At 45.0% G+C, this 57671-nt stretch carries 51 protein-coding genes and 1 pseudogene (1 of these 52 running past the window's edge); 48 read left to right on the top strand and 4 right to left on the bottom strand.

The features are described 5' to 3' along the window. The 9 genes from L0M85_RS07790 to L0M85_RS07750 form a co-directional block, all read left to right on the top strand. Positions 1–2222, top strand: the 3' portion of a protein-coding gene (locus tag L0M85_RS07790; RefSeq protein ID WP_238656795.1) for an alpha-mannosidase. Its footprint begins 424 nt before the window's first position; only the last 2222 of its 2646 coding nucleotides appear in the window; its start codon lies beyond the left edge, outside the window; the stop codon is at positions 2220–2222. Between the two features lie 84 nt (positions 2223–2306). Beyond that, positions 2307–3176 (top strand): ROK family protein, encoded by an 870-nt coding sequence (locus L0M85_RS07785; RefSeq protein ID WP_238656794.1) that lies wholly within the window; start codon positions 2307–2309, stop codon positions 3174–3176. Further along, a complete protein-coding gene (locus L0M85_RS07780; RefSeq protein WP_238656793.1) occupies positions 3170–5050 on the top strand; it encodes a beta-N-acetylhexosaminidase in 1881 nt (626 codons plus the stop codon). Before L0M85_RS07785 ends, L0M85_RS07780 begins: the two co-directional genes overlap by 7 nt. A gap of 216 nt (positions 5051–5266) precedes the next feature. Next, positions 5267–6196 (top strand): sugar ABC transporter permease, encoded by a 930-nt coding sequence (locus L0M85_RS07775; protein ID WP_023022063.1) that lies wholly within the window; start codon positions 5267–5269, stop codon positions 6194–6196. Between the two features lie 13 nt (positions 6197–6209). Beyond that, complete coding sequence (locus L0M85_RS07770; RefSeq protein ID WP_195612386.1) at positions 6210–7142, top strand: carbohydrate ABC transporter permease; 933 nt, start codon at positions 6210–6212, stop codon at positions 7140–7142. A gap of 63 nt (positions 7143–7205) precedes the next feature. Next, positions 7206–8687 carry an ABC transporter substrate-binding protein gene (locus L0M85_RS07765; protein ID WP_238656792.1) on the top strand — a complete coding sequence of 494 codons (1482 nt, stop codon included), beginning with the start codon at positions 7206–7208 and terminating at the stop codon, positions 8685–8687. A gap of 194 nt (positions 8688–8881) precedes the next feature. Next, positions 8882–9493, top strand: coding sequence for a DUF624 domain-containing protein (locus tag L0M85_RS07760; RefSeq protein WP_238656791.1), 612 nt, complete (start codon positions 8882–8884; stop codon positions 9491–9493). A 2-nt stretch (positions 9494–9495) separates the two neighbouring features. Next, positions 9496–11142, top strand: coding sequence for a sensor histidine kinase (locus L0M85_RS07755; RefSeq protein WP_195612380.1), 1647 nt, complete (start codon positions 9496–9498; stop codon positions 11140–11142). 12 nt (positions 11143–11154) lie between these two features. Beyond that, positions 11155–12453 carry a response regulator transcription factor gene (locus tag L0M85_RS07750; protein WP_238656790.1) on the top strand — a complete coding sequence of 433 codons (1299 nt, stop codon included), beginning with the start codon at positions 11155–11157 and terminating at the stop codon, positions 12451–12453. A 50-nt stretch (positions 12454–12503) separates the two neighbouring features. Here the strand turns inward: L0M85_RS07750 and L0M85_RS07745 are convergent, their stop codons facing one another. Both L0M85_RS07745 and tyrS read right to left on the bottom strand, forming a co-directional pair. Continuing rightward, a complete protein-coding gene (locus tag L0M85_RS07745; RefSeq protein WP_238656789.1) occupies positions 12504–13346 on the bottom strand; it encodes a methyltransferase domain-containing protein in 843 nt (280 codons plus the stop codon). A 56-nt stretch (positions 13347–13402) separates the two neighbouring features. Further along, on the bottom strand, positions 13403–14659 hold the full coding sequence (gene tyrS / locus L0M85_RS07740; RefSeq protein ID WP_238656788.1) for a tyrosine--tRNA ligase: 1257 nt from the start codon (positions 14657–14659) through the stop codon (positions 13403–13405). Between the two features lie 208 nt (positions 14660–14867). On the opposite strand from tyrS, the gene pbp1b reads away from it, so the two are divergent. The 19 genes and pseudogenes from pbp1b to L0M85_RS07645 all read left to right on the top strand — a co-directional run bounded on the left by pbp1b (position 14868) and on the right by L0M85_RS07645 (position 36703). Continuing rightward, complete coding sequence (pbp1b, locus tag L0M85_RS07735) at positions 14868–17300, top strand: penicillin-binding protein PBP1B (RefSeq protein ID WP_238656798.1); 2433 nt, start codon at positions 14868–14870, stop codon at positions 17298–17300. Between the two features lie 421 nt (positions 17301–17721). Next, positions 17722–21291: a DNA-directed RNA polymerase subunit beta gene (gene rpoB / locus L0M85_RS07730; protein WP_238656787.1), complete on the top strand. Its 3570-nt coding sequence runs from the start codon at positions 17722–17724 to the stop codon at positions 21289–21291. Between the two features lie 150 nt (positions 21292–21441). Then, entirely contained in the window at positions 21442–25095 is a 3654-nt protein-coding gene (rpoC, locus tag L0M85_RS07725) for a DNA-directed RNA polymerase subunit beta' (RefSeq protein WP_154854059.1), read from the top strand. Positions 25096–25300: 205 nt separating this feature from the next. Further along, on the top strand, positions 25301–25678 hold the full coding sequence (locus L0M85_RS07720; RefSeq protein ID WP_006595139.1) for a DUF1033 family protein: 378 nt from the start codon (positions 25301–25303) through the stop codon (positions 25676–25678). Between the two features lie 106 nt (positions 25679–25784). After that, positions 25785–26726: a competence type IV pilus ATPase ComGA gene (comGA, locus tag L0M85_RS07715; RefSeq protein WP_238656786.1), complete on the top strand. Its 942-nt coding sequence runs from the start codon at positions 25785–25787 to the stop codon at positions 26724–26726. Then, positions 26668–27690: a competence type IV pilus assembly protein ComGB gene (gene comGB, locus L0M85_RS07710; RefSeq protein ID WP_238656785.1), complete on the top strand. Its 1023-nt coding sequence runs from the start codon at positions 26668–26670 to the stop codon at positions 27688–27690. Before comGA ends, comGB begins: the two co-directional genes overlap by 59 nt. Further along, a pseudogene (gene comGC / locus L0M85_RS07705) lies at positions 27687–28059 on the top strand (competence type IV pilus major pilin ComGC). The gene comGB and the pseudogene comGC overlap by 4 nt, the downstream one beginning before the upstream one ends. Next, positions 28028–28453: a competence type IV pilus minor pilin ComGD gene (gene comGD / locus L0M85_RS07700; protein WP_042507426.1), complete on the top strand. Its 426-nt coding sequence runs from the start codon at positions 28028–28030 to the stop codon at positions 28451–28453. The pseudogene comGC and the gene comGD overlap by 32 nt, the downstream one beginning before the upstream one ends. Continuing rightward, entirely contained in the window at positions 28419–28712 is a 294-nt protein-coding gene (gene comGE, locus L0M85_RS07695) for a competence type IV pilus minor pilin ComGE (protein WP_006595134.1), read from the top strand. The genes comGD and comGE overlap by 35 nt, the downstream gene beginning before the upstream one ends. Then, positions 28696–29148 carry a competence type IV pilus minor pilin ComGF gene (gene comGF / locus L0M85_RS07690; RefSeq protein ID WP_040803180.1) on the top strand — a complete coding sequence of 151 codons (453 nt, stop codon included), beginning with the start codon at positions 28696–28698 and terminating at the stop codon, positions 29146–29148. The genes comGE and comGF overlap by 17 nt, the downstream gene beginning before the upstream one ends. Next, entirely contained in the window at positions 29114–29560 is a 447-nt protein-coding gene (gene comGG, locus L0M85_RS07685; RefSeq protein WP_006595132.1) for a competence type IV pilus minor pilin ComGG, read from the top strand. The genes comGF and comGG overlap by 35 nt, the downstream gene beginning before the upstream one ends. 31 nt (positions 29561–29591) lie before the next feature. After that, positions 29592–30545 carry a class I SAM-dependent methyltransferase gene (locus L0M85_RS07680; protein WP_023022079.1) on the top strand — a complete coding sequence of 318 codons (954 nt, stop codon included), beginning with the start codon at positions 29592–29594 and terminating at the stop codon, positions 30543–30545. 48 nt (positions 30546–30593) lie between these two features. Continuing rightward, a complete protein-coding gene (locus L0M85_RS07675) occupies positions 30594–31790 on the top strand; it encodes an acetate kinase (RefSeq protein WP_023022080.1) in 1197 nt (398 codons plus the stop codon). A 151-nt stretch (positions 31791–31941) separates the two neighbouring features. Beyond that, positions 31942–32616 (top strand): type II CAAX endopeptidase family protein, encoded by a 675-nt coding sequence (locus tag L0M85_RS07670; RefSeq protein WP_238656784.1) that lies wholly within the window; start codon positions 31942–31944, stop codon positions 32614–32616. Positions 32617–32775: 159 nt separating this feature from the next. Then, a complete protein-coding gene (gene folP / locus L0M85_RS07665) occupies positions 32776–33732 on the top strand; it encodes a dihydropteroate synthase (RefSeq protein WP_238656783.1) in 957 nt (318 codons plus the stop codon). A 16-nt stretch (positions 33733–33748) separates the two neighbouring features. Next, positions 33749–35053 carry a folylpolyglutamate synthase/dihydrofolate synthase family protein gene (locus tag L0M85_RS07660; RefSeq protein ID WP_238656782.1) on the top strand — a complete coding sequence of 435 codons (1305 nt, stop codon included), beginning with the start codon at positions 33749–33751 and terminating at the stop codon, positions 35051–35053. Between the two features lies 1 nt (position 35054). Further along, on the top strand, positions 35055–35609 hold the full coding sequence (gene folE, locus L0M85_RS07655; RefSeq protein WP_006595126.1) for a GTP cyclohydrolase I FolE: 555 nt from the start codon (positions 35055–35057) through the stop codon (positions 35607–35609). 26 nt (positions 35610–35635) lie between these two features. Further along, positions 35636–36451 carry a 2-amino-4-hydroxy-6-hydroxymethyldihydropteridine diphosphokinase gene (gene folK, locus L0M85_RS07650; protein WP_040803178.1) on the top strand — a complete coding sequence of 272 codons (816 nt, stop codon included), beginning with the start codon at positions 35636–35638 and terminating at the stop codon, positions 36449–36451. Between the two features lie 96 nt (positions 36452–36547). After that, on the top strand, positions 36548–36703 hold the full coding sequence (locus L0M85_RS07645; RefSeq protein WP_006595124.1) for a hypothetical protein: 156 nt from the start codon (positions 36548–36550) through the stop codon (positions 36701–36703). Between the two features lie 109 nt (positions 36704–36812). On the opposite strand, the gene L0M85_RS07640 is transcribed toward L0M85_RS07645, so the two are convergent. Then, a complete protein-coding gene (locus L0M85_RS07640; RefSeq protein WP_238656781.1) occupies positions 36813–38297 on the bottom strand; it encodes a DUF1846 domain-containing protein in 1485 nt (494 codons plus the stop codon). Between the two features lie 158 nt (positions 38298–38455). Continuing rightward, positions 38456–39520 carry a glutamyl aminopeptidase gene (gene pepA / locus L0M85_RS07635; protein ID WP_238656780.1) on the bottom strand — a complete coding sequence of 355 codons (1065 nt, stop codon included), beginning with the start codon at positions 39518–39520 and terminating at the stop codon, positions 38456–38458. Positions 39521–39666: 146 nt separating this feature from the next. On the opposite strand from pepA, the gene L0M85_RS07630 reads away from it, so the two are divergent. From L0M85_RS07630 to L0M85_RS07535, 20 genes are all read left to right on the top strand, one after another. Beyond that, positions 39667–39957 carry a DUF4651 domain-containing protein gene (locus L0M85_RS07630; protein WP_238656779.1) on the top strand — a complete coding sequence of 97 codons (291 nt, stop codon included), beginning with the start codon at positions 39667–39669 and terminating at the stop codon, positions 39955–39957. Next, positions 39954–40271, top strand: coding sequence for a thioredoxin family protein (locus tag L0M85_RS07625; protein WP_195214330.1), 318 nt, complete (start codon positions 39954–39956; stop codon positions 40269–40271). The genes L0M85_RS07630 and L0M85_RS07625 overlap by 4 nt, the downstream gene beginning before the upstream one ends. 14 nt (positions 40272–40285) lie before the next feature. Beyond that, on the top strand, positions 40286–40912 hold the full coding sequence (ytpR, locus tag L0M85_RS07620; RefSeq protein ID WP_238656778.1) for a YtpR family tRNA-binding protein: 627 nt from the start codon (positions 40286–40288) through the stop codon (positions 40910–40912). 237 nt (positions 40913–41149) lie between these two features. Beyond that, the gene (locus L0M85_RS07615; protein ID WP_006595118.1) at positions 41150–41545 is read left to right on the top strand and encodes a single-stranded DNA-binding protein; all 396 of its coding nucleotides are present in this window, start codon (positions 41150–41152) and stop codon (positions 41543–41545) included. Positions 41546–41764: 219 nt separating this feature from the next. Further along, positions 41765–42751 carry a substrate-binding domain-containing protein gene (locus L0M85_RS07610; protein WP_238656777.1) on the top strand — a complete coding sequence of 329 codons (987 nt, stop codon included), beginning with the start codon at positions 41765–41767 and terminating at the stop codon, positions 42749–42751. Further along, positions 42751–44070, top strand: coding sequence for a sensor histidine kinase (locus L0M85_RS07605; protein WP_238656776.1), 1320 nt, complete (start codon positions 42751–42753; stop codon positions 44068–44070). The genes L0M85_RS07610 and L0M85_RS07605 overlap by 1 nt, the downstream gene beginning before the upstream one ends. Continuing rightward, a complete protein-coding gene (locus tag L0M85_RS07600; RefSeq protein WP_006595115.1) occupies positions 44067–44753 on the top strand; it encodes a response regulator transcription factor in 687 nt (228 codons plus the stop codon). Before L0M85_RS07605 ends, L0M85_RS07600 begins: the two co-directional genes overlap by 4 nt. After that, positions 44750–46057, top strand: a complete 1308-nt coding sequence (locus L0M85_RS07595; RefSeq protein WP_238656775.1) for an extracellular solute-binding protein — start codon at positions 44750–44752, stop codon at positions 46055–46057. Before L0M85_RS07600 ends, L0M85_RS07595 begins: the two co-directional genes overlap by 4 nt. 134 nt (positions 46058–46191) lie before the next feature. Continuing rightward, positions 46192–46632 carry a PTS fructose transporter subunit IIA gene (locus L0M85_RS07590; RefSeq protein ID WP_006595113.1) on the top strand — a complete coding sequence of 147 codons (441 nt, stop codon included), beginning with the start codon at positions 46192–46194 and terminating at the stop codon, positions 46630–46632. A gap of 17 nt (positions 46633–46649) precedes the next feature. Next, the gene (locus L0M85_RS07585) at positions 46650–47144 is read left to right on the top strand and encodes a PTS sugar transporter subunit IIB (RefSeq protein ID WP_006595112.1); all 495 of its coding nucleotides are present in this window, start codon (positions 46650–46652) and stop codon (positions 47142–47144) included. A 62-nt stretch (positions 47145–47206) separates the two neighbouring features. Then, complete coding sequence (locus tag L0M85_RS07580; protein WP_048690546.1) at positions 47207–48049, top strand: PTS sugar transporter subunit IIC; 843 nt, start codon at positions 47207–47209, stop codon at positions 48047–48049. Continuing rightward, positions 48033–48887: a PTS system mannose/fructose/sorbose family transporter subunit IID gene (locus L0M85_RS07575; RefSeq protein ID WP_042361448.1), complete on the top strand. Its 855-nt coding sequence runs from the start codon at positions 48033–48035 to the stop codon at positions 48885–48887. Before L0M85_RS07580 ends, L0M85_RS07575 begins: the two co-directional genes overlap by 17 nt. Before the next feature lie 102 nt (positions 48888–48989). Beyond that, positions 48990–49283, top strand: coding sequence for a hypothetical protein (locus tag L0M85_RS07570; protein WP_048690545.1), 294 nt, complete (start codon positions 48990–48992; stop codon positions 49281–49283). A gap of 127 nt (positions 49284–49410) precedes the next feature. After that, the gene (gene groES, locus L0M85_RS07565) at positions 49411–49695 is read left to right on the top strand and encodes a co-chaperone GroES (protein WP_048690539.1); all 285 of its coding nucleotides are present in this window, start codon (positions 49411–49413) and stop codon (positions 49693–49695) included. A gap of 23 nt (positions 49696–49718) precedes the next feature. Next, positions 49719–51341, top strand: coding sequence for a chaperonin GroEL (gene groL / locus L0M85_RS07560; RefSeq protein WP_120701336.1), 1623 nt, complete (start codon positions 49719–49721; stop codon positions 51339–51341). Positions 51342–52215: 874 nt separating this feature from the next. After that, positions 52216–53481 (top strand): FtsX-like permease family protein, encoded by a 1266-nt coding sequence (locus L0M85_RS07555; RefSeq protein ID WP_238656774.1) that lies wholly within the window; start codon positions 52216–52218, stop codon positions 53479–53481. 6 nt (positions 53482–53487) lie between these two features. Then, positions 53488–54129 (top strand): ABC transporter ATP-binding protein, encoded by a 642-nt coding sequence (locus tag L0M85_RS07550; RefSeq protein ID WP_023027590.1) that lies wholly within the window; start codon positions 53488–53490, stop codon positions 54127–54129. 12 nt (positions 54130–54141) lie between these two features. After that, positions 54142–55518, top strand: a complete 1377-nt coding sequence (locus L0M85_RS07545; protein ID WP_238656773.1) for an ABC transporter permease — start codon at positions 54142–54144, stop codon at positions 55516–55518. A gap of 72 nt (positions 55519–55590) precedes the next feature. Continuing rightward, on the top strand, positions 55591–56244 hold the full coding sequence (locus tag L0M85_RS07540; RefSeq protein ID WP_238656772.1) for a response regulator transcription factor: 654 nt from the start codon (positions 55591–55593) through the stop codon (positions 56242–56244). Continuing rightward, on the top strand, positions 56241–57566 hold the full coding sequence (locus L0M85_RS07535; protein WP_238656771.1) for a HAMP domain-containing sensor histidine kinase: 1326 nt from the start codon (positions 56241–56243) through the stop codon (positions 57564–57566). The genes L0M85_RS07540 and L0M85_RS07535 overlap by 4 nt, the downstream gene beginning before the upstream one ends. Positions 57567–57671 lie beyond the last annotated feature (105 nt).

The following is a 57671-nucleotide window of genomic DNA, read 5'->3' as shown; positions in this document are numbered from 1 at the left end:
TTCACGTAGCAGCCTTTGGGCGTGGGGTCAAACCGATCGGCTTTGACAACCAGGTCCTCGAAGATGAGCAGTTTACCTCTCAATTTTCTGAAATGTACTGGCAAGGGGCAGACGGTAGCCGTGTGCTGGGTATTCTCTTTGCCAACTGGTACAGTAACGGGAACGAAATTCCAGTGGATAAAGATGAAGCTTTGGCTTTCTGGAAACAAAAATTGGCAGACGTTCGTGACTATGCATCGACCAACCAATGGTTGATGATGAACGGTTGTGACCACCAACCAGTTCAACGAAACTTGAGTGAAGCCATTCGTGTGGCAAACGAACTCTTCCCAGACGTGACCTTTATTCACAGCTCCTTTGATGAATACGTTCAAGCAGTGGAAAGTGCACTTCCTGAACACCTATCAACAGTTACAGGGGAGTTGACTAGCCAGGAAACAGATGGTTGGTACACTCTTGCCAACACCTCTTCTTCACGTATTTATCTCAAACAAGCCTTTCAAGAAAACAGCAATTTGCTAGAGCAAGTGGTGGAACCTTTGACCATCCTTACAGGTGGCCACAATCACAAGGATCAATTGACCTATGCCTGGAAGATGCTCTTACAAAATGCGCCACACGATAGTATTTGTGGTTGTAGTATTGACGAAGTTCACCGTGAAATGGAAGTTCGTTTTGCCAAGGTCAATCAAGTCGGAAGCTTTGTTAAGACCAACCTTCTGAATGAATGGAAAGAGAAACTCGCGACTCAAAAAGCTCAGAGTGAGCATCTCTTTACGGTTATTAACACTGGCTTGCATGATAAGGTGGACACCGTCAGCACGATTGTCGACGTAGCGGTTTGTCCATTTAAGGAATTGCACCCGACAGAAGGCTTCAAGAAAATGGCGGCTTTGACCTTGCCAGATTACCATGTAGAGGATTTAGAGGGTCATCTTGTAGAAGCTGAGATTGAAGACTTGGGGGCAAGTTTTGGCTATACCTTGCCTAAGGATAAATTCCGTCAACCTTATATCGCTCGTCAAGTGCGCGTGACGGTTCCAGTTCACCTAGCGCCTCTTTCTTGGACCACCTTCCAGCTCTTGGAAGGAAAAGCTTCCCATCATGATGGTATTTACCAAAATGGGGTTCTCGATACGCCGTTCGTAACCCTCAGTATTGATGATGGCTTGACCCTTTACGACAAGACGACCAATGAGGCTTATGAGGACTTCCTTGGCTTCGAAGACCGCGGTGATATTGGCAATGAATACATTTACTTCCAACCAAAAGGAACAAAACCCATCTATGCGGAGCTGAAAGCTCATGAGGTCTTGGAAAATAATGCTCGCTATGCCAAAATCTTGCTCAAGCATGACTTGACCATCCCAGTCAGCGCGGATGAACAATTGGATGCGGAACAAAGAGGCATTATCGAGTTTATGAACCGAGAAGCAGGACGGTCAGAAGAGCTGACAACCATTCCGTTGGAAACAGTGATGACCGTCTTTGTGGATGACCCGCAAATTCGCTTCAAGACGCGCTTTACCAATACCGCTAAGGATCACCGCATTCGTCTCTTGGTGAAAACTCATAACACTCGTCCAAGCAATGACTCGGAAAGCATCTATGAGGTGGTGACACGGCCAAATAAACCAGCAGCTTCTTGGGAAAATCCTGAAAATCCACAGCACCAACAAGCCTTTGTCAGCTTGTATGATGAGGTTAAAGGAGTGACCGTAGCCAACAAAGGATTGCATGAATACGAAATTCTTGGAGACGATACCATAGCTGTAACCCTTCTCCGTGCTTCAGGGGAACTCGGTGACTGGGGCTACTTCCCAACACCAGAAGCCCAGTGCTTGCGAGCTATCGAAGTTGAGTTTGCAGTAGAATGCCATCAGGCTCAGGATCGTTTCTCAGCCTTTCGTCGTGCCAAAGCCTTCCAGGTGCCATTTACAGCCCTTCAAGTTGCAAAACAGGAGGGGAGCGTCGCAGCAACAGGTAGTCTCTTCAACCATCCAGCCCTCAACTTGCCACAAGTTTGCCCAACAGCCTTTAAAGTTGCTGAGAATGAAGAAGGTTACGTCCTTCGTTACTACAACATGAGCCAAGAAAATGTTCGCGTGTCTGATAAACAACAAACCATTCTTGACTTATTGGAACGTCCATATCCAGTTCATTCAGGACTATTGGCACCACAAGAAATTCGTACAGAATTGATCAAAAAAGAAGAAATTTAATTTCAAAAAGTAAACATAACAAGAAAGGAGGAGCGACAAAGTAAGAATCGATTGCTGACTCGCTCCTTTTTACAGGTAAAAGCTATGACCCTTGCAACGATTGATATCGGAGGGACTGGGATTAAGTTTGCCAGTATCACTCCTGATGGAAAAATTTTAGATAAGGCCAGCACCCCAACGCCAGAGACTCTGGAAGAGTTGCTAGCTTGGTTGGACCAGCGATTGTCAGAACAAGACTATCGTGGAATTGCTATGAGTGTACCAGGAGCCGTTAATCAAGAAACAGGAGTGATTGAAGGAATCAGTGCCATTCCTTACATTCATGGTTTTTCTTGGTATGAGGTTCTTGCTCATCACCGACTTCCTGTCCATCTAGAAAATGATGCTAACTGTGTCGGACTGAGTGAACTGCTAGCTCATCCTGAGATTGAAAATGCAGCCTGTGTCGTGGTTGGGACAGGGATCGGTGGGGCCATGATCATCAATGGCAAGCTACACCGTGGTCGTCATGGTTTGGGCGGTGAGTTTGGCTACATGACCACCATCGAGCCGGCAGAAAGGCTCAACAACTGGTCGTTACTAGCTTCTACGGGAAACATGGTGCGTTATGTGATTGAAAAATCAGGTCAGTCTGACTGGGATGGCCGTAAGATTTACCAAGAGGCTGCAGCAGGAAACGCCCTCTGCCAAGAAGCCATTGAGCGCATGAACCGTAACCTATCTCAAGGCCTGCTCAATATCCAGTACCTAATCGACCCAGATGTCATTAGCCTAGGTGGTTCTATCAGTCAGAACCCAGATTTTATCAAAGGGGTGCAAAAAGCAGTAGACGCCTTTGTGGAAAGATATGAAGAATATACTATCGCTCCAGTGATTCAAGCTTGCACCTATCACGCAGATGCCAATCTCTACGGTGCCCTTGTCAACTGGTTACAGGAGGAAAACCAATGGTAATTTTTACAGGACTTAGTTCCAAACAAGCGCAAGCTATCGAAGTATTAAAAAGTCACATTTCTCTATCAGATGTAGAAGTGGCAGTCGCTCAGTCTGACCAAGCTTCTATCTCTATCAAGGGTGAGAAGGGGCAGTATCAACTGACCTACCGTAAACCTCATCAACTCTACCGTGCTTTATCTATGCTAGCAACAGCTTTAGCAGAAGGGGACAAGGTAGAGATTGAGGAGCAGGCGCCCTATGAAGATTTGGCCTATATGGCGGATTGTTCACGCAATGCCGTGATCAATGTCGCATCAGCCAAACAGATGATTGAAGTCTTGGCTCTGATGGGCTACTCAACCTTTGAGCTCTACATGGAAGACACCTATCAAATTGAAGGACAACCTTACTTTGGTTATTTCCGTGGAGCTTATGCTGCTGAGGAATTACAGGAAATCGAAGCATACGCCCAACAGTTTGACATGACCTTTGTGCCATGTATCCAGACCTTGGCCCACTTGTCAGCCTTTGTCAAATGGGGCGTCAAAGAAGTGCAAGAGCTCCGCGATGTAGAAGATATTCTTCTCATCGGTGAAGAAAAAGTCTATGACCTGATTGACGGTATGTTTGCGACATTATCTAAACTACAAACTCGCAAGGTCAATATCGGGATGGATGAAGCTCACCTAGTTGGTTTGGGACGTTACCTTATCCTAAACGGTGTGGTTGATCGTAGCCTCCTCATGTGCCAACACTTGGAGTGCGTGCTGGATATTGCAGACAAGTATGGTTTCCACTGCCAGATGTGGAGTGATATGTTCTTCAAGCTCATGTCAGCAGATGGCCAGTACGACCGTGAGGTAGAAATTCCAGAAGAAACTCGTGTTTACTTAGACCGTCTAAAAGACCGTGTGACCTTGGTTTACTGGGATTATTATCAGGATAGCGAAGAAAAATACAACCGTAACTTCAGTAACCACCACAAGATTAGCCAGGATATCGCCTTTGCAGGTGGGGCTTGGAAGTGGATTGGCTTTACACCTCATAATCATTTCAGTCGTCTTATCGCTCTTGAAGCCAACAAAGCCTGCCGTGCCAATCAAATCAAGGAAGTTATTGTGACTGGCTGGGGGGACAATGGTGGTGAAACGGCCCAGTTCTCGATTCTACCAAGTTTGCAAATCTGGGCGGAGCTCAGCTACCGCAATGATTTAGAGCGTCTATCAGCTCACTTCAAGACCAACACAGGCTTATCGGTTGAGGACTTTATGCAACTTGATCTTGCCAACCTCTTGCCAGACCTACCAGATAATCTCAGTGGTATCAACCCCAACCGCTATGTCTTTTATCAGGATGTTCTCTGCCCAATTCTTGACAAGCACATGACACCTGAACAGGACAAGCCACACTTTGCCCAAGCAGCTGAGATTCTTTCTGACATTAAAGAAAAAGCGGGCACTTATTCTTATCTTTTCGAAACTCAGGCCCAGTTGAACCAGATTTTAAGCAGTAAAGTGGATGTGGGCCGACGCATTCGTCAAGCCTATCAAAAAGGTGATAAAGAGAGCTTGCAACAAATTGCTAGGGAAGAATTACCAAAACTCAGAAGCCAGATTGAAAACTTCCACAAGCTCTTTAGCCACCAATGGTTGAAAGAAAACAAGGTCTTTGGCTTGGATACAGTAGACATTCGTATGGGTGGGCTCTTGCAACGCATCAAGCGCGCAGAAAGCCGCATTGAAAACTACCTAGCAGGCGAAATCTCTCGTATCGACGAACTAGAAGTAGATATCCTGCCATTTAATGATTTCTACGGAGACAAGGACTTCGCAGCGACGACGGCCAACCAGTGGCATACTATTGCGACAGCTTCAACCATTTATACGACCTAATCCAAAAGGCTGTCTTTAAAGAAAATGAATTTTAAGGAGGAGAAGGATTTCCTATGAAAAGAGGAATTTCTTCTCCTTTTTTCTCCATTTTTAAGGCTATGTCATAAATTTGTAGAATTTTTTCTATAATTAGGAGTTTGAAAAAGTTTTCATAGAGTTTTATAATAAAAAATGTAAACGTTACCAAAAAAATAAAATGACAAAGGGGGGAGTCAGATGAAAAAGTTTGTTAAGACCTTGAGAGAAAATCTCATTTTCTTCTTGATGGTTTTACCAGGTGCAGCGTGGTTGATTTTATTCTTCTACATACCTGTTTTGGGAAACGTTGTCGCATTTAAAGACTATCATATCACCGGAGAGGGATTTATTGATAGTGTAATGAAGAGTAAGTGGGTAGGATTTGATAACTTCAAATTTCTCTTTAGTTCTAAAGATGCTTATATCATTACAAGAAATACCGTCCTTTACAACCTTGCCTTTATTTTCTTGGGCTTGATTGTTTCCGTTGGGATTGCCATTATCTTTAGTGAGATGCGTTCCAAACGGTTGGTTAAAGTGTTTCAAACATCAATGTTGTTCCCCTATTTCTTGTCATGGGTTATCATCAGCTTCTTTACAGATGCTTTCTTAAACGTCGATAAAGGCTTGATTAACCACATCTTAACATCACTTGGGATGAAAGGAATCAACTTCTATACAGAGGTTGCCATTTGGCCAGCGCTTCTCCTCTTCTTAGGAATCTGGAAAGGCTTTGGTTATAGCAGTGTTATGTACTATGCAACCATCATGGGGATTGATCCAACCTTCTACGAAGCAGCAACAGTGGATGGAGCATCCAAGTGGCAGCGAATCCGCCACATTACCATTCCTCAGTTGGCTTCCTTGATTACGGTCTTGACCATCCTTGCCATCGGAAATATCTTCCGTGCTGACTTTGGATTGTTCTACCAAATCCCACATAACTCAGGTGCCCTTTATAGTGTGACAAACGTAATTGATGTCTATGTCTACAACGGACTTGCTAAATCAGGAGATATTGCGATGGCCGCAGCTGCTGGTCTTTACCAATCAGTTGTCGGATTGATTCTCGTTTTACTTTCTAATATTGTAGCACGTCGGATTGATAAGAATGCAGCGCTCTTCTAGAAAGGAGGATACCATGGCAAAATCAAAAATTAAAAAAGAAAAAGTTGATAATGTTGGGATCCACTCCTTCAGTAAGAAAGCAGACATCTTCTTTAGTAGTATCGTTGGCTTGGTTGCTCTATCCTGTATCTTGCCCTTTATCTTCGTTGTCATGATTTCCTTGACAGATGAACAAAGTTTGGCAATTCACGGCTTCCAATTTTGGCCTGCTAAATTCGGTACAGATGGCTATCTTTTCCTTGTTCAATTTAAGGATAAGATTCTTCAAGCCCTCTTTATTACCTTGTTTGTAACGATTGTAGGGACAGCATGTAATGTTTTCATTACAACGACCTATGCCTACGCGATCTCTCGTAGAACCTTTAAGTATAGAAACTTCTTTACTGTCTTTGCCCTCTTGAGTATGCTCTTTAGTGCAGGAATGGTACCAGGTTACATCGTTACCACTCAATTGCTTCATTTAGGAGATACCGTTGGAGCCCTCATCATTCCGATGTTATTGAGTCCTTTTAACATTATCTTGATGCGGACCTTCTTCAAACGGACGATCCCAGAAGCCATTCTTGAGTCTGCTCGGATAGATGGAGCCAGTGAGACACGGATCTTCTTCCAGATCTGTTTGCCACTTTCTCTCCCAGGGATTGCTACCATCAGTCTCTTCACAGCCCTCGCCTTCTGGAATGACTGGTTCAACGCTCTCCTCTATATCAAGAGTGAAAACCTTTATCCCCTTCAATACTTGCTGATGCAAATCCAAAATAATATGGATTACATCTCTAAATCCGTCGGTGCATCTAGCCAAATCGCTGGTGCAGTCCAATCCCTTCCTAAGGAAACTGGACGGATGGCCATGGTGGTGGTGGCAACAGTTCCAATCGCTATCCTCTATCCATTCTTCCAACGTTACTTTGTAAAAGGATTGACCATCGGTGGTGTGAAAGAGTAAGCGAACTTTTCTCACCCACCCTTCATAATGTTAATAAAGAAAAATAAAAAAGGAGTTTTTCTCATGAAAAATTGGAAAAAATATGCTTTAGCTTCTGCTAGCGTTCTCACACTTGGAGCAACTCTTGCTGCTTGTGGTAACTTGACAGGTGATAACCAAAAATCATCTAAGAGTGAAGACGGTAAAACAGTTATCAAAATGTACCAAATCGGTGACAAACCGGATAACTTGGATACCTTGTTAGAAAATGCGAACAAGATCATCGAAGAAAAAGCTGGCGTTAAATTAGACATCCGATACCTTGGTTGGGGTGACTACGACAAGAAGATGAACGTTATGATCTCATCTGGTGAAAGCTACGATATTGCTTTCGCAAACAACTATGTTATCAACGCTCAAAAAGGCGCTTACGCTGATTTGACAGACTTGTACAAGAAAGAAGGAAAAGAGCTTTATGAAGCACTTGACCCTGCTTACATCAAAGGGAATACTGTCAACGGTAAGATCTACTCTGTTCCAGTTGCAGCCAACGTTGCATCTTCACAAAACTTTGCCTTCAATGGACCACTTCTTGAAAAATATGGTATCGACATCTCAAACGTAAAAGACTATGCTTCTCTTGAACCAGTCTTGAAAGCGATCAAAGAAAAAGATCCAAACGTTGTTCCATTCGCAATGAACAAGAGCTATGGTGGACCTTCTGATGACTTCGATTACATCGCAGTAGATGGACTTCCATTCGTTGTCGATTTGCAAGGTGACACAACTAAGATCGTTGACCGTTACACAATCCCACGTTATGTTGAAAACTTGAAGACTCTTCATAAATACTATGAAGCTGGCTACATTCCAAAAGACGTAGCTACAAGCGACACTGGATATGACCTTTCTCAAGATACTTGGTTGGTACGTGAAGAAACAGTAGGACCTGCTGACTACGGTAACAGCTTGCTTACTCGTGTAGCAAACCGTAAGATTGAGATCAAACCATTCACTCAACTTTACAAGAAGAACAACACTACTCAAGTTGCAAACTTTGTCATCTCAAACAACTCTAAGAACAAAGAAAAAGCAATGGAAGTATTGAACCTCTTGAATACAAACCCAGAACTCTTGAACGGTCTTGTGTACGGACCAGAAGGCAAGAACTGGGAAAAAGTTGAAGGTAAAGAAAACCGCGTGAAAGTCTTGGATGGCTACAACGGAAACACTCACATGTCTGGATGGAACACTGGTAACAACTGGATCCTTTACATCAACGAAAACGTAACCGATGAGCAAATTGCACAATCTAAGAAAGACTTGGAAACTGCAAAAGAATCTCCAGCACTTGGATTCATCTTCAACACTGAAAACGTGAAATCAGAAATCACTGCCCTTACAAACACTTTGAACCAATTCACAAGTGCCATCAATACAGGTACAGTAGATCCTGAAGTTGAAATTCCTAAGATGCTTGAAAAATTGAAATCAGAAGGTGCCTACCAAAAAGTCTTGGATGAAATCCAAAAACAATACGATGAGTACCTTGCTGCTAAGAAATAAGCTAACAATACTTGCTTAAGTCTATCAAAAGACTTTGAGGTCTTCGCACTTCAAAGTCTTTTCTGTTGATGATTTCGAAATCGAAACCATCAGAGGAAATGTGCTATAATATAGGGTATAATCATCAGTTGTACTAGGGAAACTATACTAAGTCGTACGCTCCCCTCTACAACAAATGAACATGGAGACACATTATGGGAAGAATGATTGAATTAATTTTTACAAGGGTCTATTTAGCCATGCTGGCAACAGGAATCTTTTGGGCGCTAACCTTTTGTGGAGGCATCTTATTTGGATTTGGGCCGGCTAGTGCAACGATTATGAGTCTATATGCCGAACATGGATCTGATTACAAGCAATATGGTTGGTCTGAGGCTTGGTCGCTCTATAAAGAAAATTTCCGTCGGGCCAACCAGGTTTTCTATACATTTTTTTTAATCGAAGCTATTCTTATTTATGGCATGTATCTGATGGTTCAATTGCCCCACTTGTCCCTGTTTCAGATTTTTATCTTATTGGTCAATTTGATTTTCTTATTGGTGGCTCCCCTGACTTTTGCAGTCTATCTCAAGCTTCAAGTCCATTTTGACTTGTCCTATCTTAATAGCTTGAAGTTGAGTTTCATTGGTACTTTTCTGGATATTCGTGCAGTGACCAAGTTTCTCTTGGGGACCTTTCTGTTAGGGGTTGTTACCCATTTCGTTCCGGCTTTATTCTTCTTTGTTTTACTGGGCTTGTGGCATTTCTTTGTCAATGATATTTTTCAACCAGTCTATGAAACAATTCGCTCTAAAGTGGTTTCTTAATTATGAAAAAAATATGGTTAGCGACTCTTTTGAAGTTCTATGCCTATATCATGGTGGGGATCATCACGACCTTAGGCGTGACGGTATCCTTGGTCTATTGGCATAATCAGAAAGCAGAAACAGAACGGATTGCTCAGTTGATTTCCTCGCGCTTGACTGTTGAGGTAGAGGATATTTATAAGAGATCTTCTCAATGGGGAAAGAGTCTGGTAGAAAATCCTGCCAAGCTCGAAGGAGTTTACAAGTATTTTTCAATGACGCCTTCTGAATACGAAAGCTGGCGATTGGATAATTATTTCTCCAATTATATTCAAGTTTCGCTGCACCGTAATGTTGAAACTCTGTATTTGGAACACGATGTTATTGATCAAATTGATTTGGTGTTAAATGACTATACGACTGTGTTTGTCTCCAGTAAAAATAAAAAAGGAGGGCAACAAGTTCCAGCGGATCGGTACAAGGCCAGCTCGCAAGCCATCCCAGTCTCCTTAACGGATGTGACGACTGGCGAGGATATTGGACTGGCTTATATTAAAATCAATCCAGCGCTATTGGATTCTGTCGTTGACAATATTCAAGACACGATTCCAGTTGCCGTACAAATCTATAATCCCTTGGGCAAGGTTTTTTACCACAGAGGGGATATCAACCCTAAAGATCACAGCCAGTGGATTGTGCGAGATACTGCTTACGGCTATCAAATCTGGGTTGGGATTCCGACCTCTTACACGGTTCGAACAGCCTTGTTTAGTTTTACCTGGATGATTTCGGTCGCCTTAATCCTGGTCTTGGTCTTGTATCTCTTGCTTCAACGAATTTTCCGTAATTACCAAAAACAAGTTTTGGATTTGGTAGATACCATGGAAGCCATCAGCCAGGGGGATTCTGAGCGACGGATCAATGTGGATACCAAAGAGCAGGAGCTCCTTTTAGTTGCAGAAACGACCAATACCATGTTAGACAATATGGACAAGTCTATCCGTGATATCTATCAGCTACAACTGAGCCAAAAAGATGCCAATTTGAAGGCCTTGCAAGCGCAGATTAATCCGCATTTCATGTATAATACCATGGAGTTTATTCGCATGTATGCAGTTATGCAGGATCAAGAAGAATTAGCCGATATTATTTACGAATTTAGTAGTCTCCTTCGAAACAATATTTCAGAGGAGAAAGAAACGACCATAGAAAATGAGTTGGAATTTTGTAGAAAATACAGCTATCTCTGTATGGTGCGTTATCCAAAATCGATTGCTTATGGCTTTAAAATTGAACCCGGTCTAGAAGAGATGGTTATTCCGAAGTTTACTCTTCAGCCACTAGTGGAAAATTACTTTGTTCATGGAGTTGATCACAAGCGCAAGGACAACGTCATTAGTATCAAAGTCCGTCATGTTGGAGGAGCTGTGGAAATTCGGGTTCAAGACAATGGGAGAGGACTGGAACCGAGCCAACTGCAACGGATCCAACAAATATTGAGTCATAGGGATCCACGAGAAGAAGTAGAAGAGAGTAAGGGGCGACAATCGATTGGGATTATCAATGTCCATGAGCGTTTCCTTCTCTACTTTGGGGATCGTTACCACATTCAAATTACATCAGAAAAAGGAAAAGGTGTTCTCTATACGATTACCATCGAGGACACTTAAGAGGAAAGAATCGTGTATAAAGTCTTATTGGTTGACGATGAATATATGATTACTGAGGGGTTGAAAAAACTGATTCCCTTTGAAAAATGGGACATGGAGGTTGTTTACACAGCAGAGGATGCAGATCAAGCCTTGGCCTATGTTGCGGATTATCCAGTGGATATCGTGATTACGGATGTCAATATGCCAGGAAAAACTGGTCTAGAAATGATTGATCAAATGCAGTCCATTCTTCCCCATGCGGCTTATATCATTATGTCGGGCTACCAGGATTTTGCTTATGTAAAAAAAGCCTTAAACCTCCGGGTGGCAGACTACCTGTTAAAGCCTGTCAATAAGGTGGAGCTGGGGAATATCCTAGAAAAGTTATCTCAAACTCTAAAAAAACCAGACCAAGAAACGGCCAATCGGCTCCTTCATGAAGATTGGTCAGAAGAAGAGTTCGAACAAGCCATCCGAGGAAGAAAACAACTCTGGATTGGAGTGGATAAGGAAAGGAAGGGCTTTGCCAGTTCGTCTTATCAGGTCTTAGGAAAAAATCTTCAACTCTATCTTTCCGATGAGGATGAAGGAGCTTTCCTACAGCGCCGTTTCCAAGCACCTTATAAGGAACATTTTCAACAATTTAAAGAGCTTGTTGAACGAAGTCTGTTTTATGAGGATCTCCCTTTGGAGGAAGAAGATGGTGTCTTTAATTACTACGAACCCATCTACCGTGTCATCATTCAGGGAAATATCCAACAGATTTTGGAGGAGTTGAACTGGTTGGAAGATACCGTGAGAAGCCATACCCCAAAAGTGGCGATAGCCAAGCAACTCTTTATTCAGTTCATAATGGATGTCTTTCATTTATTTGAACACCTGCACGGTGATGACCTGACAGAAATTGTGAAAGCCGTTCATGAGACAAAGACTTTCGAGGATCTTGTTACCTGCGTTCGGAACCAATTGGAGAGTTTCTTCTCTCAATATCGGATGAACAATAATGTGGCGACCGTCCTAGAAGTAATTGGACGCGACTATCGGAAGGAACTGTCGCTCAAGGATATCAGCAAGGATCTCTATATCAATCCCGTTTATTTAGGGCAATTGATCAAACGTGAGACCAATTCCACCTTTGCAGAACTCTTGAATAAACAACGGATCAAAGCTGCCCAACAGTTGCTTTTATCCACAACGGAAAGTATTGAAGATATTTGCTATGAGGTAGGCTACAGCAATGTCGGTTACTTTTATAAAGTATTCCGCAAGTTGTGTGGCAAGTCTCCCAAAGCCTACCGTCAGCAAATCGGCGTAGAGGAAAGTGACTAATCTGTAAACATAAAAAATACCCTCCATTTTTAATCAATGGAGGGTGTTTTTTAGTTGCTTCTTCCGATCAAAATCGTGGCAGAAATGGTGACCCGAGTCAGATCGTTCCAGTCAATTTGAGCTGGATCGACGTGAAAGAGGAGAGGCGTCATGCTCAACAGAGCCTCCCGCAATGCTGGTGTGAGTTCGAAGGTTTCCTGGCAATGGATGGTATTTTCAATCGTAAAATGATCAGAGAAATGTTGAATAATCTGCTCATTGGAATAATCGGCCTGATCCAGGTGGTCCTTAACCTTCTGACGAATCTCTTGCAGATGGGCGGCAGTTGGGATGACCTTGATAAGGCGGCCGTCTGGGGCCAGGACCCGTTTAAATTCCTGATAATTTGCTGGCGAAAAGATATCTAGGAGAAGGTCCATGCTCCGGTCTAAAAGAGGGAGATGAGCCAGATCTCCGACAAACCACTTGACCTTCCAATCCTTGTCGCTTTTAGCAGCCAGCTGGATCGATTCCTTAGATAAATCAAAGGCGTAAAAGGAATGGTCTGGATACCGCTCTTGTAAGATGCGCGAATAGTAGCCTTCCCCGCAACCAATATCTAAAATGTTGGCTGGATGGTTCATCGGGGACAAGCATTCTGACAGGGCATGAAGGATATGGTCGTAGAGGCCGTTCTCTAATACGAGTTGCCGGTTTTGAAAATTCTCCTTGTCATAGTCCTTGGAGGCCTTCACTTGTGGCGCCAAGTTCACATAGCCAAACTTAGCCAAGTCAAAGGAGTGGCGGTTAGTGCAGACCAAGCTTTGTTGGACCAGGTCGAAGGCTTCTTGACAGATGGGACAGGCAAAAGCCGTTGCAGTCTGAAATCGTTGTAATTTTGGTTTGATCGTCATGATACTTCTAGTGTACCAAAAAACCTCTGAAAGTCATAGCTTCAGAGGTCTTCTTTTTAATAAGTCAAAACAAAGTATTTTTTCTTACCGCGACGGATAACGGTCAATTCATTTTCTAATTTATCGCTATCGCTCAAGACATAGTCAAGGTCTTGGATGCGTTCGCCATTGACGTAGATAGCTCCATTTTGAACATCTTCGCGGGCTTGACGTTTAGAATTTACCACACCAGCTGTGACCAAGAGTTCAACAATGTTGAGGTTGTCTTCTGCTTGGACTTGGTAATTTGGTACGCCACGAAGTCCTTGTTTGAGTTCTTTGACAGAAAGGTTTTTGATATTTCCAGCAAAGAGTTGCTCCGTGATGTTAAGGGCTTCTTTGTAGGCTTCTTCTCCGTGGACAAGAGTCACGACTTCACGAGCGAGGACTTTTTGAGCCAAGCGTTCGTGTGGTGCTGCTTCGAATTGTTTGCGGATGTCTTCAATCTCGTCTAATGACAAGAAAGTAAAGATTTTCAAGAAGCGAACAGCGTCTGCATCCATAACGTTCATCCAGAATTGGTACATTTCGTATGGAGAAGTCTTTTCAGGGTTGAGCCAAACAGCATTCCCTTCAGATTTACCAAATTTCTTACCAGTTGCGTCTGTAATGAGGGGCACAGTGATCACGTGACCAGTCTTATCAGCCTTACGACGAAGCAACTCGGTACCAGCTGTCATATTTCCCCACTGGTCAGATCCACCGATTTGCAGGGTAACATTGTGCTCTTGGTTAAGGACAAAGAAGTCGTAGCCTTGCATGATTTGGTATGCAAATTCAGTGTAAGAAATCCCTGTTTCAATCCGCTTTTTCACAGATTCCTTGCTCATCATGTAGTTGACAGTAAAGTATTTTCCGATGTCGCGAAGGAAGTCAATGAAGCTAATGCTGCCAAACCAGTCGTAGTTATTGACCATGACAGCCTTATTTTCCCCATTTTCAAAATCTAAGAAACGAGACAATTGCCCTTGGATAGAAGTGACCCAACCGTCTACAGTCTCCTTAGTTTGTAAACTGCGCTCGGCATCTTTGAAAGAAGGGTCTCCAATGAGTCCGGTCGCACCACCGACAAGCGCATAAGGTTTGTGGCCTGCCAATTGTAAGCGACGACTGGTCAAGATTGCAACAAGGTGCCCAAGGTGCAAACTATCAGCAGTTGGATCGTAGCCAGTATAATACGATACTTGTCCTTCTTCTAGGGCTTTACGCAAAGCATCTTCGTCAGTCGTTTGGAAAATCAAACCACGTTCTTTTAGCTCATCAAAAATGTGCATCGTTCTCTCCTTTTCTAAGCTACTGGCCGGATCGATGAAAATAGTCCAGTATCTGTATGGTTTCTCTCTATTTTACCATAATGACTTGAAATAGCAATGAAAGGACGAAAAAAATCCAGTTGGAAACGGTGTTCTCAACTTTAGGAATTGAAAAGAAAGAGGTCCATTTGGTATAATAGGAAGGACAAGGAGAAATAGAGTGATTCAAATGAGAGAATTTTTTACAAAGTGCGGGAAGAAAATAAAAGACTTCTTTGCCAAGATGACTGTTGAAGTCGATGAGAAGGAAGACAAGGAGGGCTGGTCACTAGGAGATTTCGTGGCAACGATTCTCCGCACGATGAAACTCCTTTGGGATGTGCTATTGGTGTTTGCTTTAGGTGGTCTCTTGTTGGGTGCAGGGATTGCGATTGGCTATGCAGCCAGCCTATTTAATGAGACAGAGACACCGGATCCGACCCAATTGGTTCAACAAGTACGAAATATTTCCAGCGTTTCAAAGATTTCCTACTCAGATGGAAGCATCATTTCTGATATTGACAGTGACTTGATTCGGATCCCTGTCCAAAAGGATGCGATTTCGGACAATGTCAAAAAGGCTGTTATTGCCACAGAGGATGAGAATTTTAATAGCCATAATGGGGTCGTTCCAAAGGCAGTAATCCGGGCCACCTTGGGTTCAGTTGCTGGAGTAGGGTCCTCTAGTGGTGGTTCAACTCTGACCCAACAGTTGATTAAACAACAAGTTGTGGGAGATGCACCGACCTTCTCACGGAAGGCCGCTGAGATTATTGATGCCCTTGCTCTGGAGCGGGTAATGGATAAGGACGAAATTTTAACGACCTACCTCAATGTCTCTCCATTTGGTCGAAACAATCGGGGACAAAATATTGCAGGAGTGGAAGCTGCAGCTCAAGGGATTTTTGGTGTTTCTGCCAAAGACTTGACCATCCCACAGGCGGCATTTATTGCTGGTTTGCCACAGAGTCCAATTGTCTACTCACCTTACGCTTCTGATGGCAGCCTCAAGACTCCGGAAAATCAAGCTTTAGGCTTGGATCGTGCCAAGGATGTCTTGTACAATATGTATCGGACGGGTGCTATCAGCAAGGAAGAGTACGACCAATATAGTCAATATGATCTAAGCAAGGATTTCCTTCCTTCAAATGGCATCGAGAAGACACCACACGACTACTTGTATTTCCAAGCTGTTAGTGAAGCGGAAGATGCTATGTATGAGTATCTAATCAAGAGAGACAACGTTTCTAGTCACGACCTAAAAAACAATTCAACGGTTAAGTCTTATCAAGAGTTAGCGAAGAAAGAATTGAGAGAGGGTGGCTATACGGTCCAAACCACTATCAATAAAGCTATCTACAATGCCATGCAAGAAGCAGTTGCCAATTATGGTGGTATCTTGGATGATGGAACGGGAACAGTAGAAGTTGGGAATGTCCTTATGGACAACCGAACAGGAGCGATTCTTGGCTTTGTTGGGGGACGGAATTTTGACGGGAATCAAAATAACCATGCCTTTGATACAAAGCGTTCTCCAGGTTCTACCATTAAACCCTTGCTGGCTTATGGAATCGCCATTGACCAAGGCTTGATGGGAAGCAATAGCATCGTCTCCAATTACCCAACCAACTTCTCTAGTGGAGAGCCAATTATGCACGTGGATAACCGAGGAACTGGTATGATGGACCTCCGAGAGGCCCTCAATACCTCATGGAATATCCCAGCTTATTGGACCTATCGTACTCTCCGTGAAAAGGGTGTCGATGTACCTGGCTATATGGAAAAAATGGGCTACGATATCGCTGAGTACGGCATTGAAAGTCTGCCAATGGGAGGCGGGATCGAAGTAAGCGTTGCCCAACATACAAACGGTTATCAAACCCTTGCCAATAATGGAAATTACCAAAAACGCTACATGATTGAAAAAATCATGGACCAAAACGGAAAAATTGTTTACCAGCACGAAAGCAAACCAACTCGAGTTTACTCAGCAGCAACTGCGACTATCATGCAGGATCTGTTAAGAGGTGTCATCAGCTCCGGTGCAACAACGACCTTCAAGAGCCGGATCAGCCAGGTCAACCCAACCCTTGCTAATGCCGATTGGATCGGGAAAACCGGAACTACCAATGAGAATGGAGATATGTGGCTCATGCTGTCTACTCCAAGTCTCACCTTAGGTGGCTGGATTGGACACGATAACAATGCTTCTATGGCTCCATTGACAGGTTACAACAACAACGCAAGCTACATGGCCTATTTAGCCAATGCTATCTACCAGGCGGATCCAAATGCTTGGGGAGTGCAAGACCGCTTCACCCTAGATAGTAGTGTCATTTCATCGACTGTTCTGAAAGCTACAGGACAACGACCTGGTCGTGTCAATGTCAATGGTCGTGACATCGATGTGTCGGGTGCGACAGTTACCAGCTATTGGGCTAAAAATGGTGCTCCACAAACGACCTACCGTTTTGCTATTGGTGGATCAGATAATGATTATGCTAGTGCTTGGGCTGGAATGCTAGGAGGTTCAGCGGGGACTTCCAATGGGAATCGCAATAGCAATCGGACAGGCAATACTAGTACGCCAAGCAGTTCATCATCGAGTGGACAAAACCGGTAAAAATTATCAGGGACAATACCATAAAATCGTTTTCATGTCTAGAGAAAACCTTGTGTTTTTTGTGAAAATACGATATAATAAGGACAAGTAATTTGTCGTGTGCTTTATTTGAAATATTGTCCAAATAGAAGCTTACAGCAGTTAAATCAAACTTTATAAAAGTCGATTTAGCTGCTCTTTTTGTGCCTATTTTTAGAAACAAACAGATTTGTCATACAAACTTAATCTTTCTAAAAATTCCAAAAAGGATGAATGATACGGAGGAGATTTCTTCTCACGTGATGTAGATCACACCCCCTTCATAACATCGTTTCGACTGGATCAGAACTATTCTGATGTGGTCAGAAGCGATCTAGAAACCGGATTTTCAGAGAGGGCCTTCCCCTAGCTGGTATCCTAGTATAGAAAAGGAGTTAAAACTTTGGCAGGACATGACGTTCAATACGGGAAACATCGGACCCGTCGTAGTTTTTCAAGAATCAAAGAAGTTCTTGATTTACCAAATTTGATTGAAATCCAAACGGATTCATTTAAAGATTTTCTGGATCATGGTTTGAAAGAAGTTTTCGAAGATGTATTGCCAATTTCGAACTTCACAGACACAATGGAGTTGGAATTCGTCGGCTATGAAATCAGAGAACCAAAGTATACCTTGGAAGAAGCACGTATTCATGATGCGAGCTATTCTGCCCCAATCTTTGTAACCTTCCGCTTGGTCAACAAGGAAACAGGCGAAATCAAAACTCAAGAAGTCTTCTTTGGTGATTTCCCAATCATGACTGAGATGGGAACCTTCATCATCAATGGTGGAGAGCGGATCATCGTATCTCAGCTCGTCCGTTCACCAGGTGTCTACTTCAATGATAAGGTGGACAAGAACGGTAAGGTTGGTTATGGATCAACGGTTATTCCGAACCGTGGAGCTTGGCTAGAGCTTGAAACAGACTCAAAAGATATTGCTTATACTCGTATCGACCGTACGCGTAAGATTCCATTTACGACCTTGGTTCGTGCCCTTGGTTTCTCTGGAGATGACGAGATTTTTGATATTTTTGGGGATAGCGAATTGGTTCGCAACACTGTTGAAAAAGATATCCACAAAAACCCAATGGATTCTCGTACAGATGAAGCCCTTAAAGAAATTTATGAGCGTCTTCGTCCAGGTGAGCCAAAAACAGCGGAAAGCTCACGTAGCTTGTTGGTAGCCCGTTTCTTCGACCCACGTCGTTATGACTTGGCCCCAGTTGGTCGCTACAAGATCAACAAGAAACTCAATATCAAGAACCGTTTGTTGAACCAAACGATCGCGGAACCATTGGTAGATGCTGAAACAGGAGAAATCCTTGTAGAAGCTGGTACCGTGATGACACGCGATGTCATCGACAGCATCTCAGAACATTTGGACGGTGATTTGAACAAGATTGTCTACACTCCAAATGATTCAGCAGTATTGACAGAACCAGTCGTTCTTCAAAAATTCAAGGTTGTGGCACCAACGGATCCAGACCGCGTTGTCACTATCATCGGCAATGCTAATCCAGATGATAAGGTTCGTACCATCACTCCAGCTGATATCCTTGCTGAGATGAGCTACTTCCTTAACTTGGCTGAAGGTATTGGCCGCGTGGATGATATCGACCACCTTGGAAACCGTCGTATTCGTGCCGTTGGTGAATTGCTTGCCAACCAAGTGCGTCTTGGGCTTTCACGGATGGAACGTAATGTTCGTGAACGCATGTCTGTTCAAGATAATGAAGTATTAACACCACAACAAATTATCAACATTCGTCCAGTGACTGCAGCGATCAAAGAATTCTTTGGTTCTTCACAATTGTCCCAGTTCATGGACCAACACAATCCACTTTCTGAGTTGTCCCACAAACGTCGTTTGTCAGCTTTAGGGCCTGGTGGTTTGACACGTGACCGTGCTGGATACGAAGTCCGTGACGTGCACTACACTCACTATGGACGTATGTGTCCAATCGAAACACCTGAAGGACCAAACATCGGTTTGATTAACAACTTGTCATCCTACGGACACTTGAACAAGTATGGTTTCATCCAAACGCCATACCGTAAAGTAGACCGTGAAAAAGGTGTGGTCACCAACGAAATCGTTTGGTTGACAGCTGATGAAGAAGATGAGTACATCGTAGCCCAGTCCAACTCTAAGTTGAACGAAAAAGGTGGTTTTGCTGAGCCAATCGTTATGGGACGTCACCGTGGTAACAACCAAGAGTTCCCATCTGATCAAGTCGACTACATGGATGTATCTCCAAAACAAGTAGTTGCCGTTGCGACAGCATGTATTCCGTTCTTGGAAAACGATGACTCCAACCGTGCCCTCATGGGTGCCAACATGCAACGTCAGGCTGTGCCATTGATCGATCCAAAAGCGCCTTACGTGGGTACTGGTATGGAATATCAAGCAGCTCATGACTCAGGAGCTGCAGTCATTGCGCAACATGATGGTAAAGTTAGCTATGCAGATGCGGATAAGGTAGAAGTTCGTCGTAAAGATGGATCTCTTGATGTCTACCACATCCAAAAATTCCGTCGTTCAAACTCAGGTACGGCATACAACCAACGTACTCTTGTAAAGGTTGGTGACGTTGTTGAAAAAGGAGACTTTATCGCAGACGGTCCATCGATGGAAAAAGGGGAAATGGCCCTTGGTCAAAACCCAATCGTTGCCTACATGACATGGGAAGGTTACAACTTCGAGGATGCCGTTATCATGAGCGAACGCTTGGTGAAAGAAGATGTCTACACATCTGTTCACTTGGAAGAATTCGAATCAGAAACGCGCGACACTAAGTTAGGCCCTGAAGAAATCACTCGTGAAATTCCAAACGTTGGGGAAGATGCTCTCAGAAACCTTGACGAAATGGGTATTATCCGTATCGGTGCGGAAGTAAAAGAAGGCGATATCTTAGTTGGTAAGGTGACACCGAAGGGTGAAAAAGACCTTTCTGCTGAAGAACGTCTCCTCCACGCTATCTTTGGAGATAAATCTCGTGAAGTGCGGGATACTTCTCTTCGTGTACCTCACGGTGGAGATGGTGTCGTTCGTGATGTCAAGATCTTTACGCGTGCAAACGGAGATGAATTGCAATCGGGTGTCAACATGTTGGTTCGTGTTTACATCGCACAAAAACGCAAGATCCGCGTCGGAGATAAGATGGCCGGTCGTCACGGAAACAAAGGGGTTGTATCCCGTATTGTTCCTGTTGAAGACATGCCTTACCTTCCAGATGGTACACCAGTTGATATCATGTTGAACCCACTTGGGGTGCCATCACGTATGAATATCGGTCAGGTTATGGAACTTCACCTTGGTATGGCGGCTCGTAACTTGGGTATCCACATCGCAACACCAGTCTTTGACGGAGCAAGCTCAGAAGACCTCTGGGATACCGTTCGTGAAGCTGGTATGGATAGCGATGCCAAGACCATTCTTTACGATGGCCGTACAGGTGAGCCATTTGACAACCGTGTTTCTGTCGGTGTCATGTACATGATCAAGCTTCACCACATGGTTGATGATAAACTCCACGCTCGTTCTGTCGGACCATACTCAATGGTTACCCAACAACCACTCGGAGGTAAAGCTCAGTTTGGTGGACAACGTTTCGGGGAAATGGAAGTTTGGGCCCTTGAGGCTTATGGTGCGTCTAATGTCCTTCAAGAAATCTTGACCTACAAGTCAGACGATGTCAACGGACGTTTGAAAGCTTATGAAGCAATTACCAAAGGAAAACCAATTCCAAAACCAGGTGTGCCAGAGTCCTTCCGAGTACTTGTGAAAGAATTGCAATCACTTGGATTGGATATGCGTGTCCTAGATGAAGATGACAAAGAAGTTGAACTTCGCGATCTTGACGAAGGGGAAGACGACGATGTCATCCACGTAGATGATCTAGAAAAAGCACGTGAAAAAGCAGCCAAGGAAGCTCGCGCAGCTTTTGAAGCTGAAGGGAAAGAAGAATAATTTAATATGTAGTTCAATAGGATGGAAAACCTGAGAAGGTTCTCTATCCCAAGCTTTAGGCTTGAAGGAGTGAAGAAAGTTCCTTCTCTCCTTCGCCAAAAAGCAGAAGAACATACAATCGATAATGAACATAAAGAAAGGTAAGAAATAGTGGTTGATGTAAATCGTTTTAAAAGTATGCAAATCACCCTAGCTTCTCCAAGCAAGGTCCGTTCATGGTCTTATGGAGAGGTCAAGAAACCTGAAACAATCAACTACCGTACATTGAAACCAGAACGTGAAGGTCTCTTTGATGAAGTCATCTTTGGACCGACAAAAGACTGGGAATGTGCGTGTGGAAAATACAAACGGATCCGTTACAAAGGGATCGTTTGTGACCGCTGTGGTGTGGAAGTAACACGTGCCAAGGTTCGTCGTGAACGCATGGGACACATCGAATTGAAAGCACCTGTGTCACACATCTGGTACTTTAAAGGCATCCCTTCTCGTATGGGGTTGACCTTGGACATGAGTCCTCGTGCCCTTGAAGAAGTCATCTACTTCGCAGCTTACGTGGTGATCGATCCAAAAGATACACCGCTTGAGCATAAGTCCATCATGACAGAGCGTGAATACCGTGAACGCTTGCGCGAATACGGACCAGGTTCTTTTGTAGCTAAGATGGGGGCAGAAGCGATCCAAGACCTCTTGAAACAAGTGGATTTGGAAGCTGAAATTGCTGTCTTGAAAGAAGAATTGAAGACTGCAACTGGTCAAAAACGTGTGAAGGCAGTTCGCCGTTTGGATGTCTTAGATGCCTTCTACAAATCTGGCAACAAGCCAGAATGGATGGTTCTCAACATCCTTCCCGTTATTCCACCAGATCTTCGTCCGATGGTCCAATTGGATGGTGGCCGTTTTGCTGCCTCTGACTTGAATGACCTTTACCGTCGTGTGATTAACCGGAACAACCGTTTGGCACGTTTGCTTGAGTTGAATGCCCCTGGTATCATCGTGCAAAACGAAAAACGGATGCTCCAAGAAGCCGTTGATGCTTTGATCGACAACGGTCGTCGTGGTCGTCCGATCACAGGACCAGGTAGCCGTCCACTGAAATCTTTGAGCCATATGCTCAAAGGGAAACAAGGACGCTTCCGTCAAAACTTGCTCGGTAAACGGGTGGACTTCTCAGGACGTTCCGTTATCGCCGTTGGTCCAACTCTTAAGATGTACCAATGTGGTGTGCCACGTGAAATGGCCATCGAGCTCTTTAAACCATTCGTGATGCGTGAAATCGTTGCGCGTGATATCGTGCAAAACGTAAAAGCCGCTAAACGCTTGGTCGAACGTGGAGATGAGCGGATCTGGGATATCTTGGAAGAAGTGATCAAAGAACACCCAGTTCTCTTGAACCGCGCACCGACCCTTCACCGTTTGGGGATCCAAGCCTTTGAACCTGTCTTGATTGACGGGAAAGCTCTTCGCTTGCACCCACTTGTCTGTGAAGCCTACAATGCCGACTTTGACGGGGACCAAATGGCCATCCACGTACCGCTTTCAGAAGAAGCCCAAGCAGAAGCTCGTATCTTGATGCTTGCTGCTGAGCACATCTTGAATCCGAAAGACGGGAAGCCAGTCGTTACCCCATCTCAGGATATGGTTTTGGGGAACTACTACCTCACTATGGAAGAAGCTGGTCGTGAAGGCGAAGGCATGGTCTTCAAAGACCGTGATGAAGCGGTCATGGCTCTTCGCAATGGATATGTTCACTTGCATACCCGTGTCGGAATTGCGACGGATAGCTTGAACAAACCATGGACAGAAGCGCAACAACACAAGATTCTCTTGACAACTGTTGGTAAGATCCTCTTTAACGATATCATGCCTGCAGAACTTCCATATCTTCAAGAGCCAAATAATGCTAACTTGACAGAAGGCGTTCCAGCTAAGTACTTCTTAGAGCCTGGTCAAGATGTCAAAGCAGCGATTGAGAAATTGGAATTAAATGTTCCATTCAAGAAGAAAAACCTTGGAAATATCATCGCGGAAATCTTCAAACGCTTCCGTACAACAGAAACATCTGCTTTCTTGGACCGTTTGAAAGACTTAGGTTACCACCACTCAACCCTTGCTGGTTTGACAGTGGGGATTGCCGATATTCCAGTTGTTGAAGACAAGGCTGAAATCATTGAAGAATCTCACAAACGTGTAGAACAAATCACCAAACAGTTCCGTAAAGGGATGATTACAGATGATGAGCGCTACAATGCGGTTACAGCTGAATGGCGTGCAGCCCGTGAGAAATTGGAAAAACGTCTGATTGATAACCAAGATCCGAAGAACCCAATCGTTATGATGATGGACTCTGGAGCCCGTGGTAACATCTCAAACTTCTCACAGCTTGCCGGTATGCGTGGTTTGATGGCCGCACCGAACGGACGTATTATGGAATTGCCGATCCTTTCAAACTTCCGTGAAGGTTTGAGCGTTTTGGAAATGTTCTTCTCTACTCACGGTGCTCGTAAAGGGATGACCGATACGGCCCTTAAAACAGCCGACTCAGGTTACTTGACTCGTCGTTTGGTTGACGTTGCCCAAGACGTGATCATTCGTGAAGATGACTGTGGAACTGACCGTGGACTTCTGATTACCTCTATTACAGATGGTAAAGAAATGATTGAACCATTGGAAGAACGTTTGACAGGTCGTTATACCAAGAAAACTGTTAAACATCCTGAAACAGGAGAAGTCATCGTTGGTCCTGATACCTTGATTACAGAAGATATCGCTCGTGACATCGTCAATGCAGGTGTTGAAGCAGTGACCATCCGTTCTGTCTTCACATGTAACACTCGTCATGGTGTCTGCCGTCACTGTTATGGTATCAACTTGGCGACTGGTGATGCGGTTGAGGTTGGTGAAGCAGTCGGAACCATCGCTGCCCAATCTATCGGGGAACCTGGTACACAGTTGACCATGCGTACCTTCCACACGGGTGGGGTTGCCTCAAATACTGATATCACGCAAGGTCTTCCTCGTGTCCAAGAAATCTTTGAAGCCCGCAATCCGAAAGGGGAAGCGGTCATCACTGAGGTCAAAGGGGAAGTCACAGCCATTGAAGAAGATGCTTCTACACGGACCAAGAAAGTCTTTGTACGTGGTGCGACTGGAGAGGGAGAATACGTTGTCCCTTACACAGCCCGCATGAAAGTCGAAGTGGGAGATCAAGTCTCTCGTGGTGCGGCTCTTACAGAAGGGTCTATCCAACCAAAACGTCTCCTTGCTGTCCGTGATGTCTTGTCAGTTGAAACTTACCTCCTTGCGGAAGTACAAAAAGTATACCGTAGCCAAGGGGTAGAAATCGGCGACAAACACATCGAGGTAATGGTGCGTCAAATGATCCGTAAGGTTCGTGTCATGGATCCAGGAGATACAGACCTTCTCATGGGTACTCTCATGGATATCACAGACTTTACAGATGCCAACCGTGATGTGGTTATTTCTGGTGGGGTTCCTGCGACGGCTCGTCCTGTCCTTATGGGAATCACCAAAGCCTCTCTTGAAACCAATAGTTTCTTGTCAGCGGCTTCCTTCCAGGAAACAACTCGTGTCCTCACTGACGCAGCGATTCGTGGTAAGAAAGACCATCTCCTTGGACTTAAGGAAAATGTTATCATCGGTAAGATTATTCCTGCCGGTACAGGTATGGCTCGTTACCGTAACTTGGAACCACAAGCAGTCAATGAAGTCGAAATTATCGAAGAAATTCCTGTTACAGAAGAAACAACTGAAATGGTTGAAGCAACTGTAGTGGAAGAAAATTAATCCCAAAAGAAGCTTTACTGATTATCAGTAGGGCTTCTTTTTGTTTGTGTCAAAAAATAGCCTAGCTTTCCTTCGTCGGGGTATATTTTGAAATAAAATGGAGAAAATATTCGGGAAATCTACTGTATTTTTCTTTCATAAGCAGAATTCTTTTATTATCAAAGGATTTTATATATAATATTGGATACAAAGGACGGAGAGAAATATGTATCAAGTAATTGAAATGTATGGGGATTACGAACCCTGGTGGTTTTTAGAAGATTGGGAGAAGGACATTGTCACTAGTCAGAGTTTTGATGACTATTATGAAGCCCTAAAATACTACAAACGCCAATGGTTACTTTTAAGAGAGCAATCTCCATTATTTAAAAGTAGAAGTGATTTAATGACGATTTTTTGGGATCCTGAGGATCAGCGCTGGTGTGAAGAATGTGCGGAATACGTGCAACAATATCATTCAGTCGCCTTGCTAGAAAACGATCAGAAGATACCGAGAAGCAAGCGCCGTCCAGGCTACGAAAAAGAGAATGCCCACACGGCTCATCGCTCTTGTAAGCTAGACTACGAGAGCAATAATCTATAGGAAGAGAAATTCAATATGCAGTTGAGTTTCTTTTTTTTTGCTCTTTTTTCTAAATTCAGCGTTAGTTGGCCAATTATTTGCGAATTATATAGTGAAAGGAGGAAATATGGTTCAAGAAATTGCACAATCCATAATTCGAATGGCATCGAATGCCGAAGCTCAGGATATTTATTTTGTTCCTCGATCGTCAGACTATCAGCTCTTTTTAAGGGTTGGGGATGAGCGACGCTTTATCGAGACCTATTCACAAGAACAAATGGTAGCGGTCGTCAGCCATTTTAAGTTTATGGCAGGGATGAATGTGGGGGAAAGGCGCCGGAGTCAATTGGGCTCCTGTGACTATTCTCTAGGGGATAAGGTCTTGTCCTTACGTTTGTCTACTGTGGGAGACTATAGGGGATATGAGAGTTTGGTCATTCGCCTGCTCCACAATGAGGACCGGGAGCTCCGTTTCTGGTTCGACCAACTTCAAGAGCTAGAAGAGAAGGTGAGTAAGCGGGGGCTCTACTTATTTGCAGGTCCAGTCGGATCGGGGAAGACGACACTGATGCATGCCCTGGCCAAGAAGAAATTTTCAGGGCAACAAGTCATGTCAATTGAAGATCCCGTAGAAATTAAGCAGGAAGAGATGCTGCAACTGCAACTCAATGAAGCGATTGGCATGACCTATGATAGCTTGATTAAACTGTCTTTGCGTCATCGCCCAGATCTCCTCCTCATCGGAGAAATCCGTGACACGGAGACAGCTCGCGCAGTTATTCGGGCTAGTCTGACAGGTGTGACAGTTTTTTCCACCATCCATGCCAAGAGCATTCCTGGGGTTTATGAACGCCTATTGGAGTTGGGGGTGAGTGAGGAGGAGTTACGGATTGTCCTTCAAGGGATATGTTACCAGCGTTTGATAAAGGGAGGAGGTGTCACTGACTTTGCCATCCAAGATTACCAAAACCACTCCAGTCAAAAGTGGAACCAGCAAATGGACGCACTTTATGAAGCGGGACATATTGAGCTGGGTCAGGCGCAAGCCGAAAAAATTATCGATTGCTAAGCAAGAACATGTCATTGAGCTCTTTCACAATCTCTACAGTAGTGGCTTTCATTTATCAGAGGTCATCGACTTTCTTCGGCGCAGTCAATTGGTAGAAGCCAATTTTGTTGAAAGAATGCAAGCTGGACTAGCCAACGGAAAGCCCCTGTCAGCCATTCTCTCTGATCTAGGTTTCTCCGATCAGGTAACGACTCAATTGGCACTGGCAGAGCAGCATGGAAATGTTACCTTAAGTTTGGAAAAAATCCGTAGCTACTTGGAAAATCTGACCCAGGTTCGAAAGAAACTAGTTGAGGTGGCGACCTATCCCGTGCTCTTGTTGGGATTTTTGATCTTGATTATGCTGGGGCTGAAAAATTATCTCTTGCCTCAGTTGGAGAGTCAAAATGGGGCGACACGACTGATCAGTGTTTTTCCCCAGTATGTTTTGTTAGGGAGTGTGTTGCTGACGATTGGAGTTTTGATGCTCCTTTTCCTAGGCCGTCGTGCCAAGCGGCTGGCCCTGGTTTCATCTTTGGCTAGACTTCCTTTTCTTCGCCCCTTCCTACAGGATTATCTGACCGCTTTTTATGCTCGAGAATGGGGAAGTATGATTGCCCAAGGGTTGGAGCTGAATCAAATTTTTCCTGTGATGCAGGGGCAACGTTCCCGTCTCTTTCGAGAGATTGGACAGGATTTAGAGCGGGCATTGGCTCGTGGCAGGTCTTTTTCTGACCATATTCAGACCTATCCTTTCTTTAAACGAGAGCTGGCCCTCATGATTGAATATGGGGAAGCCAAATCCAAGCTCGGTAGTGAGCTGGAGATCTATGCAGACAAGACCTGGGCAGGCTTTTTCCATCGTTTGAACAAGGCCATGAATGTCGTTCAACCACTGGTCTTTGTCTTTGTTGCTCTTATGATTGTTTTGCTCTATGCAGCCATGTTGCTGCCGATTTATGAAAATTTGGAGGTTCCTTTATGAAATCATTGCGCACACTCAAGGTAAAAGCTTTTACTCTGATTGAAATGAAGGATAGTAAATTTATCGATTAATGGAGAGAATAGGACACCTTGATTAGAAATGTTAGTTGTTTTGCTCATTATCAGCGTTCTTCTCTTGCTCTTTGTTCCGAACTTGACCAAGCAGAAAGATTCGGTAACAGATACAGGAAATCGAGCAGTCGTCAAAGTCGTGGAGAGCCAGGCTGAGCTCTATGAACTCAATCATCAGAATGAAAAAGCTAGTCTTTCTAAGCTAGTCGCAGAAGGACAAATCACTCAAAAACAAGCAGAAGCCTACCGTGCTCACTATGTGAAGAATGCAGGTGATCACCGTGCGGTTGCAGATTAAAGCTTTCACCCTTCTAGAGAGCTTACTAACTCTAGGTATCGTCAGTCTTCTATGTTGGCTGCTAGCTGGGTCAGTCCATCAAGCCTTTGGGCAGGTGGAAGAAACATTGTTTTTCTCGGAATTTGAACGGGTCTATCAGGAGACACAAAAGATGAGTATTGCAAAAGAGGAGAGAGCTCTTCTTTCCATCGACCACGGTGGGGTTCATAGTCCCTATCAAGAATTACCGCTTCCAAAAGGGGTGGAAGTGGTCAGAGAGAAGCAACTGACCTTTGATCCAGCAGGAGGCAATTCAAGCCTGACCAAGATTCAATTTCAGACAGAGAAAGAGGTGGTGACTTATCAGTTGGCAATTGGGAATGGAAAAATTAAAAAATCGACGGCTCCCCGCTAGTCTTTTGTTAGAAGGACTGATTGCCTTAGCGATGTTTGGTGTCCTCACGACCCTTGTGCTGGGAGAGCTAGGGGACTCGCGACAGCAGCGCTTAGAAGAGTTGAGACAAGGAGAAGTCTTGCGAGTCGCAAAAATGGCGATCCAGACCAGGCAGGATCAATTGAGCATCAATCAGGTCAGTGTCCAGGTGGAGAGGTCTGCCAAGTCCTTAAAGGTCTATCATGAAGGAAAGGTTGTGATTGCTGTTGAAAAGAACTAAACTGCCAGCCTTTACTTTACTGGAGGCCTTGGTTGCCCTGCTCGTCATCAGCGGTGGTTTATTGGTGTTTCAAGGATTGACAAGCCTTTTGCGTCAAGAACTCCAGTACCAAAGTCACATCAAGCAAGAGGAATGGTTGCTCTTTCAGGACCAGCTGGACATTGAATTGTCTCGTAGCCAATTTGAAGAGGTCAGAGATAACAAATTCTATCTTGTTCAGGATCAAAAACCCATAGCCATTGGACTGGCTAAGGGGGGAGATATCCGAAAGACAGATGCGACTGGCCGTGGCTATCAACCGATGATAGATGGAGTTGAATCCGCCAGGATTGAAAAAAGAGGAGATCTGGTGTCTATTCAACTGCGCTTTGAAGAAGGGTTAGAAAGGGAGGTGGTCTACCGTGTGGTGGAAAAGGATAAAAAAGAAGCAGATTGAGGCCGGGATCCTTCTTTATGCCCTTTTTATGTCGGCGGTTTTTAGTCTCTTGCTTCAGTTTTACCTGAACAGACAAGTGGCAGAGAGACGGATCCTCCTTGCTAGTCAGCACCGGATCCAGGCTTATGCGCAAGCTCAATTGGCGATTGATACTTGGGATCGGGAAGAAAAAACCATAACCTTCTCAACTGGTCGAGTCGATTTGGAAGAAAAATCGGGCTTTGCCAACGTAACGAGTCACTTACAAGATGGGGGAAGCTATCATTTCACCTTTGCTCTACCTCCTCGTGAAAAGAAAAAAACCGACAAGAAGGAAAAGGAGAAGCAGGCTCCAGATTCGGCCACAGACCACCCGACCACGACTGAGGAAGAGAAGCCTCAGGCCTTCGAAAAGCATAGCGAAAACTCTTAAAATTTGATATGATTAAGAGATGGAGGAAAGCATGAATTTCGAAAAAATTGAGAAAGCCTACGGCTACCTATTAGAGAATACCCAAACTATCCAAAATGATTTGCAGACCAACTTTTATGATGCTCTAGTTGAGCAGAATGCCATCTATCTGGATGGGCAAACAGAGTTGACTCTAGTGAAGGAAAACAACCAGCGCCTGAAGGACTTGAACTTAAACAAGGAAGAGTGGCGTCGTTCCTTCCAGTATCTTTTGATGAAGGCTGCCCAAACAGAGCCCCTACAGGCCAATCACCAATTTACGCCAGATGGGATTGGATTTCTTCTGGTCTTCCTAGTGGATCAGTTGGCGAGTTCCGATCAAGTAGATGTGCTAGAAATGGGGAGTGGAACAGGGAACTTGGCCCAAACCTTGATGAACAACTGTCAGCGTTCCTTAGATTATTTGGGCTTGGAAATTGATGATCTCTTGATTGACCTTGCGGCTAGTATGGCAGAAGTGATGAAGGCGGATGTGAATTTTGCCCAAGGTGATGCCATTCGTCCACAAGTTTTGAAAGAGAGCGATGTGATTATCAGCGATTTACCTGTCGGTTATTATCCAGATGATGCCATTGCGAGTCGTTACCAGGTCGCTTCCCCTCAGGGCCACACCTATGCCCATCATTTATTGATTGAACAATCGCTAAAATACTTAAAACCAGGTGGCGTCGCTATTTTTCTAGCTCCGAATGATCTCTTGACGAGCGAGCAGAGTCCTCTGCTGAAACAATGGATGCAGGATCATGCTCAGGTCTTGGCCATGGTGACCTTGCCAGAGAACCTCTTTCGATCAGCCAATCTAGCAAAAACCATCTTTGTTTTCCGCAAGCAAGAAGAAGCGGTGGTCCAACCATTTGTCTATCCTTTGACTGATTTGCAAGACCAGGAAGACCTCATGAAATTCCGTGAAAGTTTTCAAAACTGGAATAAAGAAAGTGAAATTTAAACAAAATTTTGCTATAATAGGAGTGAAAACGCTTAAAGAGGTAAAAAAATGACGAAAACAATTGCAATTAATGCAGGTAGTTCAAGTTTGAAATGGCAATTATACCAAATGCCAGAAGAAACAGTTTTGGCAAAAGGGCTCATCGAGAGAATTGGACTTAAAGATTCCATTTCGACAGTAAAATTTGACGGTCGAGCGGAAAAACAGGTTTTAGATATCGAGAACCACACACAAGCGGTTAAAATCCTTCTCGATGATTTGATTCGTTTCGATATTATTTCTTCCTACGATGAAATCACTGGAGTAGGGCACCGTGTCGTTGCAGGTGGCGAGTACTTCAAAGAGTCTGCTCTTGTAGATGAAGAAGTCATTCAAAAGGTTGAGGAACTTTCTTTGTTGGCCCCATTGCACAACCCTGCCAACGCTGCTGGGATCCGTGCCTTTAAAGAATTGTTACCAGATATTACCAGCGTTGTTGTATTTGATACCTCTTTCCATACAACAATGCCTGAAAAAGCTTATCGTTATCCTCTTCCAACTAAGTACTATACAGAAAACAAGGTTCGTAAATATGGGGCTCACGGGACCAGCCATGAGTATGTAGCCCACGAAGCTGCGAAGCTTCTTGGAAAACCAATCGAAGAGTTGAAATTAATCACCTGCCACATTGGGAATGGAGCTTCTATTACAGCGGTAGACAAAGGGATTTCTGTCGATACGTCTATGGGCTTCACACCACTTGGTGGCATCATGATGGGAACACGTACAGGGGATATTGACCCTGCTATTATTCCTTACTTGATGGAGCACACAGAGGACTTCAACAGTCCAGAAGATATTAGTCGTATCTTGAACCGTGAATCTGGTCTTCTAGGGGTGTCTGAGCTTTCTAGTGATATGCGCGATATCCACGAAGCCATGCGCAGTGGAAACGACAAGGCACTTTTGGCCAACGACATTTTTGTCGACCGTATTAAGAAATACATCGGTCAATACTTTGCTGTCTTGAATGGAGCAGACGCCATCATCTTTACAGCTGGTATCGGGGAAAATTCTAAAACGATCCGTGGACAAGTCATTGACGGCTTAACTTGGTTTGGTTGTGAGCTTGATCCAGAAAAGAATGTCTTTGGTGCAGAAGGCGATATTTCAACAGCGGATGCTAAAGTGAGAGTCTTGGTCATCCCAACGGACGAAGAATTAGTCATTGCACGTGATGTTGAACGCTTTAAAAACAAGGGATAAGACTTTATTCTATAAAAACAAGAGAGAAGAGGCTGACTTGAAGCGCCTCTTTTTTCTCTTGTGTGACTTCTACTTGGGCTTGCCCCAGTAGCTCATCTATGCTATACTAGAAAAATAGTTTGATAATCGAGGTAAAATAATGGAAAATTGGATGGAGAAAAAATGGGTTTCAAATGGTCTGTGGTTACTAATTGGAATACCGTTATTTATAGCGACTCAACTACCCATGATCGCTTTGATCTTGGGGATTGAAAATGCTTGGTCAAATTGGACGATCAATAGTTTGGTCCTTGGGGTCACCATGCTCCTCGTCTATTTGCTTTGGTGGTTTATGAAATGGAGTCCACTTGATTCACTAGATTTTTCACGAATCAAAGGCAGAGATATTGGGCGAAATTTCCTTTATTTTCTCCTGTTGCTGGCCAATAATGCTCTTGGGGTTAACCTTCTTCGACAGTTGGGAGAGGCGACGACAGCTAACCAAGAGACCATCCAAGGGGTGGCTTCCTTGGCCCCTCAGCTGGCAATGGGTTTGCTCATTGTTGTAGTGGCACCTTTAGGAGAAGAAATTATCTGTCGTGCTGTGATTCCCCGCTTGATCTTTAAGGGGAACGAAAAAATTGGTTATTTGGTTGGGGCTCTTGTTTTTGCCTATTTACATACACCAAGTAATCTTGGTTCCTGGATTATCTATGGGGGCATGTCCCTCATCTTGACTTGGGTTGCCTACCGCTACAAACGAGTAGAATATTCGATTTTATTGCACTTTACCATGAATGCTTTTGCCTTTCTGATAACTATTCTGGTTTCTTTTCTTCCCGCTTAAAATATGGTAGAATGATAGGACCAATGGGTTTTATTCAGAAGCTTTGGTAAGCTACCAAAGAAGCATCTAGGCGCAGATAGAGACAAACTCGGAGGTTGGAAAGATTCTAACCTCTTTTCTATGCTTGGTTGGCATTTCTGTAGAAAGATGAAGGAAGATATGTCAAAGAGTGAATGGAGACAACTAGGCAAGGATAGGACACTTCTATGTGGCATCCTCAATGTCACCCCCGACTCCTTTTCAGATGGGGGGCGTTACCAAACGGTAGATAGAGCTCTCGAGCAAGCTCGAAAGTTAATAGCAGAAGGGGCAAGCATACTGGATATTGGTGGGGAGTCCACACGTCCAGGGAGTCATTTTGTGGAAATTCAGGAAGAAATCCAGCGAGTCGTGCCCGTCATTGAAGCGATTCGAGCAGAGAGTGATATCTTGATTTCGGTTGATACTTGGAAGTCAGAGGTCGCTCGTGCAGCCCTAGCAGCTGGCGCAGACTTGGTCAATGATATCACAGGCCTGCTAGGAGATCCGCAAATGGCTGGGGTGATTGCAGAAGCTCAGGCTGGAGCCATTCTTATGTTTAATCCAGTCATGGCTCGTCCTCATCATCCAAGTTCCGTCATTTTTCCGACCTTTGGTTTTGAGCCGGCCTTTTCATCAGAGGAGTTGGCGCAGTTTGAAGGTCTCTCTATCCAAGACTGCATGTGGACCTTCTTTGCTAAGAGCCTTGAGCTAGCAGAGGAGGCGGGATTGAGTCCGGATCAACTCTTCTTAGATCCTGGGATTGGTTTTGGCTTGACCAAGCGGGAAAACCTCCAACTTTTGCAGGACTTAAAAACCATTCATGCTAAGGGGTATCCAATCTTTTTAGGAGTCTCTCGGAAGCGCTTTGTGGTTAATATTCTGGAAGAAGAGGGATTTGAGACTGACCCTGAAACGAAAGAAGTATTCTACAATCGGGATTTGGCATCCAGTCATTTGACGAGTGTGGCTGCCAGCCAAGGGGTAGAAATTGTGCGTGTGCATGATATCCCCCTCCATAAGATGGCGGTAGCTATCGGTAGTGCGATCTACCAAGCCGATCAAGCGCAGGACCTTCATTTGAAACAATATCGCTAAAGAAAAGAGAAGAGATATGACAGTAGATCTCAGTTGGTTAGCTACTTATCGTTCTTCCGAGCCCCATTTTGGCTTGGAGCGAATGGAAGCCCTGCTGGCCTTGAGGGGAAACCCACACTTAGCCTGTCCTGTAATCCATCTAGCTGGGACCAATGGAAAAGGATCGACCCTAGCCCATTTACGGTCTTTACTAGAGGCGAAAGGGTTGCGGGTTGGTGTTTTCTCATCCCCCTATCTAGTTTCCTTTCATGAGCAAATCAGTATCAATGGTCTTCCTATCTCAGATCAGGATTTAGAGACTTATCTGTCCCTCTATCAGGACTTGCTTGCAAAAAACAGTTCTGATCAGACCTTGCTGGGCTTAACCGAGTTCGAGTTGATGACCGTTCTGGCTTTTGATTATTTTGCAGCAGAAAAGCCAGATGTGGTCATTCTGGAAGTGGGCATGGGTGGTCGTCTCGATAGTACCAATGTTTGTCAGCCTATCTTGACAGCCATCACGACGATTGGCCTGGACCATGTGGCTCTCTTAGGTCCGGATTTGGCCTCCATTGCTCGAGAGAAGGCGGGAATCATCAAGGAAAAGATTCCGGTCTTGCTAGGTCGGATGGAACTGGAAGCCCAAGAAGTCATTGTGCAGCGAGCGAACTGCTTATCGGCACCAGTAGAGCTGTTAGGTCAGGACTTTTTAGTTAGCTACCAAGAGTCACTGGCAGACGGGGAAGTTTTTGGCTATCAGAGCCAGTATCGGGAAGAAATGCAACTAAAGACAGGGCTCTTGGGACTTCATCAAGTCGACAATGCTGGACTGGCCCTGGCTCTCTGCGATACCTTCTGTCAAGAAAAGGGGCTCTCTTTCTTAAGCAGAGAAGAAATCCTCCAAGCTTGGGAAGGGGTCCAGTGGCCGGGACGCCTAGAGGTTATTTCGACCCAGCCCCTCATCATTCTAGATGGCGCCCATAATCCGCATGCAGTAGCCCCTCTTGTAGCCACCATAAAAGAACGGTATGGACAGTTGGACAAACAAGTCTTGTTTACCTGTATCCAGACTAAGGCGATTGAGGAGATGCTAGAACTATGGAGCGGATTGGAAAAGAGTCAATTAACCTTGACGACCTTTGAGGATTCACGCGCCTATTCCGTGAGAGACATGCAGGAAATAGCCCATCAAAAAGGCCTGCCTTATCAAGAATGGAAGGTGTTTTTAACCCAATATCTAGAAAGAAAATTGCAACAATCTGATCTCCTCTTAGTGACGGGATCCTTGTACTTTTTGGCTCAGGTGAGAGCCTTTCTAATCGAAGAAATCAGTAGGAGATAACATGGATACAAAGAAAATTCAAGAAGCCGTGAAGATGATTATCGACGCAGTCGGTGAAGACGGAAGCCGTGAGGGCTTGCAAGAAACACCAGAACGCATTGCCAAGATGTACCAAGAGATTTTTGCAGGTCTCAACCAAACTGCGGAAGTCCACCTATCAAAATCTTTTGAGATTGTGGACAACAATATGGTGGTAGAAAAGGATATCTTCTTCCACTCGATGTGTGAACACCATTTCTTGCCCTTCTATGGCAAGGTCCACATTGCCTATATCCCAAATGGGCGCGTAGCGGGCCTCTCTAAGCTAGCTCGGACAGTGGAAGTGTACGCCAAAAAGCCTCAAATCCAGGAGCGCTTGACAGTGGAAATCGCGGATGCCTTGATGGAGTATCTGGGAGCGCAGGGAGCCCTTGTCTGGGTGGAAGCAGAGCACATGTGCATGAACATGCGTGGGGTACGCAAACCAGGGACAGCTACTGTAACGACAGCAGCGCGTGGCTTGTTAGAGACAGATAAAGACCTGAAAAACGAAGCCTATAAACTAATGGGACACTAATCCCTAGATAAACTGAGGTGACGATGGTGGATCAATTACGGATCAAAGATTTGGAAATTTATGCTTATCATGGTGTGTTTTCCGCTGAAAAGGAATTGGGGCAACGCTTTGTCCTGGATGTCTGTGTCGATTATGAGATGACAAAGTCTGCTCGGACGGGCGATTTGACGGCTTCAATCCATTATGGAATCTTAGCAGAGCAACTGACAAATTGGGTTCAAGCTGAGAAAATTGATTTGATTGAGACAGTAGCTTTTCAGCTTGTGGAGAAGATTTTTGCAACCTATGACTTTGTCAAAAAGGCTCGACTGGAGCTGAAAAAACCTTGGGCGCCAGTTCCTCTACCTTTGGATACTTGTTCGGTCACGATTGAACGAGAAAAAAGACGAGCCTTTATTGGTCTGGGAACCAATATGGGCGATAAGGGACAACAGTTGGAGACGGCTGTATCTAGACTAGAAGAAAAGGGGCTTACGATTCTCCAAACCTCTTCTCAGATTGAGACAGCACCTTGGGGAGGGGTCGAGCAGGATAGCTTCCTCAACCAAGTCGTAGAGGTCGAAACTTGGTTTACGCCCCAAGACTTGATTGAGACCTTGCTAGGAATCGAACTAGAAATGGGCCGGATTCGTGAGATCAAATGGGGACCACGGGTCATCGATTTGGATCTCCTTTATATGGAGGATTTGATCCTCTATAGTCCAGATTTGATTCTCCCTCATCCGTATGTGGCAGAACGGGCATTTGTCCTAGAATCCTTGAATGAAATTGCTCCTTACTTTGTGGATCCTGTCCAAAGAAAACAGATCCGACAACTGTGGGAGGCTGTGAAAGAAACATAAGGTAGTTGACCCTTAGGTCAACTACCTTTTTTACCTTGACAGGTTGACTGAGCAGGAGTATACTATGCATAAATAGATTAGGGGTAGGTGGGCGTCATGAAATCTTATCTTGTAAAATGGTTGATCGCGATTGTCTTGGCTGTTTTTTTCCTTTGGTTGAGTTTGGAAACGGACTTACTGCCAAAAGAAGCGTATCCCCTTCTCCTTGTCCCGATACTGATTGTGGGCCTCTATCTTTTTAAGGAGAGGTAACTCTCCATCCAATTAAACTATGAAAAATCCCCTGGGTGCCAACTGGTTCAGGCACTCAGGGGATTTTTTGTATATGGAGCTAGGACCAACGGTCTAGCCTTGCCTTTCTTTATTTGCGGTACAAGCGATCGTATTGGTAAACTGGATCCATGGTCACATGAATGCCCAGTTTGCGAAGAACGTTCTTATCTTCGTCTGTCAACATGACTGTTGAATGGGCTTCGCTCCCTTTCAATCGACCCAATTCTTGCATGGCAAGATTTGCCTCTGGATGGTTCATGGCGGTAATGGCGAGGGCGATGAGGATTTCATTTGAGTGGAGGCGAGGGTTGCGACTGCCCAAGTGGTTGATCTTCAAGCCTTGGATTGGTTTCACATATTCTGGCTCAATCAACTTGGTTTCTTTATCAATATGGGCCAATTTCTTGATGGCGTTGATGAGAACAGCTGCCGTTGGACCAAATAAGTCAGAAGTCTTACCTGTCACGGTTTCTCCGTTCGGCAATTCCAGTGCCAAGGCAGGTTCACCGGTTTCTTCCTCTTTTTGACGGGCAAGGACGGTGACTTGGCGGTCTTTTGGTGAAATGCCTAAGTCATTCATCAAGAGTTCAATTTTCTTAATAGCTCCGTTTCCGACACGCTCTGCCTTCACATCTAGAATGGTTTGGTAGTAACGGCGGATAATTTCTTGCTTAGAGGCTTCAATCGCTGCGTCATTGTCCACGATGGCAAAGCCGACCATGTTCACACCCATATCTGTTGGGGAAGCGTAAGGAGATTCTCCAAGGATGCGTTCCAACATCCGCTTCAAGACAGGGAAGATTTCGATATCCCGGTTGTAGTTGACCGTTGTTTCGCCATAGGTTTGGAGGTGGAATGGGTCAATCATATTGACATCGTCAAGGTCTGCAGTAGCAGCTTCATAGGCCAAATTCACTGGGTGATGCAAAGGCAGGTTCCAAACTGGGAAGGTTTCAAATTTAGCATAACCAGATTTGATGCCATTTAATTGGTCATGGTACATATTGGACATGCAAGTGGCCAATTTACCAGAACCAGGACCAGGAGCTGTCACGACAACGAGATTGCGGCTAGTCTGAATATAGTCGTTTTTCCCCATTCCCTCAGGAGAAATGATGTGATCCATATCCGTTGGGTAGCCCTTGATTGGGTAGTGGAGGTAAGAGGCGATGCCATTCTTTTCCAACTGTTTACGAAAAACATCTGCGGCTGGTTGACCAGCATACTGAGTGATGACGACAGAACCAACATAGATGCCCAATTCGTTGAATTTATCGATCAAGCGAAAGACCTCTTGGTCATAAGAGATTCCTAGGTCACCACGCGCTTTTGAATGCTCGATGTTGCTGGCATTAATGGCAATGACAATCTCCACTTGGTCACGAAGTTCTTGGAGAAGTTTAATTTTATTGTCCGGTTCATAACCAGGGAGTACGCGGGCAGCATGGAAATCTTCCAGCATTTTTCCTCCAAACTCTAGGTAGAGCTTACCATCAAATTGGTTGATCCGTTCGAGGATGTGATCGCGTTGCAAATTCAAATACTTTTCGGAACTAAAAGCTTGTTTCTTCATTTAAACCTCCAATAAAGAAGCGAGGGTGGTCTTTAGCGGTGCTCCGCCTTCCACGTAAGGAAAGGGGAGTGCAAAAGAACACCCGTTGCAATATTCATTCAGTATTATATCAAAAAAACCCCAAAATGGGGGTTTAAAACAATTATTTTGGGAAAATATTAATAATTCTTAATTAAATCAACGGTTGAACGATCCAATTTTTTAACCAAGGCTTGAAGGAAAGATTGGGCTTGAAGGAAGTCATCCATGGCATAGAGGGTTTGGTGAGAGTGGATGTAGCGCGCACAGACTCCGATGGTAGTAGATGGGACTCCGCCACTTCGTAAGTGGGCTACTCCAGCATCCGTTCCCCCTTTTCCACAGTAGTATTGGTACTTGATGCCTGCTTCTTCAGCAGTGGTGAGGAGGAAATCCTTCATATTTGGTAACATGAGGTGACCTGGGTCAAAGAAACGAAGGAGGGTTCCTTCTCCGATGGCCCCTTGGCCTGCGTAGACATCTGCCGCTGGAGAACAGTCAACAGCCAGGAAGATTTCCGGATCAAACTTGGTCACAGAAGTCCCAGCACCGCGCAGTCCGACTTCTTCTTGGACAGTCGCTCCGACATAGAGCTCGTTTGCTAGGGCTTGTCCAGAGAGGGCTTGTGCCAATTCGCTGACCATCAAGACCCCATAACGGTTGTCCCAAGCTTTGGAGATGATGTTTTTCTGATTGGCTGTTAAGATTGCAGTGCTTTCAGGGACCAAGGTGTCGCCTGGACGGATTCCAAAGCTCTCGGCTTCTTCTTTGTTGGCAAAGCCGCCATCAAAGACAATATCCCCGATTGCTGGAAGAGCAGGACCGTTTGCGCCACGCGTCAAATGCGGAGGAACAGATCCAGAAATGACAGGGTAGGAATGGCCATCGCGGGTCAAAAGGGTGAAACGTTGGCTGCTGACCACCATCGGGTTCCAACCACCAATTTCAACCACGCGGAAGGTGCCGTCTGCCTTGATCTCACTGACCATAAAGCCAACTTCATCCATATGGCCGGCGACCATGATGCGAGGAGCATCAGTCGCTTCTGAGTGGCGTACCCCAAAAATACTTCCCAAGCCGTCTGTGACCACTTCATCCACATGTGGAGTGATCTGTTTGCGTAGATAATCGCGAACAGGCGCTTCATGGCCGGAGATGGCAGGAAGTTCTGTTACTTCTTTGATTTTAGAAAATAAATCAGTCATAAGTTACCTTCTTTCTGATTGTTATTTTATCACTTTTTTAGTCGAGATGGTAGTGGCAGTTGACGGGAATGAAAGCAGATTGTCATGATGGGGGGATCTATTCTCCTTCGTTGTCCCAGCTTGTATTTTGTGTTACAATATGAGGTATGAAAGCAAAAAAAATCATTTTAACCAGCCTTGCAGTAGCTAGTGCAAGTGCTCTAGCCCTTGGGGCCTATAAAATTGCCAAAGATCAAAAACGTCTGCGGACGCAAGAAGAGTTAGTCGCAGAAGTCCGTGAGCAAATGGAGAATATGGGGAAGATTGCGACCCTTTATGTGGAACTCTATGAATCAAGCGAAGAGCGTCTGGTAGGAGGGCTCATTTTTGAAGATGAGCGCCACTATCGCTTTGTCTATGAAGAGGGCCTCCTTCACTATGAAGAGGAAAAACTATGATCATTCCACAGTCCTTAGAGGAATTAGCCCGCTACGTCGAGCAAGAAGGAAAGAAGGTTTTCTTCTTTTCAGCGGATTGGTGTGGCGATTGCCGGTATATCCAGCCCTTTTTGCCAGAGATTGAAGCAGACAACCCTGAATTTACCTTCATTTTGGTTGACCGAGACCAGTATCTAGACCTGGCTAAGCTTTGGGATATCTATGGCATTCCGAGTTTAGTGGTCCTAGACAAGGATCGGGAACTGGGGCGTTTCGTCAATCGTGATCGCAAAACCAAGGCTCAGATTTCAGAATTTTTAGCAGGATTGAAGTAGGAGAAAGAGAAAGAATGATTGTAACCTATAATAAAGAACAAGTCGGTGATGTCTTAATGCTCACCTTGAAAAATAGTGGGGATGCCAAGTTAGCAGTCGAGCGCAAAGGCAAAGTAGCCCGTGTCTACCGTGAAGACAAGCAAGAAACAGTGGCCTGGAATATTTTTGAGGCTTCGACTTTCTTTGCCCTTGACGGCAAGGGGCAACTTTTCTTGAGTGATGAGCAAGTTGCACGCCTCAATCAAGAATTACAAGCTGAAGGATTTGCAGAGGTCTTGGTTAATGACAAGGAGCCTAAGTTTGTCGTGGGGCAAATCGTTGAAATGGTTGCTCATCCAGATAGTGACCACCTCAACATCTGCCAAGTGGCTGTTGGACTAGACAAGACGGTTCAGATCGTAGCAGGTGCACCAAATGCGCGTGAAGGCCTCAAGACAATCGTGGCTCTACCAGGTGCGATGATGCCAGATAGCAGCTTGATTTTCCCAGGAGCCCTTCGTGGAGAAAAGAGCTTTGGCATGATGTGTAGCCCACGCGAATTGCACTTGCCAAATGCACCACAAAAACGTGGTATTATTGAATTGCAGGATACAGAAGAGGTGGGAACTCCATTTGACCCCGCTCGTCACTGGCAAGGATAAGAGAGTGGGACAGAAATCCGGCCCCTCAATTGTCTTTGGATTGTCGAGCAAGACGCAGTGGTTGAGTGGGCTCTACTACGCTGATTTCATCAGCTTTTACAGCCCTACTCAACTGTGCGGAGGTGGGACGACGAAATCGAATTCTAACGAATTACCGATTTCTGTCCCACTCTCTTTTTTTTATTTTTTCCTCAAATAGCTAGAAAACTACGAATTATATAAGTAGGAGGAAGAAATATGTACAATAAAGTAATTTTAATCGGGCGCCTTGTGGCTGACCCGGAGCTTCATAAGACCAGTACGGATAAGTCCGTTGCGCGTGCGACCCTGGCTGTCAATCGGCGTTACAAGGATCAAAATGGCGAGCGTGAGGCGGACTTTATCACCCTAGTGGTCTGGGGGAAATTAGCAGAGACCCTTGTATCCTATGCCAACAAGGGGAGCTTGCTCTCAGTAGATGGCGAGCTTCGAACCAGACGTTATGAGAAGAATGGGACGACCCAATATGTGACAGAAGTGCTCTGTCAAGGATTCCAGCTCTTAGAAAGTCGCGCTCAACGAGCGATGCGGGCTAATGGAGCAGGAGGAGATTTAGCGGATCTGATCCTCGAAGAGGAAGAGCTTCCATTTTAACAGAAGAAAACGGTGCAGCTGGTCAGCTGTGTCGTTTTTTCTTTTTCGAAACTTCTTACTGAAGTTGTAGGGAGAAGTTATTATCTAGATAGAGACGTAAAACGCATTCATTTCCGAGAGACCTTCAAGCTCTTGGTAAAAAATGCTATAATAAAAGGTATTAAATGCGAACGAAAATGTTTGATGTAGCAAAATAATCCGTTTTTAAGAGGAGAAGAGATGGAATTAGAAGAGGAAATCGTTCAAAAGAAACGGAATCGAGCGATGATTTATGCGATATTTTGGAGCCTGATTTTTGTGGTAGTGGTCATCTACTTGAATGCTAGCCAACTAAAACCGGTAAAAGGGCAGATGCGGATTGGTGTGACCTACATGACCATGAACAATGAATTCTACCAAACACTGAATGCAGAGATTGAACGAGTGGCTGACGAAAAAGGGGATTTGCTTCTAGTTCGTAATCCAGAATTGGACGAGGAAAAACAAAGTCAGCAAATAGATTATTTTCGTCAACAAAAGGTCAATGTGATTGTGATTAACCCCGTAAAAGGAGATAGCCCTAAAATCATTGCTTCCCTGAAGCGAGCTCAAGAGGCAGGGATTAAAATCATTGCAGTGGATAGTCAGCTCAGCCATTTCACGGTGGATGCCAGTGTAGTGTCGGATAATTACCAAGCCGGGGTCTTGGTCGCCCAGCGTCTGATGAAGCAGAAAAATGAGGCGAAGATCCTACTCTTAGAGCATAAGGGGACGGTATCGGCAGAGCAACGGATCCAAGGGTTCTTAGACACCATTCAGTCGGAGCCTGCCTATCAGGTTGTTGGGAGAGAAGAGACCCGTGGTCAAACGGAATTGGCCTTACCAGCTGTTTCCCAGGTCATTCAGGATGGTCTGGTATTTGATACGGTCGTGGCCTTAAATGATCGGGCAGCTATCGGAGCCCTAGCGGCCATCAAGGAAAACCGATTAGCTCAGCCGATTTCTATCTATGGAATCGATGGCTCTCCGGATATGAAAGTTTTGCTCTCGACGACGGATGATATCGAAGGAACGGTTGCCCAATCTCCTCTTAAAATGGGGAGACAGGTGATGCAAGTGATTGAGTGCATGAGGACAGGTAAATCCTACAAGGAACAGTATAAGATTCCAGTAGAGATGATTGATAAGGATAATGTTGACCACTATGATGTCAACGGGTGGCAGTAATGACCAAGCTTCGTGGCATTCGGTATAGTTTGATTTTGCTAAAAATCATTAATTTTATCGCCATCTTATTTAGCAGTTCCCTCTACTTGCATGCGACCAATTACATCATTGCCAAGGGGCAGGGCTATCAATTGTTGGAGCAATTAAGAGAAATACCAAGTTCCCCCGCTCAGAACTTTTGGATCTCCATCCTCCTCTTTGGAGGGATTCTTCTCATTACCTTTTATCGGATGCGCCCAGGGACACAGGAGTGGTCGGTTTTTGACAAGTGGAATATCCTAGAAATACTGCTGATGTTAGGCGTCATGATGTCCCTCAGCTTCTCCTACAATGGGATCATCCTTTTGGTATTTGCTGATATCTTTTACGGTTCTAAGGAGTTTAGTAGTTCCAAGGACAGGCGCTACTGGTTTGCCTTTATCCTTCTGAGTTTCATTGTCCTCCTTGTGACCAACTATGACATCCTCTCTCTTGTCGTGCAGTTGCCGTCGCTAGATACCTATATCGCCTTCTATCCTTCATCGATTCGGATGCTCATCCTATTCGCTAAAAATGCGCTAGCTTCCTTAAATATGGTTGTCTTTATTATTTCTCTTCTCTTTTACATTTTATCGGTAGTAGCAGAGCACCATCGAATCGAAAAAGAGTTAGAAATGGTATCGCAGGTCAATACGGAATTAAATAGCTACATGGCCCTTTCGGAAAAGATTGCGGAGGACCGGGAGCGCAAGCGGATCGCACGAGAGATTCACGATACTCTGGGCCATGCCTTGACGGGCATTTCTGCAGGGATTGATGCGGTTGGGGTTCTGATTGATATTGATCCTGGTCGCGCCAAGACCCAGCTGCAATCGGTCTCTACGGTGGTACGAGATGGAATCAAGGACGTCCGGGGGTCTTTGAACAAGCTGCGACCAGGTGCCCTGGAGGATCATACCTTGAGGGATGCAGTTTTGAAATTGGTTCACGAATACCAAGCCATTTCCCACCTACAAGTCGATCTGACCTATGACTGGGATGAGGTGGATCTAGATGTCATGGTGGAGGATACTGTCTTTCGAGTGATTCAGGAGTCCATGACCAATTCTGTCCGCCACGGTCATGCCAGCCACATGCAGATTTTCTTTTTGGTGGAAGATGCCTATGTCATGATTCTCCAAGATAATGGGGTCGGCTTTGACCAACTGCAGGTCGGCTACGGCTTGAAGCAAATGCGAGAGCGGATCTCTATCTTGGGAGGAAGGATCGAATTTGCCAATCGAAATGGATTTTATACACGAATTGAATTGCCCAAAGAAAAAGGAGGAAATCTTTTATGATCAAAGTAATGATTGCGGATGATCAAGCGCTGATTCGCGAATCGCTCCAAATTATTTTGTCTGCTCATCAAGATATTCAGGTGACTTCTGCAGTGGCAGATGGTCATGAGGTGCTAGAGCGAATCCCCCAAGATCGACCAGATGTTGTATTGATGGATATTCGTATGCCTAAGATGGATGGTGTGATGGCGACAAAAGAAGTCAAGGAACGCTTCCCTGAGGTAAAAATCATCATTCTAACCACCTTCGACGATGATGATTTCATCTTTCGGGCTCTGAAATATGGAGCTTCAGGGTATTTGCTCAAAGGGGCTTCCACAGAGGAACTCTACCAAGCCATTCAAATTGTCTATCATGGGGGAGCCATGATTAACCCCAATATTGCCAGTAAGGTTTTTCAGATTTTTTCTCAGATGGCTCAGAGCAATTATACAATCTCCGTTTCTGAAGAATATGTGAGCGACTTATCCCTGACCGAATGGCGGATCATCCAGCAGGTTGGTTTTGGGGAGTCTAATAAGGAAATCGCAGCCAAATTGTTCCTATCTGAGGGAACGATTCGGAATTACCTATCAACCATTTTGTCTAAGTTGAACTTGCGGGATCGGACCCAGTTGGCTATTTGGTCTGTTCAAAAAGGTGTGACCACTAAGGACTTTGGAACAGAAAGTGATAGCCGATGAAGAAAAAACGTAAGATTCGAGGCTCCAGATTGTTTCTAGGCTTGCTTTTGCTTTTTCTACTTGCTGGTGGGATTTGGTGGCAGCAACAGCCTAGGATTGTCCGTTTGGGGGTCTACGCGGGCTCTAGCTGGGATGTGCCCACCCAAACAGAAGAAAAAGTCTTGGACCAAGCGATTGCTCGTTTCGAAAAAACGCATCCAGGGGTAAAGATTGTCTACGAAAGCGGAATTCCGAAGAATCGATATGCGAGCTGGTTAGCCAATCAGATCCTCCATGGGCAGGAGCCCGATCTCTATATGGTATCCAGTACAGAGCTCCCAGTGTTAGCAGCGCGTGGGGCGGTGGAAGATTTGACCCCCTTGATGGGCGAACAGGTCGATCCTTCTCATTTTTATCCAGTCGCCCTAGAAGCAGGCAAGTACAAGAATCATCAATATGCCCTCCCATTTGAGAGCAATCCTGTTTTGATGTGTGTCAATAAGGATTTATTGGAAAAGGAAGGGATTGCTATTCCAAAAGAGGGGTGGACTTTGGAGGAATTTTATACGATTTGTCAAAAGGTGACCAGGGATACGGATGGAGATGGTGAGCTGGATCAGTTTGGAAGTACAGATTATACCTGGCGGGAGGCTTTGGCAGCCCATGGGGGCCAGCTTTTCCGTCAGGACAGTATTAATCTTACGAGTAAAGAAATGAAGCGCTCGCTCTATTTTGTCGAAAAACTCGAAGCCCTTCATGGCAACTTCAATGTCACTTCTAAGGATTTTGATGAAGGCAAGGTCGCTTTTTATCCGATGACCTTGGCCCAGTACCGAACTTATAAACCTTATCCCTATCATGTTGCCAAATATTCAAATTTCACTTGGACCTGTATCCCTATGCCCGGGGCTTCTGGATCAACTCCGTCAACCTTAGTGGATACGTCCTTGTTTGCTCTGTCTTCTCGGGCCAGTGCTAGCAAGGAGGCCAAGGAATTCATGGAATTTTTGACCCAGGACCAGCAGGTCCAGCAGGACCTCTTCCGGCAGTCGCAGGGGACCTCTGTCCTCCCTTCGGTGGTCAATAGTTCGGAAAGTCGGGACCTTCTTAAAGCGGATGATTTCGGGGTTGATTCCTTGACGAATCGGACCCTGGACCAGATTATGAAAAAGGCTGTCCTAAGTACTCCTGGCAACCTACCCGATGATATCTGGGATCGATTGGATTATTTGATTTATAATGCTCTAAAAGCAAAGGATATTGATAATCAATTGCCTCAAATTCAAAAGATTATTGAGGAAATGCTTCGGGAGAAGTTTCGTTAAGAGCAACTAGGCATCTGTCAAGTGACAGATGTCATTTTTTTATTGACAGATGTCAACTTTTCTTTGTGACAAATGACAATAGTAAAACGCTTTCAAAAACAATACAATAAGGTCATCATAAAGGAGGAGAAAGGATGAAGTATCTGGTATTGGTCAGTCATGGTGGACTGGCAGAAGGTCTGAAAAGTTCGCTGGCAATGTTTGCTGGGGATAAGATAGATCAGGTGATTGCGGTCGGACTGAAAGAAGGCAAATCGGTAGATGATTTTGCTCATGATTTTCGTCAGGCGATTTCCCATTTAACAGATGAGGACTCTGTCTTAGTTCTAGCAGACATTGTAGGTGGCAGTCCTTTGACAACGGCAGCGACAGTGCTAGAGGAGCAAGGAAAGCTGAGTACAGCCTTGATCTTAGGTGGAATGAACTTGACCATGGCGTTGACAGCAGTTGTGATGAAGGACATGATGGAGGGGGCTGATTTAGCCCAGGTGATTTTATCCGAAGCTTCCACTGCCTTGCAAGAATTTGCCCTTGCCCCGGTAGAGGGTGACGATGAAGAAGATGATGATATTTAACTAAGGGAGGTTAGAAAATGGTAGTATCATTTGTACGGATTGACGACCGTATGATCCACGGTCAAACAGTAACTCGATGGGCTAAAGAAAAGCCTTGTGATGGCTTGATCGCTGTCAACGACGCAGCAGCTTCTAATAAGGTCTTGATCCAAGCCTATAAAGGGGCTTCAGATAAAAAAACCTTTGTCTGGACCAAGGAAGCTTTCAAAGAAAAATCTGCAAAAGTAACGGAATCAGAAACTCGCTATTTCTTGATTACTAAGAACCCCATCGATATGAAAGAAATTTTGGTAGACCAAGGGTTTGTCCCAGGCGATGTCAAAGAAATCATTGTCGGTCCTGCAAATGACCGTCCGGGTGCTGTGAAATTGGGAAATAACCAATCCATCACCCAGGAAGAAGCAGAAGCCATCGAAGCCATTCAGGCTGCAGGCTACAAGGTGAAATTCCAGTTGCTTCCAGATGTATCCATCGGTTACTGGGATGATTTTAAATCAAAATTCGGATTCTAGAGAGGGGAGTATCCTAGCTCTTCGTCACTAAACTATACTTACAAACAAAAGGAGCGTTTGTTATGACAATTTCATGGATTCAAGCAATCTTGCTTGGTATTTTCGCCAGCTTGTCTTCAATGCCTGGTATGGGTGGTTCCAGTATCGGGAACTATACACTTGGTCGTCCCCTAGTTGGTGGGTTGATCTCAGGGTTAATCCTTGGAGATGTGACAACCGGTATCATGGTCGGGGTTGCCCTTCAGGTCGTTTATATCGCTTTGGTAACACCTGGTGGAACTGTATCTGCCGATGTACGGGCTATTTCTTATATCGGAATTCCTCTTTCCATCTTATTTGTTCATGCCAACAATATTACTGGTGAGGCAGCAATTGCAGCGGCAGCAGCCCCAATCGGTGCAGCCGTTGGGACTATCGGTACCGTTCTTTTCTACGGTACTGCAACCATGAACTTGCTTTGGCAACATATCGGTTGGAAAGCCGTTGAAGAAGGAAACTTCAAAAAACTCTACGCAGTTGACTGGGTTTACCCATGGATTTCTCACTTCCTCTTCTCCTTCCTTCCAACGATGATTATCACCAAATACGGTGAAAACATGGTGGATTTGATGAAACAATACCTTCCAATGGATGGTTACTGGATGAAAGCCCTCTTTACAGTCGGTGCCCTTCTTCCATGTGTCGGTATTGCCATCCTCTTGAAGCAAATCGTTACAGAAGTGAGAGACTTCATTCCATTCTTTGTTGGATTTACCTTGGCAAAATCTCTTGGCTTGAACTTGGTAGCGAGTGCGGTAGTTTCATTGATTTTTGCAGTGATCTACTATGAACTTGAAGTGATTAAAACAATGAAAGTCGTCCCTGCTGGAGCAAATGACTTTGACGATGATGAGGAGGATATCTAAGATGGCTGATAAAAAGAAAATTTCAAAGAAAACGCTAACCAAAGCATTCCATCATTGGTATTATGGTCACTTGACCTGTTTCTCTCAAGAACACATGCAAACCTTTGGGTATTTGACTTCGATGCTTCCAATCGTGGAAGAAATGTATGATTCCAAAGAAGAACAAAAAGAAGCCATGCAAACCTATACAGCCTTCTTCAACACTGAGCCCCAACTAGGATCTCTTGTTGTAGGGATTACAGCTGGTTTGGAAGAAGCGCGTGCCAATGGAGAAGCAGTAGATGGCGAAACCATCAACGGGATGCGTGCTGGTTTGATGGGTCCAATCGCTGGGATTGGGGACTCCTTGGTTGTTGGGACCTTAATCCCTGTACTTCTCGGGATTGCCCTTGGTCTTTCTAAAGGCGGAAACATTGCAGGGGCTCTCTTCTATATCGTCGTTTGGAACCTCTTGGTCTACTTAGGCATGCGTTTCGCCTTCTTCAAAGGGTATCACTTAGGGGACAAGGCTGTTGAATTCCTTGTAGGACCAAAAGGACAAGCCCTTCGTAAAGCGATTAGTGTGGTCGGTGGTATGGTCATCGGTGCCGTAGCAGCGACTTGGGTCTCTGTTACAACAGCCCTCGAATTCAAAAATGCTGACGGAGAAGCCTTCCTTAAAATCCAAGAAAAGATTGATGGCGTCTATCCAGGTCTCTTGACTGCTGCCTTTATCACGCTTTGCTGGTGGCTCATGGCGAAGAAGAAAGTCTCACCAAACAAGGTCATGCTTCTCTTAGTCATCATCGCCTTAGCTGGGGTAGCTCTTGGAATCTTTGATCCAGGTCTCAAATACTAAGAGAAAACTGGAAACAGTTTATTGCAACCGGAGCATTGAGAATGAAGTACGTGACCTCCTTTACGAATACTTCATTCTCAATTTTTATTGAAGGAGGCATCTATGCACACCAGACAAGAATTAATAAAAGGGTATGAGACGGAAATTCGCTACCAACGCCATATGTTGGAAAACTTGGGTCGCTGGTTTAGTGTGCTCTTTCTCATGGCCAGTATTGGTGGACTGCTGATTTATTTCTTTCACAAGACTTCCCTCCTATTTTTGATCTTAGGTAGCTTGGTCGCCCTGATTGGAATAGCAGGGATGTTGCTAGTGGGGTATGGGATGTATCGTGGTCGAGCCAACTTACAAAAAGTCATCCAAGCTTACCAACAAAAACTAAATTTGGTTGGCTAGAAATCGAAAACACTTCGAAGAGATTGAGGTGTTTTTTTCTTGACTATTTTTGACCAAGTGATACAATAGAAACATGAGTTAGCACTCGATGTTGAAGAGTGCTAAAATACAAGAACGGAGGAATGACATGTTAAAACCATTAGGAGACCGCGTGGTCTTGAAAGTAGAAGAAAAAGAGCAAACAGTCGGTGGCTTTGTCATCGCAGGAGCAAGTCAAGCTGAAACCAAAACAGCAGAAGTCATCGCTGTAGGTGAGGGAGTTCGGACCCTCAGTGGCGAGTTGGTAGCACCAAGTGTCAAAGTCGGTGATACGGTCTTGGTGGAAAATCATGCAGGCGTTGATGTGAAAGACGGCGATGAGAAGTACACGATTGTTGGGACTGCAAGTATTCTTGCCATTGTTGAAGCCTAAAGAATCAGAAAGGAGAAAGATGTATGTCAAAAGAAATTAAATTTTCATCAGATGCTCGTGCAGCCATGGTCCGTGGGGTGGATATCCTAGCAGATACTGTGAAAGTGACCTTGGGACCAAAAGGTCGCAATGTGGTCCTTGAAAAATCATTTGGGTCACCATTGATCACCAATGATGGGGTGACCATCGCCAAAGAAATCGAATTGGAAGACCACTTCGAAAATATGGGTGCCAAATTGGTATCAGAAGTTGCTTCGAAGACCAATGATATCGCTGGAGACGGAACAACCACTGCGACTGTCTTGACCCAAGCCATCGTCCGTGAAGGGATCAAGAACGTTACAGCAGGTGCGAATCCAATCGGTATCCGTCGTGGGATTGAAGCAGCGGTTGCAACAGCTGTTGAAGCCTTGAAAAACAATGCCATTCCAGTTGCTAATAAAGAAGCTATCGCCCAGGTTGCGGCTGTCTCTTCTCGCTCTGAAAAAGTCGGTGAATACATCTCAGAAGCCATGGAAAAAGTGGGCAACGACGGAGTGATCACGATTGAAGAATCTCGTGGAATGGAAACAGAGTTGGAAGTCGTTGAAGGAATGCAGTTTGACCGTGGTTACCTCTCTCAATACATGGTCACTGATAATGAAAAAATGGTGGCAGACCTTGAAAATCCTTATATCTTGATCACCGACAAGAAGGTGTCAAACATCCAGGAAATCCTGCCATTGCTTGAAAGTATCCTTCAAAGCAACCGTCCGCTCTTGATTATTGCGGATGATGTGGATGGAGAAGCTCTCCCAACGCTTGTCTTGAACAAGATTCGTGGAACCTTCAATGTCGTAGCTGTTAAGGCTCCTGGATTTGGAGACCGTCGCAAAGCTATGCTAGAAGACATCGCGATCTTGACAGGTGGTACTGTTATCACAGAAGATCTCGGTCTTGAGTTGAAAGATGCGACCATCGAGGCGCTCGGTCAAGCAAGTAAAGTGACAGTGGACAAAGATAGCACAGTCATTGTAGAAGGTGCAGGAAATCCTGAAGCTATCGCTAACCGTGTGGCCGTGATCAAATCACAAATTGAAACCACAACGTCAGAATTTGACCGTGAAAAACTCCAAGAACGCTTGGCCAAATTGTCTGGTGGCGTTGCAGTCATCAAGGTCGGAGCTGCAACTGAAACGGAGTTGAAAGAAATGAAACTCCGCATCGAAGACGCCCTCAATGCGACACGCGCAGCGGTTGAAGAAGGAATTGTTGCCGGTGGTGGTACGGCCCTTGCCAATGTTATTTCTGCAGTTGAAACCCTTGAATTGGAAGGGGACGAAGCGACAGGACGCAACATCGTGCTTCGCGCCTTGGAAGAGCCTGTACGCCAAATCGCCCACAATGCAGGATATGAAGGGTCAATCGTCATCGATCGCTTGAAACATGCAGAAGTCGGAACAGGCTTCAATGCTGCAACAGGTGAATGGGTCAACATGATTGAAGCAGGAATTATCGACCCAGTGAAGGTGAGCCGTTCAGCCCTTCAAAATGCGGCTTCCGTAGCGAGCCTTATCTTGACGACCGAAGCAGTGGTAGCCAACAAACCAGAACCAGCTCCAGCAGCACCGGCTATGGATCCAAGCATGATGGGTGGGATGATGTAATCTGATACCAATGATTGGTGCTAAAGCACCGAATCATTGGACGGTAGCCGCTTTGTTGCGGCCTACCTAATCATCTTACTAAGAAAACAAAGAAGGCATTATCGGCCTTCTTTATTTTCTGTCGTAATCTGTGTGCTTGATTGAGGCTATGCTTCTAATCATTTGACGCCAACCGCTATCAGGCGGTTTGGCTAAACGTCTTACTAGCTCAAAGAGGTTGGCAAGTCTCCAATCCTCAATCGATCATTGGATGAACTGATTATTCTAATCTTTTCTTTGTGGCAGAAGGATGCATATTTATATATATTACGAAAGTTTGTGAAATAAATTTGGCTGAAGCCGGTCTTTTCTACAGGTCGGTTTCCTTTATTGAAGAAACTAAGATCAATCCGATGGGGATCAGAGCCGTCATTTGAGGTGCGGATTTTTGTTTACATATAGTGAAATCACGGGGAGGACACCCTTTGAAGCAGGTAGATAGATAGTTGATATTTTGAAGTAACCTGCCTGTTCGATATTTGGAATAAAAATGCAATACAAATTCCTTTATTTTGTAACAAAGATGCGTTAAAATATATTAAGTAGAAAAAGTTCTACATTAGAGCAAGGGGGGAATACTTCCCACATACATGTCTAAAGACAAAAACTTGATCGAATAAATTAAAACTTTTGATTCTTAATTTTTATCGACCTTTTTCATATTAAACTTTTTCATCCACCCCTTGCTAAGGCTCTTCCAGATTTTTCTGGGGGAGTTTTTTGTATTTCATAAACATTTCACATTTCTCCTCTATAATGAAAGCAACAAATGATGAAAGCGAGCCCAGTTGCTATCAATAAACTGGGGAGTCTTTCTTTTAGATGGAGGTAGGAGATGTTTCTCTTGCAACAGGCAATCGCCTATATTTCTCGAAAAAGAACGAGGAATCTGGTCCTCTTTCTGATTCTCTTCTTGATCCTCTCTTGTTTGTATTTCTGTTTTTCACTGATGCAAGTGGGAGGAAGACTGGAGGACCATATTAAACAGTCGGCTGGGACCAGTTTTGCCCTGACCAGTAAACAGGGGAATACTCCCTTTGCTCTGAAGGAAGCTGAAAAGGTGCGGCAACTGGCTGGGGTAGGAGGCATGGTTCCTCAATATGAAAGTCCCGTTCGCATTCTTGGTAAAGAAGCGGTGACTGGGCAGCAGTCGGTGGAACGGGATGATCTGGGTCAGGAAGCCAAGCAAGCGCTAGGCGCTGTCTTCACCCAGAAGACAGACCAGCACCTGGATTTTCGCAGTGGCAGTTTCCAACTGGTGCAAGGCAAGCACTTATCTGATAAGGCTCGTGGCCAGATCTTGATCCACCAAGAGTTGGCTAAGAAGAACAAGCTAAAGGTCGGAGATTCCTTGACCTTATCCAGCTTTCAGATGGGAGAGACTCCTGCCAAAGAGCAAACCTTTAAAATCGTTGGAATCTTTTCGGGTAAGAAACAGGAAAAATTCACAGGAATGACCTCTGATCTGAGTGAGAATCAAGTCTACCTCCCTTATGAGGATGCGACTAAGCTTCTTGGTCTCAGTCAGCAAGAAGTGACCCAGGCCACCTTTGGCGTCAAAGATCCTGAGAAAATCGATGCCCTCTTGAAGCAAGTCAAAAGCTTGGATCTGGATTGGCAATCGCTACGCGTGGTCGAAGATCGCAAGGCCTTTGACCAGATGAAGGAATCCTCTCAGACCTTAGAAGGCCTGGTACGGATCATGATGATCGTCCTCCTAGTGACTGGAGCCGGTGCCCTATCGCTCTTACTCAGTCTCTGGACACGGGAGCGGATCCATGAAATCGGGGTGCTCTTATCCATTGGGAAGAGCAAGGGTCGGATCTTTAGACAGTTCCTCTTGGAGGTGGTGCTGGTATCCTTACTAGCGGTGATCCCAGCCTTTCTCATCGGACGGATGGTCAGCCATCGTTTCTTAGAGCAGTTTGTCGGACAGACCGGTCAACAGCAGACCCTAGACTTGCTCAACCAAATCCCTCAAGGCCTTTCCTTAGGAATCGCCTATGCTAGCCTCTTATGCTTGATCCTTCTGTCGCTCGGTGTAACTACCAGCATGATCTGGCGCAAGACCCCAAAAGAAATATTAACAAAAATGAGTTAAGGAGAAATGACACATATGTTAGAACTCAAGAATGTAGCCTATAGTTACCAAAGCTATAGTGAAGATATCCTCTCAAATGTGAACTATCAGTTCGAAAATGGGACATTTTACAGTATTATTGGCCAGTCGGGAACTGGGAAATCAACCCTCCTCTCCCTCCTAGCTGGTCTGGACAATCCCAAGAAGGGGCAGGTTCTCTTTGATGGGGAGGACATTCAGACCAAAGGGTCTAGCTACCATCGCAAGCACCATGTTTCCTTGGTTTTTCAGAATTACAATCTGATTGATTATTTGACGCCACTTGAAAATGTCCGCCTGGTCAACAAACAAGCTGGGAAAGAGATTCTCTTGGAATTGGGATTGGACGAAACGCAAATCAAACGCAATGTCCTCCAACTATCCGGAGGGCAGCAGCAACGGGTGGCCATTGCGCGTGCGCTCGTTTCAGAAGCACCTGTCATCTTGGCTGATGAGCCGACGGGAAACCTAGACGAACAGACAGCAGGTGATATCATTGCCATTTTGAAGAAGTTGGCCAAGGAACGCCAAAAATGTGTCATCGTCGTCACCCACAGTAAGGAAGTGGCAGAAGCCTCCGATGTGGTCTTGGAATTGAGTCGTCGTAGCCTCGTTGAGAAGAGCAAGTAAGGAGGGAATGCTATGTTGCGAAATGCTTTTGCTTATATCACACGTAAATGGCCCAAGTCTCTCTTGCTATTTGCCATTATTCTCCTCATGGGGACCTTGAGCCTGATCGGACTCTCTATGAAGGGAGCGACCCAACAAGCTTCATCGGAAAGTCTGGGATCCATCACCAATAGCTTCTCCATGCAGATCAACCGCCGGACCAATCCGGGAACCCCTCGGGGGGCTGGGAATCTCAGAGGAGAGGATATCGAAAAAATCAGTCAGGTAGAGGGGATCACCTCCTCCATCAAGCGGATCAATGCCATCGCAGATATCCTAGACCACGAGATCATTGAGACTGAAGAAACCCTGCAAAATCAATCTCCAGAGCGGGCTAAACACTTCAAGAATACCTTGATGGTGACAGGGGTCAATGACTCTTCAAAAGAAGATAAGTTTGTCTCTGGAGCCTACAAGCTGGTCCAAGGGGAGCACTTGACAGATAAGGACAAAAACCAAATCCTTATGCACGAAGATTTGGCGAAAAAGAATGGCCTCAAGGTAGGCGATAAGGTGCGCCTCAAGTCCAATCTCTATGATGCTGACAATGAAAAAGGTGCCAATGAAACCGTCGAAGTGACCATTAAAGGCTTGTTCTCAGGAAAAAACCAAGCTCCTCTAACCTACGCCCAAGAGTTGTATGAAGATACCCTCATTTCTGACCTAGATACAGCTGCAAAGCTCTATGGCAATACTGTCCAAACAGCTACCTATGAGGATGCGACCTTCTTTGCCAAAGGGGATCAGGACCTGGATAAATTGATCGAAAAAATCAAAGCCTTGGATATCCCATGGAATTACTTTGACTTGGTTAAGAGCTCATCCAACTACCCAGCCTTGCAAAAATCGATCAGCAGCATGTTCCAAGTGGCGAACTACTTGTTTATCGGCAGCCTCATCTTTGCTAGCTTGCTTCTCACCCTTCTCCTCGTCTTGTGGCTCAATGCCCGTCGCAGAGAAGTGGGTATCTTGCTGGCTTTAGGACTTTCTAAGGTGCAGATTGCGGGACAATTCGTGGCAGAATTAGTCATGATTTCCATCCCAGCCTTCCTCCTCTCCTATGGAGTTGCAGGACTTCTTGCCAAAGGAGTCGGAGATACGGTGCTTAAGAACGTAACCAGTGGCATTGCTAAACAAATGGCTCAAGAATCCTCTGCAGCCAACCTTGGTGGAGGAGCTGAGGCAGAAAGCTTCAGTAAGACCCTGACTGATATCCATATGGATATCCAACCGAGCCAATTGTTGGTGATTGTCTTGGTCGGTGGGCTCCTCTTGATCCTGGTTTCCATCCTTTCTTCTCAATGGCTCTTGCATAAGAAACCAAAGGAACTCTTGGTGGATGTCGAATAAGAGATTGTTTCCTAAAATAGAAATAGGGTATAATAGGAGGTAGAAGAAGTTTCTTAGATAAAAGGAAAGTGTATGAAGATACTAATCGTAGAAGATGAAGTCCTGATCCGCGAAGGGATGAGCGACTATCTCATGGAATGTGGCTATGAGGTCTTTGAAGCAGGTGATGGGCAGGAGGCCCTGGACCTCTTTCTCAGAGAGATACCAGATCTGGTCTTGCTGGACATCCAGCTCCCTATCCTCAATGGCTTGGAAGTGCTTAAGGCCATCCGGAAGACCAGCTCAGTCCCTGTCCTCATGTTGACGGCCTTCCATGACGAGGACTATAAGTTGACGGCCTTTGGAGAGTTGGCAGATGGCTACCTGGAAAAACCCTTTTCCTTGTCCCTCTTGAAGGTCCGCATCGAAGCTATTTTTAAAAAGCTCCAGCCTTCCCGGGTCTTCATCTATGGAGAGGCACGGGTGGATTTTGAGAGCTACACAGCCAGCCTAGCTGGTCAAGCTATCTCCATGAATGCCAAGGAGTTGGAAATCTTGGAATACTTGCTCCAGCATGAGGGCAAGGCCCGGACCCGCTCTCAGATCCTCGATGCCGTCTGGAAGGAGACGGAGGAGATTCCTTTTGACCGGGTGATCGATGTCTATATCAAGGAACTACGAAAAAAACTGGAGCTGGACTGTATCGTTACGGTACGCAATGTCGGCTATAAATTGGAGAGACCATGACCAAACGGAGTATCTTTGCAAAAATCTTTCTGATCACCTTTGCCCTTTTTAGTAGCTTAGTCATCCTTCTACACGCTTCGGTTTACTTTATTTTCCCATCGACCTATATCGAGTCTCAGCGCCAGACGATTTTGAAGAAATCACAGGCCTTGGCCAAAAGTTTTCAAGGCCAGGAAGAAGGGACCATTGAGTCGGTCATCGACCTTTATTCCAAGACCAATGATATCAAGGTGTCTATCAAAGGAAAGCAAAAACAAAATGCCATAGAGGTCAAGGATGACCTGCTCCTGAACCCTGACAGCCAGAACAATTCCCTGGTCATTGAGGAGCGAAAGATCCAGACTAAAGAGGGGAAGGACTTGACCTTGCAATTCTTAGCAACTGTCGATTCCCAAAAGGAAGCGCGGGACATCAGTCTGGGCTTTCTTCCCTATAGTCTCCTCGCTTCCTTTGTTCTGTCACTGATTGCCTCCTATCTCTATGCCCGCCTGATTTCTGCTCCGATCCTTGAGATCAAGCAGATGACCAAGCGGATGAAGCGACTGGATCGGACGGCCAGTCTTCCCATTCATTCGCAGGATGAGATCGGCGTCCTCAAGCAACAGATCAACGACCTCTATCACCATCTCCTAGAAGTGATCGACAATCTAGAGCAGCAGAAACAGGAAAATCTGAAGTTGGAGCAGATGAAGGTCGAATTCCTACGGGGGGCCTCGCATGAGCTCAAGACGCCGCTAGCCAGCTTGAAGATTATCCTAGAAAATATGCGGGATAAGATTGGCCGCTACAAGGATCGGGACCGCTACCTGTCGGTCTCCCTCGATATCGTCGATGAGATGAACCAGATCGTCCTAGAAATCCTGTCCCTGTCCTCTGTCCAAGAATTGGCCGGTAACAAGGAGTGGATCCAGCTGGATCAGGTCGTAGAGCAGATCCTCGACCAGTACAAGGTCTTGGCTCAATCCCGCGCGCTCACGATTGACAATCAGATCCCTGACAAAGCCGTCTATATGGACCCAGCGATTCTGAAATTGGTTCTCTCAAATGTCATCAGTAATGCCGTTAAGCATTCGGATGCGGGTGGAGAGATCCAGCTCCGTCTCGAAGAGGAAGGGACGCACTTGGCGATTGAAAATGCCAGCCAGGAAATGGTAGAGACCGCCGAGCTGCCAATGACCGCTAGCCGTCAGAAGAAGGAAGGAGGTCTGGGACTCTTCGTGGTCCAACACTTGCTAGACCATGAAGAACTGGCCTACCAATTTGATAAAACAGCTATGGGCTTGCGCTTCCGTATGGAGCTGCCCAAGGAGCCACAAGAATAAAAAGAGGCTGGGACAAAAGTCCTAGCCTCTCAATTATTTTTGGATTGTTTAGCAAGACGCAGTGGTTGAGTGGGCTCTACTACGCTGATTTCATCAGCTTTTACA

Source organism: Streptococcus sp. DFI.7.26, from assembly GCF_022240605.1.
Classification (GTDB): Bacteria; Bacillota; Bacilli; order Lactobacillales; family Streptococcaceae; genus Streptococcus; species Streptococcus xiaochunlingii.
This window is presented reverse-complemented; position numbering and strand designations above follow the sequence as displayed.

What these genes read in the sequence shown, in the direction of transcription:
- L0M85_RS07765 (WP_238656792.1), top strand. Translation starts at nt 7,206, where the DNA reads ATGAAAAATTGGAAAAAATATGCTTTAGCTTCTGCTAGCGTTCTCACA.
- L0M85_RS07590 (WP_006595113.1), top strand. Translation starts at nt 46,192, where the DNA reads ATGAAGTATCTGGTATTGGTCAGTCATGGTGGACTGGCAGAAGGTCTG.
- L0M85_RS07670 (WP_238656784.1), top strand. Translation starts at nt 31,942, where the DNA reads ATGGAGAAAAAATGGGTTTCAAATGGTCTGTGGTTACTAATTGGAATA.
- L0M85_RS07540 (WP_238656772.1), top strand. Translation starts at nt 55,591, where the DNA reads ATGAAGATACTAATCGTAGAAGATGAAGTCCTGATCCGCGAAGGGATG.
- L0M85_RS07645 (WP_006595124.1), top strand. Translation starts at nt 36,548, where the DNA reads ATGAAATCTTATCTTGTAAAATGGTTGATCGCGATTGTCTTGGCTGTT.
- tyrS (WP_238656788.1), bottom strand. Translation starts at nt 14,659, where the DNA reads ATGCACATTTTTGATGAGCTAAAAGAACGTGGTTTGATTTTCCAAACG.
- L0M85_RS07760 (WP_238656791.1), top strand. Translation starts at nt 8,882, where the DNA reads ATGGGAAGAATGATTGAATTAATTTTTACAAGGGTCTATTTAGCCATG.
- L0M85_RS07745 (WP_238656789.1), bottom strand. Translation starts at nt 13,346, where the DNA reads ATGACGATCAAACCAAAATTACAACGATTTCAGACTGCAACGGCTTTT.
- L0M85_RS07780 (WP_238656793.1), top strand. Translation starts at nt 3,170, where the DNA reads ATGGTAATTTTTACAGGACTTAGTTCCAAACAAGCGCAAGCTATCGAA.
- L0M85_RS07555 (WP_238656774.1), top strand. Translation starts at nt 52,216, where the DNA reads ATGTTTCTCTTGCAACAGGCAATCGCCTATATTTCTCGAAAAAGAACG.
- L0M85_RS07770 (WP_195612386.1), top strand. Translation starts at nt 6,210, where the DNA reads ATGGCAAAATCAAAAATTAAAAAAGAAAAAGTTGATAATGTTGGGATC.
- comGE (WP_006595134.1), top strand. Translation starts at nt 28,419, where the DNA reads ATGGAAAAATTAAAAAATCGACGGCTCCCCGCTAGTCTTTTGTTAGAA.
- ytpR (WP_238656778.1), top strand. Translation starts at nt 40,286, where the DNA reads ATGATTGTAACCTATAATAAAGAACAAGTCGGTGATGTCTTAATGCTC.
- L0M85_RS07625 (WP_195214330.1), top strand. Translation starts at nt 39,954, where the DNA reads ATGATCATTCCACAGTCCTTAGAGGAATTAGCCCGCTACGTCGAGCAA.
- folP (WP_238656783.1), top strand. Translation starts at nt 32,776, where the DNA reads ATGTCAAAGAGTGAATGGAGACAACTAGGCAAGGATAGGACACTTCTA.
- L0M85_RS07610 (WP_238656777.1), top strand. Translation starts at nt 41,765, where the DNA reads ATGGAATTAGAAGAGGAAATCGTTCAAAAGAAACGGAATCGAGCGATG.
- L0M85_RS07595 (WP_238656775.1), top strand. Translation starts at nt 44,750, where the DNA reads ATGAAGAAAAAACGTAAGATTCGAGGCTCCAGATTGTTTCTAGGCTTG.
- L0M85_RS07785 (WP_238656794.1), top strand. Translation starts at nt 2,307, where the DNA reads ATGACCCTTGCAACGATTGATATCGGAGGGACTGGGATTAAGTTTGCC.
- pepA (WP_238656780.1), bottom strand. Translation starts at nt 39,520, where the DNA reads ATGACTGATTTATTTTCTAAAATCAAAGAAGTAACAGAACTTCCTGCC.
- comGD (WP_042507426.1), top strand. Translation starts at nt 28,028, where the DNA reads ATGCAGGTGATCACCGTGCGGTTGCAGATTAAAGCTTTCACCCTTCTA.
- L0M85_RS07630 (WP_238656779.1), top strand. Translation starts at nt 39,667, where the DNA reads ATGAAAGCAAAAAAAATCATTTTAACCAGCCTTGCAGTAGCTAGTGCA.
- L0M85_RS07680 (WP_023022079.1), top strand. Translation starts at nt 29,592, where the DNA reads ATGAATTTCGAAAAAATTGAGAAAGCCTACGGCTACCTATTAGAGAAT.
- folE (WP_006595126.1), top strand. Translation starts at nt 35,055, where the DNA reads ATGGATACAAAGAAAATTCAAGAAGCCGTGAAGATGATTATCGACGCA.
- L0M85_RS07570 (WP_048690545.1), top strand. Translation starts at nt 48,990, where the DNA reads ATGCACACCAGACAAGAATTAATAAAAGGGTATGAGACGGAAATTCGC.
- comGB (WP_238656785.1), top strand. Translation starts at nt 26,668, where the DNA reads ATGAAGCGGGACATATTGAGCTGGGTCAGGCGCAAGCCGAAAAAATTA.
- pbp1b (WP_238656798.1), top strand. Translation starts at nt 14,868, where the DNA reads ATGAGAGAATTTTTTACAAAGTGCGGGAAGAAAATAAAAGACTTCTTT.
- L0M85_RS07545 (WP_238656773.1), top strand. Translation starts at nt 54,142, where the DNA reads ATGTTGCGAAATGCTTTTGCTTATATCACACGTAAATGGCCCAAGTCT.
- L0M85_RS07660 (WP_238656782.1), top strand. Translation starts at nt 33,749, where the DNA reads ATGACAGTAGATCTCAGTTGGTTAGCTACTTATCGTTCTTCCGAGCCC.
- L0M85_RS07600 (WP_006595115.1), top strand. Translation starts at nt 44,067, where the DNA reads ATGATCAAAGTAATGATTGCGGATGATCAAGCGCTGATTCGCGAATCG.
- L0M85_RS07720 (WP_006595139.1), top strand. Translation starts at nt 25,301, where the DNA reads ATGTATCAAGTAATTGAAATGTATGGGGATTACGAACCCTGGTGGTTT.
- L0M85_RS07585 (WP_006595112.1), top strand. Translation starts at nt 46,650, where the DNA reads ATGGTAGTATCATTTGTACGGATTGACGACCGTATGATCCACGGTCAA.
- groES (WP_048690539.1), top strand. Translation starts at nt 49,411, where the DNA reads ATGTTAAAACCATTAGGAGACCGCGTGGTCTTGAAAGTAGAAGAAAAA.
- groL (WP_120701336.1), top strand. Translation starts at nt 49,719, where the DNA reads ATGTCAAAAGAAATTAAATTTTCATCAGATGCTCGTGCAGCCATGGTC.
- L0M85_RS07580 (WP_048690546.1), top strand. Translation starts at nt 47,207, where the DNA reads ATGACAATTTCATGGATTCAAGCAATCTTGCTTGGTATTTTCGCCAGC.
- L0M85_RS07575 (WP_042361448.1), top strand. Translation starts at nt 48,033, where the DNA reads ATGAGGAGGATATCTAAGATGGCTGATAAAAAGAAAATTTCAAAGAAA.
- L0M85_RS07550 (WP_023027590.1), top strand. Translation starts at nt 53,488, where the DNA reads ATGACACATATGTTAGAACTCAAGAATGTAGCCTATAGTTACCAAAGC.
- comGA (WP_238656786.1), top strand. Translation starts at nt 25,785, where the DNA reads ATGGTTCAAGAAATTGCACAATCCATAATTCGAATGGCATCGAATGCC.
- L0M85_RS07615 (WP_006595118.1), top strand. Translation starts at nt 41,150, where the DNA reads ATGTACAATAAAGTAATTTTAATCGGGCGCCTTGTGGCTGACCCGGAG.
- L0M85_RS07775 (WP_023022063.1), top strand. Translation starts at nt 5,267, where the DNA reads ATGAAAAAGTTTGTTAAGACCTTGAGAGAAAATCTCATTTTCTTCTTG.
- L0M85_RS07605 (WP_238656776.1), top strand. Translation starts at nt 42,751, where the DNA reads ATGACCAAGCTTCGTGGCATTCGGTATAGTTTGATTTTGCTAAAAATC.
- L0M85_RS07535 (WP_238656771.1), top strand. Translation starts at nt 56,241, where the DNA reads ATGACCAAACGGAGTATCTTTGCAAAAATCTTTCTGATCACCTTTGCC.
- L0M85_RS07675 (WP_023022080.1), top strand. Translation starts at nt 30,594, where the DNA reads ATGACGAAAACAATTGCAATTAATGCAGGTAGTTCAAGTTTGAAATGG.
- L0M85_RS07640 (WP_238656781.1), bottom strand. Translation starts at nt 38,297, where the DNA reads ATGAAGAAACAAGCTTTTAGTTCCGAAAAGTATTTGAATTTGCAACGC.
- L0M85_RS07755 (WP_195612380.1), top strand. Translation starts at nt 9,496, where the DNA reads ATGAAAAAAATATGGTTAGCGACTCTTTTGAAGTTCTATGCCTATATC.